General features: G+C 59.9%; 50 protein-coding genes (2 of these 50 only partly in view). 28 read left to right on the top strand and 22 right to left on the bottom strand.

The window, feature by feature from the left end:
• The 11 genes from KBP52_RS03275 to KBP52_RS03225 all read right to left on the bottom strand — a co-directional run.
• Window positions 1–962 carry the 5' portion of an NAD-dependent epimerase/dehydratase family protein gene (locus KBP52_RS03275; RefSeq protein WP_116030324.1) on the bottom strand. 40 nt of this gene lie to the left of the window's left edge, so 962 of the gene's 1,002 nt are visible here — the first part of the coding sequence; it begins with the start codon at window positions 960–962; its stop codon lies off the left edge, out of view.
• A gap of 9 nt (window positions 963–971) precedes the next feature.
• On the bottom strand, window positions 972–1,955 hold the full coding sequence (locus KBP52_RS03270; protein ID WP_212622051.1) for a fumarylacetoacetate hydrolase family protein: 984 nt from the start codon (window positions 1,953–1,955) through the stop codon (window positions 972–974).
• Window positions 1,952–2,533 (bottom strand): cupin domain-containing protein, encoded by a 582-nt coding sequence (locus KBP52_RS03265; RefSeq protein WP_212622050.1) that lies wholly within the window; start codon window positions 2,531–2,533, stop codon window positions 1,952–1,954. Before KBP52_RS03265 ends, KBP52_RS03270 begins: the two co-directional genes overlap by 4 nt.
• Window positions 2,534–2,546: 13 nt before the next feature.
• The gene (locus KBP52_RS03260; protein ID WP_212622049.1) at window positions 2,547–3,794 is read right to left on the bottom strand and encodes an MFS transporter; all 1,248 of its coding nucleotides are present in this window, start codon (window positions 3,792–3,794) and stop codon (window positions 2,547–2,549) included.
• Complete coding sequence (locus KBP52_RS03255; RefSeq protein WP_212622048.1) at window positions 3,784–6,258, bottom strand: MMPL family transporter; 2,475 nt, start codon at window positions 6,256–6,258, stop codon at window positions 3,784–3,786. The genes KBP52_RS03260 and KBP52_RS03255 overlap by 11 nt, the downstream gene beginning before the upstream one ends.
• 4 nt (window positions 6,259–6,262) lie before the next feature.
• Window positions 6,263–7,366 (bottom strand): YCF48-related protein, encoded by a 1,104-nt coding sequence (locus KBP52_RS03250; RefSeq protein WP_212622047.1) that lies wholly within the window; start codon window positions 7,364–7,366, stop codon window positions 6,263–6,265.
• Between the two features lie 60 nt (window positions 7,367–7,426).
• A complete protein-coding gene (locus tag KBP52_RS03245; protein WP_212622046.1) occupies window positions 7,427–8,815 on the bottom strand; it encodes a DUF1329 domain-containing protein in 1,389 nt (462 codons plus the stop codon).
• Window positions 8,816–8,827: 12 nt separating this feature from the next.
• Window positions 8,828–10,525 carry a DUF1302 domain-containing protein gene (locus KBP52_RS03240; RefSeq protein ID WP_212622045.1) on the bottom strand — a complete coding sequence of 566 codons (1,698 nt, stop codon included), beginning with the start codon at window positions 10,523–10,525 and terminating at the stop codon, window positions 8,828–8,830.
• A 57-nt stretch (window positions 10,526–10,582) separates the two neighbouring features.
• Entirely contained in the window at window positions 10,583–11,719 is a 1,137-nt protein-coding gene (locus KBP52_RS03235; RefSeq protein WP_116030332.1) for an FAD-dependent oxidoreductase, read from the bottom strand.
• A 134-nt stretch (window positions 11,720–11,853) separates the two neighbouring features.
• A complete protein-coding gene (locus KBP52_RS03230; protein ID WP_212622044.1) occupies window positions 11,854–12,216 on the bottom strand; it encodes a Rieske (2Fe-2S) protein in 363 nt (120 codons plus the stop codon).
• 13 nt (window positions 12,217–12,229) lie between these two features.
• Complete coding sequence (locus KBP52_RS03225) at window positions 12,230–13,171, bottom strand: VOC family protein (protein WP_212622043.1); 942 nt, start codon at window positions 13,169–13,171, stop codon at window positions 12,230–12,232.
• Window positions 13,172–13,428: 257 nt separating this feature from the next.
• On the opposite strand from KBP52_RS03225, the gene KBP52_RS03220 reads away from it, so the two are divergent.
• From KBP52_RS03220 to KBP52_RS03205, 4 genes are all read left to right on the top strand, one after another.
• A complete protein-coding gene (locus KBP52_RS03220; RefSeq protein ID WP_212622042.1) occupies window positions 13,429–14,391 on the top strand; it encodes a LysR family transcriptional regulator in 963 nt (320 codons plus the stop codon).
• 59 nt (window positions 14,392–14,450) lie between these two features.
• Complete coding sequence (locus KBP52_RS03215) at window positions 14,451–15,608, top strand: prolyl oligopeptidase family serine peptidase (RefSeq protein ID WP_212622041.1); 1,158 nt, start codon at window positions 14,451–14,453, stop codon at window positions 15,606–15,608.
• A 188-nt stretch (window positions 15,609–15,796) separates the two neighbouring features.
• Window positions 15,797–17,146, top strand: coding sequence for an amidohydrolase family protein (locus KBP52_RS03210; RefSeq protein ID WP_212622040.1), 1,350 nt, complete (start codon window positions 15,797–15,799; stop codon window positions 17,144–17,146).
• A gap of 11 nt (window positions 17,147–17,157) precedes the next feature.
• A complete protein-coding gene (locus KBP52_RS03205) occupies window positions 17,158–17,604 on the top strand; it encodes a heme-binding protein (RefSeq protein WP_212622039.1) in 447 nt (148 codons plus the stop codon).
• Here the strand turns inward: KBP52_RS03205 and KBP52_RS03200 are convergent.
• The 5 genes from KBP52_RS03200 to KBP52_RS03180 all read right to left on the bottom strand — a co-directional run bounded on the left by KBP52_RS03200 (window position 17,589) and on the right by KBP52_RS03180 (window position 22,392).
• Entirely contained in the window at window positions 17,589–18,524 is a 936-nt protein-coding gene (locus KBP52_RS03200) for a LysR family transcriptional regulator (RefSeq protein WP_212622038.1), read from the bottom strand. The two genes, KBP52_RS03205 and KBP52_RS03200, sit on opposite strands and share 16 nt — an antisense overlap.
• 294 nt (window positions 18,525–18,818) lie before the next feature.
• Window positions 18,819–19,352, bottom strand: coding sequence for a DinB family protein (locus tag KBP52_RS03195; RefSeq protein ID WP_212622037.1), 534 nt, complete (start codon window positions 19,350–19,352; stop codon window positions 18,819–18,821).
• A gap of 98 nt (window positions 19,353–19,450) precedes the next feature.
• Window positions 19,451–19,855 carry a thioesterase family protein gene (locus tag KBP52_RS03190; RefSeq protein ID WP_212623092.1) on the bottom strand — a complete coding sequence of 135 codons (405 nt, stop codon included), beginning with the start codon at window positions 19,853–19,855 and terminating at the stop codon, window positions 19,451–19,453.
• A 128-nt stretch (window positions 19,856–19,983) separates the two neighbouring features.
• Window positions 19,984–20,733, bottom strand: a complete 750-nt coding sequence (locus KBP52_RS03185) for a TIM barrel protein (RefSeq protein ID WP_212622036.1) — start codon at window positions 20,731–20,733, stop codon at window positions 19,984–19,986.
• A 93-nt stretch (window positions 20,734–20,826) separates the two neighbouring features.
• Entirely contained in the window at window positions 20,827–22,392 is a 1,566-nt protein-coding gene (locus tag KBP52_RS03180; protein ID WP_212622035.1) for a carbohydrate porin, read from the bottom strand.
• A 167-nt stretch (window positions 22,393–22,559) separates the two neighbouring features.
• Between KBP52_RS03180 and KBP52_RS03175 the strand changes: the two genes are divergently transcribed.
• The 6 genes from KBP52_RS03175 (at window position 22,560) to KBP52_RS03150 (ending at window position 29,397) form a co-directional block, all read left to right on the top strand.
• Window positions 22,560–23,834, top strand: coding sequence for an ABC transporter substrate-binding protein (locus tag KBP52_RS03175; RefSeq protein ID WP_212622034.1), 1,275 nt, complete (start codon window positions 22,560–22,562; stop codon window positions 23,832–23,834).
• A gap of 21 nt (window positions 23,835–23,855) precedes the next feature.
• Window positions 23,856–24,818, top strand: coding sequence for a sugar ABC transporter permease (locus KBP52_RS03170; protein WP_212622033.1), 963 nt, complete (start codon window positions 23,856–23,858; stop codon window positions 24,816–24,818).
• A complete protein-coding gene (locus KBP52_RS03165) occupies window positions 24,815–25,657 on the top strand; it encodes a carbohydrate ABC transporter permease (protein ID WP_007910217.1) in 843 nt (280 codons plus the stop codon). The genes KBP52_RS03170 and KBP52_RS03165 overlap by 4 nt, the downstream gene beginning before the upstream one ends.
• Before the next feature lie 27 nt (window positions 25,658–25,684).
• A complete protein-coding gene (gene ugpC / locus KBP52_RS03160; protein ID WP_212622032.1) occupies window positions 25,685–26,830 on the top strand; it encodes a sn-glycerol-3-phosphate ABC transporter ATP-binding protein UgpC in 1,146 nt (381 codons plus the stop codon).
• Complete coding sequence (locus tag KBP52_RS03155; protein WP_212622031.1) at window positions 26,827–28,329, top strand: glycoside hydrolase family 32 protein; 1,503 nt, start codon at window positions 26,827–26,829, stop codon at window positions 28,327–28,329. Before ugpC ends, KBP52_RS03155 begins: the two co-directional genes overlap by 4 nt.
• 75 nt (window positions 28,330–28,404) lie before the next feature.
• Window positions 28,405–29,397, top strand: a complete 993-nt coding sequence (locus tag KBP52_RS03150) for a LacI family DNA-binding transcriptional regulator (protein ID WP_212622030.1) — start codon at window positions 28,405–28,407, stop codon at window positions 29,395–29,397.
• Window positions 29,398–29,452: 55 nt separating this feature from the next.
• On the opposite strand, the gene KBP52_RS03145 is transcribed toward KBP52_RS03150, so the two are convergent.
• The 4 genes from KBP52_RS03145 to KBP52_RS03130 all read right to left on the bottom strand — a co-directional run bounded on the left by KBP52_RS03145 (window position 29,453) and on the right by KBP52_RS03130 (window position 34,366).
• Window positions 29,453–31,852: a TonB-dependent receptor gene (locus KBP52_RS03145; RefSeq protein ID WP_212622029.1), complete on the bottom strand. Its 2,400-nt coding sequence runs from the start codon at window positions 31,850–31,852 to the stop codon at window positions 29,453–29,455.
• A 67-nt stretch (window positions 31,853–31,919) separates the two neighbouring features.
• Entirely contained in the window at window positions 31,920–32,870 is a 951-nt protein-coding gene (locus tag KBP52_RS03140) for a FecR domain-containing protein (RefSeq protein ID WP_212622028.1), read from the bottom strand.
• Window positions 32,867–33,376, bottom strand: a complete 510-nt coding sequence (locus KBP52_RS03135) for a sigma-70 family RNA polymerase sigma factor (RefSeq protein WP_212622027.1) — start codon at window positions 33,374–33,376, stop codon at window positions 32,867–32,869. The genes KBP52_RS03140 and KBP52_RS03135 overlap by 4 nt, the downstream gene beginning before the upstream one ends.
• A 90-nt stretch (window positions 33,377–33,466) precedes the next feature.
• Entirely contained in the window at window positions 33,467–34,366 is a 900-nt protein-coding gene (locus KBP52_RS03130) for a helix-turn-helix domain-containing protein (protein WP_212622026.1), read from the bottom strand.
• A 162-nt stretch (window positions 34,367–34,528) separates the two neighbouring features.
• On the opposite strand from KBP52_RS03130, the gene KBP52_RS03125 reads away from it, so the two are divergent.
• The 5 genes from KBP52_RS03125 to KBP52_RS03105 all read left to right on the top strand — a co-directional run bounded on the left by KBP52_RS03125 (window position 34,529) and on the right by KBP52_RS03105 (window position 40,902).
• Entirely contained in the window at window positions 34,529–35,887 is a 1,359-nt protein-coding gene (locus tag KBP52_RS03125) for a glutamine synthetase family protein (RefSeq protein ID WP_038361335.1), read from the top strand.
• Window positions 35,888–36,036: 149 nt separating this feature from the next.
• Window positions 36,037–37,125 (top strand): polyamine ABC transporter substrate-binding protein, encoded by a 1,089-nt coding sequence (locus KBP52_RS03120; RefSeq protein WP_212622025.1) that lies wholly within the window; start codon window positions 36,037–36,039, stop codon window positions 37,123–37,125.
• Window positions 37,122–38,423 (top strand): FAD-binding oxidoreductase, encoded by a 1,302-nt coding sequence (locus KBP52_RS03115; protein ID WP_212622024.1) that lies wholly within the window; start codon window positions 37,122–37,124, stop codon window positions 38,421–38,423. The genes KBP52_RS03120 and KBP52_RS03115 overlap by 4 nt, the downstream gene beginning before the upstream one ends.
• Window positions 38,424–38,678: 255 nt before the next feature.
• Entirely contained in the window at window positions 38,679–40,334 is a 1,656-nt protein-coding gene (locus tag KBP52_RS03110; protein ID WP_116030355.1) for an MlaD family protein, read from the top strand.
• A gap of 16 nt (window positions 40,335–40,350) precedes the next feature.
• Window positions 40,351–40,902, top strand: coding sequence for a PqiC family protein (locus KBP52_RS03105; protein WP_116030356.1), 552 nt, complete (start codon window positions 40,351–40,353; stop codon window positions 40,900–40,902).
• Here the strand turns inward: KBP52_RS03105 and KBP52_RS03100 are convergent.
• A complete protein-coding gene (locus KBP52_RS03100) occupies window positions 40,860–42,164 on the bottom strand; it encodes a HAMP domain-containing sensor histidine kinase (RefSeq protein WP_116030357.1) in 1,305 nt (434 codons plus the stop codon). The two genes, KBP52_RS03105 and KBP52_RS03100, sit on opposite strands and share 43 nt — an antisense overlap.
• A 359-nt stretch (window positions 42,165–42,523) precedes the next feature.
• On the opposite strand from KBP52_RS03100, the gene KBP52_RS03095 reads away from it, so the two are divergent.
• The 5 genes from KBP52_RS03095 (at window position 42,524) to KBP52_RS03075 (ending at window position 48,867) form a co-directional block, all read left to right on the top strand.
• Window positions 42,524–43,123 (top strand): histidine phosphatase family protein, encoded by a 600-nt coding sequence (locus KBP52_RS03095; RefSeq protein ID WP_123594548.1) that lies wholly within the window; start codon window positions 42,524–42,526, stop codon window positions 43,121–43,123.
• A 63-nt stretch (window positions 43,124–43,186) separates the two neighbouring features.
• Window positions 43,187–44,902 (top strand): lipid IV(A) 4-amino-4-deoxy-L-arabinosyltransferase, encoded by a 1,716-nt coding sequence (gene arnT, locus KBP52_RS03090; RefSeq protein WP_212622023.1) that lies wholly within the window; start codon window positions 43,187–43,189, stop codon window positions 44,900–44,902.
• Between the two features lie 297 nt (window positions 44,903–45,199).
• Window positions 45,200–46,213, top strand: a complete 1,014-nt coding sequence (locus KBP52_RS03085; protein ID WP_212622022.1) for an iron ABC transporter substrate-binding protein — start codon at window positions 45,200–45,202, stop codon at window positions 46,211–46,213.
• Window positions 46,214–47,812, top strand: a complete 1,599-nt coding sequence (locus KBP52_RS03080; RefSeq protein ID WP_077572805.1) for an iron ABC transporter permease — start codon at window positions 46,214–46,216, stop codon at window positions 47,810–47,812.
• Window positions 47,809–48,867 carry an ABC transporter ATP-binding protein gene (locus KBP52_RS03075; protein WP_077572804.1) on the top strand — a complete coding sequence of 353 codons (1,059 nt, stop codon included), beginning with the start codon at window positions 47,809–47,811 and terminating at the stop codon, window positions 48,865–48,867. The genes KBP52_RS03080 and KBP52_RS03075 overlap by 4 nt, the downstream gene beginning before the upstream one ends.
• Here KBP52_RS03075 and KBP52_RS03070 read toward each other — a convergent pair whose 3' ends face one another.
• Window positions 48,868–49,758 carry a tyrosine-type recombinase/integrase gene (locus KBP52_RS03070; RefSeq protein WP_077573062.1) on the bottom strand — a complete coding sequence of 297 codons (891 nt, stop codon included), beginning with the start codon at window positions 49,756–49,758 and terminating at the stop codon, window positions 48,868–48,870. It abuts the gene before it with no gap.
• A gap of 433 nt (window positions 49,759–50,191) precedes the next feature.
• On the opposite strand from KBP52_RS03070, the gene arnB reads away from it, so the two are divergent.
• The 8 genes in view from arnB to KBP52_RS03030 are tightly spaced (each overlapping or abutting the next) and all read left to right on the top strand, a layout consistent with a single transcriptional unit that may run on beyond the window.
• Window positions 50,192–51,340: a UDP-4-amino-4-deoxy-L-arabinose aminotransferase gene (gene arnB, locus KBP52_RS03065; RefSeq protein WP_212622021.1), complete on the top strand. Its 1,149-nt coding sequence runs from the start codon at window positions 50,192–50,194 to the stop codon at window positions 51,338–51,340.
• Window positions 51,337–52,359: an undecaprenyl-phosphate 4-deoxy-4-formamido-L-arabinose transferase gene (gene arnC, locus KBP52_RS03060; protein WP_212622020.1), complete on the top strand. Its 1,023-nt coding sequence runs from the start codon at window positions 51,337–51,339 to the stop codon at window positions 52,357–52,359. Before arnB ends, arnC begins: the two co-directional genes overlap by 4 nt.
• Entirely contained in the window at window positions 52,356–54,347 is a 1,992-nt protein-coding gene (gene arnA / locus KBP52_RS03055) for a bifunctional UDP-4-amino-4-deoxy-L-arabinose formyltransferase/UDP-glucuronic acid oxidase ArnA (protein ID WP_212622019.1), read from the top strand. The genes arnC and arnA overlap by 4 nt, the downstream gene beginning before the upstream one ends.
• Window positions 54,347–55,231 (top strand): 4-deoxy-4-formamido-L-arabinose-phosphoundecaprenol deformylase, encoded by an 885-nt coding sequence (gene arnD, locus KBP52_RS03050; protein WP_212622018.1) that lies wholly within the window; start codon window positions 54,347–54,349, stop codon window positions 55,229–55,231. The genes arnA and arnD overlap by 1 nt, the downstream gene beginning before the upstream one ends.
• On the top strand, window positions 55,228–56,880 hold the full coding sequence (gene arnT, locus KBP52_RS03045; RefSeq protein WP_212622017.1) for a lipid IV(A) 4-amino-4-deoxy-L-arabinosyltransferase: 1,653 nt from the start codon (window positions 55,228–55,230) through the stop codon (window positions 56,878–56,880). Before arnD ends, arnT (KBP52_RS03045) begins: the two co-directional genes overlap by 4 nt.
• The gene (gene arnE, locus KBP52_RS03040) at window positions 56,877–57,221 is read left to right on the top strand and encodes a 4-amino-4-deoxy-L-arabinose-phosphoundecaprenol flippase subunit ArnE (RefSeq protein ID WP_212622016.1); all 345 of its coding nucleotides are present in this window, start codon (window positions 56,877–56,879) and stop codon (window positions 57,219–57,221) included. The genes arnT (KBP52_RS03045) and arnE overlap by 4 nt, the downstream gene beginning before the upstream one ends.
• Window positions 57,218–57,622 (top strand): 4-amino-4-deoxy-L-arabinose-phosphoundecaprenol flippase subunit ArnF, encoded by a 405-nt coding sequence (gene arnF / locus KBP52_RS03035; protein WP_212622015.1) that lies wholly within the window; start codon window positions 57,218–57,220, stop codon window positions 57,620–57,622. The genes arnE and arnF overlap by 4 nt, the downstream gene beginning before the upstream one ends.
• A protein-coding gene (locus tag KBP52_RS03030; RefSeq protein ID WP_212622014.1) for a UDP-glucose/GDP-mannose dehydrogenase family protein crosses the window boundary here: on the top strand, window positions 57,619–57,671 show its start. Its footprint extends 1,327 nt past the window's final position; only the first 53 of its 1,380 coding nucleotides appear in the window; the start codon lies at window positions 57,619–57,621; its stop codon lies beyond the right edge, outside the window. The genes arnF and KBP52_RS03030 overlap by 4 nt, the downstream gene beginning before the upstream one ends.

Here is a 57,671-nt window from a genome sequence, read left to right as displayed (position 1 = left end):
AACGGCAGAGGCCGGTATGGGGCTGGGTTGAGGGCGTTGCGAATAAGCGTGGCGACGTTGCCGTCATGGCAGAAACCGGCAGCGCGGGCCTGCGGGGTTTTCAAGGGCGGCATGCGCCCGAACAGGGTTTCGAGCTCAAGGTCAGCGGCGAAACTGATCAGCGCACGGCGTTGCTCGCCGTAAGTTGCCGCCAGAGCATCGACGACTTGGGCGATGGACAACTGCAGCACCGGTAGTTGCCAGACCCGCTGTTGCGCGGCGGCGTCATCCAGTTCAGCAGCGTGGATCAGGTTGTTTACGCAACAGCGCGCCGACATCCACCACGCTGTTGCTTGCGGTGATACCGGGCAGCAATACTCAGCGCCCTCGGCAAAGGCACGCATCAAGTCGCTCATGAAGGCCGAGCGCAAACCGTTGGGTTCACGCGGGCGCGCGACAATGCCCGGCAGGCGCACCGCGCGGCTGTCGACTTCACCGCGCCGACCCAGATCGATCAGCGCGCGCTCGACCATCATCTTGTGTGTGCCGTACGACAATTGCGGGTGCAGTTCAGCCTGCTCGTTCATCTTCGCCGGCAGATCAGCGCCGTACACCGCAACGCTGCTGGCATACACCAGCACTGGCGGTCGCGCCTTGTTGCGCAGTTGATCGAGCAGTTCGAGGCTGGCCAGCAGGTTGACCTGATAACCCAGTTCGTAATGCGCCTCCGCCGCTCCGCCGGGGACGCTGACCAAGTGAAACACCACGTCGATGCCATCGGCCAGGACCCGGCGCATCAACGCTGCGTCCGTCACGCTGCCGCTGTGCCGACGCAAACGCGGATCGTCTGGCAGGCCTTGGACGTCGGTGTCCAGCACCAGCAGCGAACGAATGACTTGCCCGCGCAAACTGCCGCGCGCGAGCAGACAACGCAGCAGTTCGCGACCGACAAAGCCATTGGCTCCGGTAATCAGTACACGCATGGGCGTTCCTTAGCCGTTGGCTTTGACGACGCGTTGATCGATCGCGCCAAACAGTGACTGGCCATCGCTGCCGGTGACGTCCATGCGCACGCGATCACCGAAACGCATGAAGCCTGTCACCGGCGCACACTGCTCGATCATCTCGATGGCCCGACGTTCGGCGATGCACGCCGAGCCGACGTTGCGCTCGGCGTTCGACACCGTGCCAGAACCGATCAGCGTGCCGGCGCGCAAGCGACGGGTCAGGGCCGCGTGAGCGATCAGTTGGCCAAAATGAAAGTTCATCTGCGCGCCGTGCGGTTGGCCGAACCACTCGCCGTTCCACTGCACTTGCAGGGGCAAATTGACGCGACCGTCTCGCCAGGCTTCGCCGAGTTCATCCGGGGTAATCGCCAGCGGGGCAAAACTGGAGGACGGCTTGGCTTGCAGAAATCCAAAACCGGTGCGCATTTCACGCGGTGCCAGCGCACGCAGGCTGACATCATTGATCTGCAGGATCAGCTTGATGTGTTGCAACGCGTTTTCCGCCGAACAGCCCATCGGCACATCATCGACCAACACGACAAATTCGCCTTCGAAATCGATGCCCTGGCTTTCGCTCGGCAGTTCGATGTCATCGTGTGCGCCGATGAAGTCATCACCGGCGCCCTGATACATCAACGGCGTACGGTCAGCGCCTTCAATCGGGTCGAGGTTGAACGCCTTCTGCATCAGCGCGCCGTGGCTGAGAAACGCTGAGCCATCGCACCATTGGTAAGCACGCGGCAACGGTGCCATCGCCTGCGTGGGGTCGAAGGCAAAGGCCTCGCGGCAATCGTGGTTTTCAAGTTCACGCGCCAGGGCTTGTAAACGCGGCTCAGCATCAGCCCAGTTTTCGATTGCTTGCTGCAAGGTCGGCGCTACCAAACGGGCGTCCAGCGCCCGGGCCATGTCGCGCGAAACCACCACCAATTGGCCGTCACGGCTGCTGTTTTTCAAGGTTGCGAGCTTCATGCCGTTTCTCCCGGGCAGTCTTGCAGTTCAGCGGCGAAACGCCCGTCCAGCAGAATAAACACCATGCGCGCCATGGCCTCGGTGCGATTGCTCCACGCGTGATGGGTGCCGCGCTGAACCACCACGTCGCCGCGTTTGAGGTGGATCTCTTCATCGTCGAGCACCAGCCAGACTTCGCCTTCGGTGACGATGCCGTAATCGAGGGTTTCGGTGCGGTGCATCAGTTTGTGCCGCGAGTTCGCTTGGCCGGTGCCGGCATGCGCCTGGCCAATCTCGGCGAATGCCGCCGCTGCATCGGCAGCGCTGACCTGGTTCTGCACGCTGTCTGGCGGAATGTCGACGACACGAATCACACTGCCCAGCGGGCCGGGGCTCAGCTGTAAGGGTTTGCTGGTTGGATCATCGGCATTGTCGAGCAGTGCCGGACTGCCGCTGCTGTTCCATATTTCATGAAACACCGTGCCCGGCACCGATTGCAGCGCGAAGACGTTGGCAGTTGCTGCGTGACTGACGACGACGGCGCGGCCGTGGGCATCATGCCCGGTGACCACGCGCTTGAATGGGGGAAGCGCTTGCATGGAATATCCTCGTTCAATGGCCGTTGCCGATGGAGTCGTGCCCGCCAACATTCGTGCGGATCAATAGACCACCGAGCCTCGGCACGGACAGACAAAACAGCGCCACGACCAGTTGCAGCCAACCGATCATGGCCAACGCTTGCGGCAACGCCGTGGAAGCCCCGGAAGTGATGGCGAGCACCACCAGCGGACTGATGAACTCGCCTGCGAAAATCGCGGCGGTGAAGCACCCCGCCGCTCGCCCACGCTGAGCAAACCCGACTTGCGCCATGATCCAGGTGATCAACGTCGGCAACATCAGGCCGATGCCCAGACCATTGACCAGAACCGCCACCACCACTTGCGCGTGACTGCCGGCGGCGGCCATCAACAAGCCGCCAATGCCGGCCAGGCCATAGGCAATCAGCAACACATGCTGGCTGCGCAGACCGCTCAATAAACGAAAACTCAAGGCCCCAGCGAGCACACCGAGTTGATTGGCGCCCATGGTCATGCCGATCTGCTGCGGCGCATCCACGTGCAACAGGTTGAGCAAGTAGCCGGCCTGCACCGGCACGATGAATAGGCTCAGGCCCGCGAGCAGCGACAACGCATACAGGGGTGTCAGTGCGCGCCACGGAAACAGGCGCGGGACTGGCGTCGGCACCGTTGCTGCCGGTTGCACGCGGGGTTGCGGTTCCCAGAGTTTCCACGCCATCAGCGGCAAGAAAATCAGCCCGACCGCGTACAGCGCAAACGGCGTGCGCCAGTCGTCCTGGCCGAGAAAACCACCCAGCGCGATAAACACCGCAGCAGAGAGCGACGTCGCGACCATTTGCAGTGCAAACAGGCGTTCACGGCGTGCGCCGCTGTAGTAGTCGCCCATCAGCGTCGTGCAGCAGGTCATGATCCCCGCCTCTGCAAGACCGATGCCGGCGCGGCTGGCGACAATCGCCGGCAGCGAATCCAGCCACAGCGGCAACACACCGCAGAGCGTGTACAGGGCCATGCTCGCCAACAACAAAGGTTTGCGTCCGAGCCGGTCGGCGATGACCCCGGCAAACGGCGCCAGTAGCGCAATCATCAATGCCGGCAGGGTCAGCACGATCGGCACCAGCACGGTGCTGCCTGCGACCTCGGCAAAATGTGCCTGCATGCGCGGCAATACCGGTGCGAGCAATACCGCGCCGAGCACTGGCAGACAGCTGCCGAGCAACAACAGCAGCGATTGCGTCAAACCGGCGCGGCGGCCGCTGTTTTCAAGTGAAGACTCAACGGCCATGACAGGTCTCCCGATGACGCGATTGAACAACATCTACCGCCACGGCTCGCGACGGCAGGGCCAGATTGATGGCCTCCTCCGGCGTTTCTGCGTCAGTGTTCGTGCGCCGTGCAGGCAGCAGGAAGTACGCCAGCGCTGGTAACAGCAGCAGTGCGCCGACCATGTTCCAGACGAACATGAACGCCAGCAGCACGCCCATGTCAGCCTGGAATTTGATCGGCGAGAAGATCCACGTGGCCACGCCAATGGCCAGCGTGATGCCGGTAAGCATCACCACTTTGCCGGTGGACACCAGTGCGCGGTAATAGGCTTCTGACAGGCTCGCGCCTTGGCGCAGATGACCGAGCAGGATGCTCATCACGTACAACGCATAGTCGACGCCAATGCCGACACCCAACGCGATCACCGGCAACGTCGCGACCTTCACACCGATGTTCAGCCAGACCATCAATGCTTCACAGAGGATCGAGGTGACCATCAGTGGAATCACCGCGCACAGCGTGGCGCGCCACGAGCGGAAGGTGATCAGGCACAGGACGATCACCGCTCCGTAAACCCAGAACAGCATCTCGCGATTGGCTTGCTTGACCACGATATTGGTCGCCGCCTCAATGCCGGCATTGCCCGCTGCCAGCAGGAACTGCACATCCTTGTCGTTATTGGCTGCGGCGAATTGCTCGACGTGTTCGACCAGCCGCGTCAGCGTTTCAGCCTTGTGGTCGGTGAGGTAGGCGTACAGCGTGAGCAGGCTGCAATCCTCGTTGTACAAGCCGCGTGGCGCACTGGCGGTGATCATGTTGAGCATCGCCTGATTGTTCTGCAGCTCGTACCACTTGGCGCTGCCTTCGCTGAGGCCAACCAGCATGCGCCGGTTGAGCAAGGCCAACGAGTTGGTCGAATCCACCCCCGGCAGCGCGCGCAGTTGCCAGTCCAGCGCATCGACCTTGGCGAGGATGTCGTAACGCGCACATTGCCCGGCCGGGGTCTTCACCATCACTGCGAACAAATCACTGCTGGCGCCGTAATGCCGGGTCAGAAACGCATCGTCCTGGTTGTAGCGTGAGTCGGCCCGCAGCTCCGGTGCGCCGGCATCCAGATCACCGATCTTCAATTGCAGGCTGACCACAAAACCCAATGCCGCCAACGCCAGGCTGATGGCAATGCACAGGCTGGCCCAGCGACGTCGGGTAAACAGATCGAGAAAACGCCAGAAGCCATGACGCCGCGCGCCGGTCTGGTCGTTCTGCTCGCTCTTCAGGCTAAGTTGCGCCGCACGCGGCGTTACGCCGACATAGGACAGCAACACCGGCAGCAGAATCAGGTTGGTGAAAATCAGCACCGCCACACCGATACTGGCGATCACCGCCAGATCCTGAATCACCTGGATCTTGATCAGCATCAGCACGGCAAAACCCACTGCGTCGCAGAGCAATGCCGTCAGCCCGGCCAGGAACAGTCGGCGGAAGGTAAATCGCGCCGCCACCACCCGGTGCATGCCGCGACCGATGTCCTGCATGATGCCGTTCATCTTCTGCGCACCGTGGCTCATGCCGATGGCGAACACCAGAAACGGCACCAGCACCGAATACGGATCCAGCTGATAGTCGAGCAACGGCAACAGACCCAGTTGCCAGACCACCGCCACCAGCGAGCAGAACACCACCAGCACCGTGCTGCGCAGGCAGCGCGTGTACCAGAACAGCACGGCGGTGGTGATCAGGATTGCGACGGCGAAAAACAACAGGATCTGCTTGAGTCCGGCAATCAGGTCACCGACTTTTTTCGCGAAACCGGTGATGTGAATGTCGATCTTTTCGTTCTGGTACTGGCTACGCAACGCCTCCAGTTGCTCGGACAGCACCGAGTAATTCAGCGCCTGGCCGTCAGCAGTCGTCGCCAGCAACGGCACGTAAATGATGCTCGAGGTTTGATCGAACGCTACCAGTTGGCCGAGTTCGTTGGAACGCTGCACGTTGCGGCGCAAGTCCTCGAGACTGGCCGGTGTGCCGGCATAATCGTCCGGGATCACCGGGCCGCCATCCAGTCCGTCTTCAGTCACTGCAACCCAGCGTGTTGCGGGCGTCCACAGCGACTTCATGTAGGCACGATCGACGCCGGGCAGCAGGTAAAGCTTGTCGCTCAAGGCCTGCAAGGTTTTCAGATAATCAGCGTCGTAGATATCGCCCTGGCGATTGGCGACGACAATGCGCAAGGAGTTGCCCAGACCGCTGAGCTGCTTTTGATGTTGCAGATAATTGGCGATGTAAGGCTGTTGCGTGGGAATCATCTTTTCGAAACTGGCGTTCAGCTCGACGCGCGTGGCCTGATAGCCCAGGAAGAGCGTGGTCACCAGGCACACCAGCAACACCCACAACCGGTGATTGAACAAAGAGCGTTCCACGACCGAGCCGGAGCGCGGGTCGAAACTCGCCAGGCTGGCCGTGGCGTTGTCGAATGGTTTCATAACCTCACTCCGAAGCTGTAGCAGTGGGCGACGCCAGGCGCGTCACCCCGGTGAAACCGGCCAGCACCAGGCTGCCATCGGCGGCCTGCACGACGCTGGCAATCGGTTTGCCCAGCGGTTTGCCGAAAGGCTGCAGGGTTGTTGCGTCGCCCGTGGTGCGAAACATTGCGCCCGCCTGATTGACCAACAACAACTGGCCGTCATCGCTGCGGATCGCATCACTGAAGGACACCGGCATCGGTACGGGCGCGGGCACGAAGCTGTTGCCGTCGTCGGTGGAAATGAACGCGTTGCCTTTCAACCCAGCCGCCAGCAGCGCGCCGTCATCGCGTACATGCAGGGCGAAAAAGCTGCCGCTGTACGGGCTGTCGAGCGCGACGAAGGATTGTCCACCGTCCTCGGAACGCGCCACATAGCCTTGCTCGCCGGCGATGAACCAACGCTCGCCTTGTTGCGCGATGGCATACAGGTGCGCGCCCATCGGATTGTCGATATGGCCCATCAGCGACTGCCAGCTCACCCCGCCGTCCTCGGTGGTAAACGCGAGGCCGTAGGCGCCGACGATCAGGCCGTGACGCTCATCGGTGAACTTGAGGCTGAGAAACGGTTTGTCCGCACCTTCGCTGACCATCCGTTCGGCGGTTTGCACGCGCGCCGCCGCTGCGTCCGGGTCAGTGGCTGTCGGCAGTTGCTCGCGTGCGGCGTGCAACTCCAGTTGCGCAGCGCGGTTGCCGTCCAGCTGCAACGCCCAGTTTTCCCCACCGTCGTGGGAGACCAGCACCGCACCGGCATGGCCGACCGCCCAACCCGTGTTGGCATCGACAAATTGCACCGCCGTAAGGCTGACGGACACCGGCACCTGCGCCTGCCGCCAATTGATGCCGTTGTCATCGGAGAGCAAGACGATGCCGCGTTCGCCGACCGCCACCAACCGCGCACCTGACCGGGCCAGATCAAGCAAGACCGCTTGGCGGGCCTGTGGCGCGCGCATCGCCGGGGTGTGCAATACATCGCCGACGGCAGCGGCCTGAGCCTGACTCACGGGTACTACGCAAGGCAGCGCCAGCAGCGCTAACAACCGCCCGAGCACCTGACAGATTCTGTTCATACCGACCTCGAAACCACCTGTGAAACCGGATCGCCACAGCGTGTGGCGATCCGGCCCGATTCAACGAACCCCGGCACCCGCCATCGCCGCCGGCGAGAATTCCGATGCCTTGTAGCGATCGACCACGCCGTATTGCTCAGGCAGACCGGTGTAGACGTTCTGGATAAACCAGGCGCCGGAGGTCAGGTCGTAGAAACCCGAAGACAGCTGCGCTTGCGCTGGCAGATCCGGCAGCACGGCTGGCAGCGACCACAAGGTTTTGGCGAGTTGGCCGTTGGCGTCCCAGCGATCGCCGAGCATGGCTTGCCAAGTATCTTCGTCGAGGTAGTAGCGGCCCTTCGGCAACTGGTGACGCTTGCCCGGCGCGAGTTCGGCGTCTACCACCCACACGCGATGCAACTCCCAGCGCACGTAATCGGGATTCATGTGATGGGCCAGGAACAAATCTTCCGGCTTGCCGGCGGTCAGGACTTTGTTGGTGTTGTAGGGGATGTACATTTCCTGCTTGCCGACCAGTTTCCAGTCGAAGCGATCAATGCGTCCCTGGAACACGCTCAACTCATCGAACGACATCACCCCGGCGGTGGCCGGCGTCGGTGTGTCGCAGCAGGCATTCGGCAACTTGCGCACGCGGCGCTGGCCGGTCAGATAGACGTGAGCCTGGGACTTGTCGCCGTTGATATTGGTGCGCCCCATGATCTGCTCACCGGCACGCAACGGTGGGCCGACGTTAAGCAGACGGAACAGCCAGTAATCACCGGCGAAGCTTTCCGGCGTGCCGTCCTGGTAGTAATACGGCATGTCCTGGATCGCCTGGCCGTCGGTGGTCATCACCTGTTTGCCGTCTGCGGTCATCAGGTAATGGCGAAAGTGCATGGCCAGTGACGTGCCGCGCCAGTTGAGGATGTGGTTCCACATGGCTTCGGCGCCGTTATGCGGGATCGGGAATGGAATACCGCCAAACGCGCCTTCGGGCACCGGTCCAGCGCTGCTCTCGACCAGCTTGGCGCGGGTGGCATTTTTCAGGGTGTTGTCGTACACCCATTGCGGCGCAGCGGCCGAGCGACGGGTCGGATAGACGTCGATGCGATAGGTGTCAGGAAATCGCTTGAACATCTCCTTGGTGCCATCGCTGAGCTTGGTGGCGTATTGCGCCAGATTCTTTGAGGTGATGCTGAACAGCGGCTTGTCGGCCGCAAACGGATCGCTGCGTTTGCCGCCCTCCTTGAAGGCCGGATCGACCTTGGTGTAGCCGCCATCCCAGGCTGGAATCGAACCGTCGGCATTGCCGGCGCGCTCGGCACCGAAAGGCGTCAGTGACTTGTTCAATTTCGCCGCTTCGTCAGCCGTGGCTGCTGCGGCACCGTGACTCAATACCGCCAGGCTTGCGAGCAACGCAAAGCACAAGGCTTTGAGTGTGAACGCGGCATTTTTGTTGTTATAGGTCATGCGCAAGTCCTCTTAAAACGTGGTCTTGACGGAGAAAGCCAGGTAATCCCGATCTTTCAGCGATTGCTGGAAATTGAATTGGCTGGCCGCGTTGAGGTTGGTGTTCTCGGGGCCGTAGTAATGCGTGTACGTCAGGCCGGCGGTCACACGGTCGAGGTAGGTCGCGGTAATACCGATATTCATGTCACCGCCGTTATCCGCGCCGAACGAACTGACAACCGCCGATTTGCCCAGCGGGAAATAGCTCATGCCAACCGGAATGCTGATATCCACGCCGGGGAAAAACTGCCGATAAGTCGGGGTGTAAACCATCTTGAAGCCGAGACCGTCATCGGTGGCGTTGGGGTCTAGTGCGGCACGGTTTTTCGTGACGCTGAGCAGACGGTTCCAGGCGACCTCACCGACGAATCCGGACTCCTTGGCGATGAAGTTCGGCCCGAACGAAGCGATCACGTTGAGGTTGATGTGCGCGGTGCGCCCGACGGCATAAAGCGCATCGTCATCGTTATCGGCAGCAACCCCAGGTAGCACCGTGACGCCGTTGGACACCAGCGGCATGTTCCAGCGCATCGAGGCTTCACCGGCAAAGCTGTAGGCATCGACTGTGGTGGAGAAACTGGCGCCCAGCGCGCGGATGTCTTCCGGGTAAACCCAGTAGTAATCGCCGATTTGGCCCGTGCTGAAGTTCGGTGCGCCAGTGGAAGGTCTGAGGTACAGCTTGGGCGTCTTGTCGTGGTACTGAATGGCGTAGAGGCCGTATTCGACGGTCTCAGCGCTGTATTTCAGTTGCAGACCGCCCTGCCCCGAACTGCGCGCTTCCTTGTCATTGCCGTGGAAAAACGCGGCAGGACTGGCCGGGTTGCCGCCAAGAAATGCTGGAAACGGCGCACCGACGATCAAGCGCTCATTGCCTTCGCCAATGGTGTCGCTGGTGGAGAAATAACTGCCAGCGGCGGGCAGTCGGGTTTCTTCCCATTCGAGTTGGTAGTAGGCACCGAGCGATACGTCGTCCGTCAGTTGGAAGGTGCCAGACAGTTGATTGACCGGACGGGTGATTTCCTTGAACTGCGTGTTAGGCACCGACTGCGCCTTGACCACGTCAACCGGGGCCATGCCACCGGCAATACCGTTGGCGCCGAAGAACAGGCTTTCGCCCCAGATCAGGCCATGACGGCCGGCGCGCACCGACGTTGCACGGTCGGCCAGTTCACCGTTCCAGTAGACGAACGCGTCGAGGATTTCGCCGTCGCCACCGTGCAAATGACGGGTGTCATCGGTGAACTCGTCGTAGCCCACCGAACGCGCGTTGGCGCGGCTTGGATCATTATTGTCGTTGTTGCCCTGGTACTCGCTGTCGTACCACGCTGCACCGCTCAAACGTGCGCCGAAATCCTGAAACGACAGATCCAGCTCCGAGAGGATATCGGTGCGATTGGAGATCAGGCCTTTTTTGAACGCACGATCGCCATCGTCCTGATTGAGCGCTACCTGCCCCTCGGTCAATTTGCTGCTCGGATTCTGCGTGCGCCAGGCAGCGCTGTACTTGATCGTGTTGTCCCAGCGCAGCTTGAAGTCCGGGTTGCCGGTATCGATGTCGAAAGCGTGAGCGGCCTGGCTGCACAGCACCAGCAGCGCAGCAACGCTCAAACCAAAGGGTGCAGACGAGCAGACCGGGCGACGCGTGAGCGCCGCAGTCGTAGAACTAACCATCGCGTTAACCTCTTGTTTTTATAGTGGTAACTGCTGTGGATGAGTCGCAGGTGGGGCTCAGATTGGCTCGGCAGTGCGCGCGAGCATTTGCTTGACCAGGCCAATGCGATCGAAGGCGCGGTCGTGTTGCATTTCCTTGTCGCCGGCCAGCACCGAGCTTTCGCTGATGTATTTGCAACGTTCGAAGCGCCGCGCCATGAAGCGCTGCAACTGCTGCTCGACGCTGCTGGCGGCGGACTGCTCGCGAGTCAGTTCTTCGCTGAGCACAATCGCGTCTTCGATGGCCATGCCGGCGCCTTGACCGAGGTGCGGCGTGGTGGCGTGGGCCGCATCGCCGATCAGCAGGACGCGTCCGCGATGCCACGGCTCATCGACGAACACCACTTCCATCGGCTTGTAGACGACCTGGCTGTTGTCGGTGATTTGCTCACGCAGCTCGCCGATCAGCCCGGTAAAGCCTTGCAGGCGCTGGCGCATCTGCGCAGCCAGATCGGCAGGATCCATCCACGGATTGGACGGTTCGTGAGACGTCAGAAACAGGTACATCAAATCGCCGGCCAGCGGCACCAGACCGGCGTTGCCGTCAGCGCTTTGATAGTTGGCCAGATGATCGATCTGTGGTGCGCGGGGAAAGTTGTAGCGCCACACCGATTGGCCCGTGAAACGCGGGGTGTAGGCATCGCCGAAGACCAGGCTGCGCACTTTCGAGAACAGTCCGTCGGCACCGACCACCAGGTCGTAGTGGCCGCGATTGCCGTCGGTAAACAACACGTCGACCTCTGCGCCGTTGTCGTCCAGCGTTTCCACACTCAAGCCCAAACGGACGTTGGCACCGAGCTGCAGCGCGGTTTCGCTGAGGACTTTGTGCAGTGCCAGGCGGGAAATACCGACGTTGGCAGGATACTGCGGGCCGGCCAGTCGCTGACCCGGAATGCGCGCCAGTTGCTGCCCGCCCGGGCCGTAGATAGCGACGTCTTCGAAGGCATAAGCGGCATCGAGATAACCGTCGAGAACGCCCAGCTTGGCCATCTCACGGACGACGTTGCTCTGCTGAATAATCCCGACGCCGTAGACTGTCCATTCGGACTTGAGCTCGATCAGGTCGACCTCGATACCTTTACGCCGCAAGGCGATGGCCGCACACAAGCCGCCGATACCACCGCCCACGATCAGAACGTTGTTCACTGCACTCATGGTGTTCTCTCTTTTTATTCTTGTGATCGATGCTGCGTCGGGCACGGCATCGTTGGATGAAGCTTCCCGGCAAAGCAGGGATTTGACTAATCGCGAGTAAGGATGCGATGTATCGCCGTACGCGATACCTCGATTTATCCCGGCTGCGGCAACCCTTCAGGCATTCGCACCAGCAGCCAGCCGTCCTTCTCGTAGGTCGGCAGCGCCTCCAGCGTCTGGCCCAGGCATGGGCCGTAGATGCACTCGCCGGTCGCCGGCAGAAATTGCGCACCGTGGGCGTAACAGACGATCAACTGGCCATCGGCGGACAGGAACCGATCCTTGCGATACTCCAGGCGCACGTCCAGATGCGGACAACGGTTGCGATAGACCCGCACCTGATTGCGATGACGCAGGGCAAATACGCTGTCGCGGCCCTGCGCCAACGGATCGAATCCGCGCGCCCGGCCCTCCTCCAGTTCGTCCAGCCGACACAGTGGCTGCGCAATAGCGCTCATGATCAGCGCGGCCTCAACCGAGTTTTGGCGGCGGACCGCCCGGGGCCCATTTTTCTTTCGCGGTAAACAGGAACAACTGCGAGTTATCCGCCGACAGCGGCGCGCGACGGGCCTCCCAGGCGTCATCGTGCTTGTCCATATCGGCGTCATATTCGATGTGGCAGCCCAATGGACTGTTGAAGTACCAGAACCAGTTGGAGCCAAACAGGTGACGGCCCGGCCCCCAGAAACTGGTCCAGCCTTTTTGCTCGAACCGCGTCCCGGCCAGCAGCACTTCGGTGCCACTGCCCATGTGGAAGGTGAAGTGTTCGCAGCCTTTCATGTGCGGCGGGGTCTGGATCATGAACAGGCAATGGTGATCGTCAGAGCCGGCCGGGCGCATGAACGGCCCGGCGCCAATGAAGGTGTCGGTGGTGCGAAAACCCAGACGCTCGGCGTAAAAGGCTTCCGCTTTCGCCGCATCGGGTACGAAATACACCACGTGCGACAAAGTGCGCGGCACAGCGCCCATATCAAGGGTAATGCCCGGCTGGTTAAGCGGCCGCTGTGGCGCATGGCCGGCGGCGTTGGTCAGGTCATCCGGTGCGCTGTAAGGCTTGCGTACAGTGACCTGAAAAGCGATAGCGAAACCCATGTCGTCAACGCTGTGCAGCACGCCGTGTTGATCACGACTGACACTACGATCACGGGCCAGCTCATCTTCGATGGCATCCAGATCGCTGATCGCAGCGACCCCGTAGACCGTCTCGCGAATCGACGGCGCCGGACCGATCGCCGCCGGCAAGTCAGGATCGTCGGCTCGGCGGATAATCACGGCAGTGCCGTCCAGCGCTTCGAAACGCCCGCCTTTGCTGTCTACGCCGACCGGCGCAAGGCCGTAGTCGCGCAGGCAATCGGTGCAGGCTTGAATGTCATCGACGCCAAAAATCAGGGCATCAAGGCCAATGATGTTCATGGCTTACCACTCCATTGAAATTATGATCCGGTGACTGTCGCCATGGACGCCTTGCAGCGCGCCAGGCCTGACTGGAAACCGGTGGTGGTGTCGGCAGCAGGGCCGACTGCGGCGAAGATTGGCGCAAGGGCTGACAGCTGACTAATCGCGAGTCGGGATGCGACCTATCGGCAAACGCGATACCTGCGACGAAGGTTGACGCGCCAATGGATTCGTTCGAATGTATTGCGAAAATAAATACAAAAACGGACCTGCCCATGCGTTTCAACCATCTGGATCTGAACCTGCTGGTCGCGCTCGATGTGTTGCTCGAAGAGCAGAACATCACCCGCGCTGCCGAACGCCTGCACATGACCCAATCCGCCACCAGCGGCGTGCTCGCGCGGTTGCGTACCTACTTCGAGGATGAGCTGCTGGTGCAGGTCGGACGCAAGATGCAGCCCACGCCCTATGCCACGGAACTGGCCAAACCGGTGCGTGAAGTCCTGCTGACGATCCAGTCCTCAATCACTGCCAAACCGGTGTTCGACCCGGCCACCAGCAAGCGTCATTTCCGCTTGGTGACCTCGGACTATCTGATCAGCGTGCTGTTCGCCCAAGTGATCCAGAACATTCATCAGCAAGCGCCCAACATCACTTTCGAAATGCTTGGCCCAAGCGACAATTCCGGCGAGTTGCTGGTACGTGGCGAGGTCGATCTGATGATTGTTCCCGAGCGCTACATCATTGAAGGCCACCCTTCGCACCTGCTGTTCGAGGAAGAACACGTGTGCGTGGTGTGGCAAGGCAATACGCAAGTCGGCGACACCCTGACCCTTGAGCAGTACATGCAGATGGGCCATGTCTCGGTGGGCTTCGGCCGTACCCGGCACATGAGCATCGAAGAATGGTTCATGAATCAATACGGCTTCAATCGGCGCATTGAAGTGATCACCAGCGACTTCAATACCCTGCCGCAACTGATTGTCGGCACGCAGCGCATCGCCACGATGCACCAGCGCCTGGCGAACCTCTACGCGCACTATCTGCCGCTGCGCATCCTGCCGCCACCGGTGAAGATCCCGGTCATGCGCGAGTACATGTTGTGGCACCGCAGCGTTGACGGCGACCCGATGCACCGCTGGCTGCGCGAACGCATCAGCGAATCCATCCAGCATCTGCAACACGTGCCCATCGTATCTCGCGATACCTCGTATCCGCCGTCACGATTGGCCAATTAGTCGGGTGATCCTTAACGTGCCTTGGGAATGCCAAGGCAACCATAAGGACAACAATAATCATGTTTCGCTATTTCCCGACCAACTACGTTTGGAATCTCTCTGTCGACCTGGCCATTGAAATGGGCGCCCGCATGGGCGAAATCGAAGAGATGTGCGCCCCGCTGCAAGAGGCGGCCAAGCAGCCGGACGCAGCCGGAACCCGCGCCTTTCGCGAAACCTGGGCGAAAATGGCCGACAAGCTTTGCGGTCTGGCCGAGGAAGACGAAGGCAATGGCCGGATGCTCTCGGCTGGCGAAAAATACAACCGCGCCGCCACCTATTATCTGACCTGCGAGCGCCTGCAAGCCCACGGTGCGCCGGGCCGCACTGAGCTCTATCAACGTTTCCTGCAGACCTTCAAGCGCGGCGTCGAACTGTCGCGTGAAAACTGCGAACGGGTGGAAATCCCTTACGAGGGCAAACATCTTTCCGGCTTGCTGGTGCGTGCCGAAGGCGTCGAGGGGCCGGCGCCGATTCTGGTGCAGGTCAACGGCCTGGACTCGACCAAGGAAATGAAATACCGCGTGGGCCTGCCAGCCTGGCTGGCGAAACGCGGCATCTCTTCGCTGATCATCGACCAGCCCGGCACCGGCGAAGCGCTGCGCCTGCATGGCCTGACTGCACGATTCGACAGTGAACACTGGGCCAGTCGTGTGGTGGATTGGCTGGAAACCCGAAGCGACGTTGACGCTGCACGCATTGGACTCGAAGGTGTCTCGTTGGGCGGTTATTACTGCCCGCGTGCAGTTGCATTCGAACCGCGCTTCGCTTGCGGCGTCGTGTGGGGCGCCAACCACGACTGGCGTGATGTACAAAAGCGTCGACTGGAAAAGGAAGGCAGCTTCCCGGTACCGCATTACTGGGCGCATGTCTGCTGGGTCTGGGGTGCCAAGGACGTCGAAGAGTTCATGAGCATCGCCGAAAACGTCCACCTCGACGGCGTGCTCGACCGCATCAAGGTGCCGTTCCTGGTGACCCATGGTGAACAGGATTCGCAGATTCCGTTGAAATGGGCGCATCGCACCTACGAACAACTGGTCAACAGTCCAAAATGTGAACTGAAAATCTTCACCGAACGTGAAGGTGGTGTGCAGCATTCGAGCTTCGACAACAGCATCAATGCCGGGCAATACATTGCTGACTGGGTTGCTGAAACCCTCGGCGGTCGCACCGCTTGATCCACTGAAAAACACGCCATAAAAAACGCCGGATAATCTTTCGATTGTCCGGCGTTTTGCATTAACGGATTCAAGCGCTGGCGCAGCTATTGATGCCGTCAATACTCAGCCATCGATGCAATCTGCTGGTCGTCCCCTCGCCTGCTCTCTAGCCTCTCTTTGCATAACAATCACATAGCGAAGACGCCATGACTGCCCTGCACCTGAAATGCCAGACCCTGTTTGACGGCACCGGACTGCAAACCCGCCAACAACAGACATTGATCGTCGAAAACGGCCTGCTCAGTTACGTCGGCGCTACCGCGCTGGCCCCCTCTCCCCAGCCAGGCGATACACAGGTGGATGCGGGGGATAATTTCGTGATGCCGGGGCTGGTAGATGTGCACACCCATCTGGCCTTCGGCAACGCTCAAAGCGAAGAAGACATTGATCTATGGACCAGTGACGAATTTCGCGCGTTGCGCGGGATGTTCTTCGCGCAACACGTGCTGGCCGCCGGCGTCACCAGCATGGTCTGCCCCGGCGACAGCGGCCAGCTCAGCATCGCCGTGCGCAATGCGGTGACCGCTGGTTTATTTGAAGGCCCGCGCATCGCAGCCAGCAGCCGCGTCATCACCAACCGCCAGAGTCTCAATGACTGGTTCCCGAGTCGGGTCGGCGCTCCGGAATACTTCACCGCGCAGTTGGTCACCAGCCGCAGCGATGCACTCGCCGAAATTCGCAAACAGGCCAAGGACGGCGTCGACCTGATCAAGATCGCCATGGACGGCACGCACCGCCGCCCCAACGGCGAAATCATTGCGGCCTTCACTGCCGACGAAACCTTCGAAATGGTTGAGGAAGCGCATCGTCTGGGCTGCAAGGTCGCCACCCATGCTTATGGGCGCGAAGCTGTGATGTACGCGGCGCGTGCAGGCGTTGACCTGGTTTTCCATGCCTTTTACATGGACGACGCGTGCATCGAAGCGTTGCTCGAGGCCGGTAGCATCCTTGCCCCGACCATGACGTTCCCGCAGAACACCGTGGACTTCTGCCAGCCCCATGATCCGGCGATCAGCACGGGTTATGCCGGTTATTGTGCTCGCACATTGGAGGTCGGTTCGGCGGTACTCAAACGCGCCAAAGCGGCCGGCGTACCGTTCGCCTGCGGCAGTGACAGCGGGTTCGCGGTGACGCCTTACGGCGAGTGGCACGCTCGTGAACTGGAGTTATTTGTCACTCGGCTTGGATTCACCCCGGCCGAAGCCTTATATGCCGCGACCGCTGTCGGCGCGCGCTGCATGCCGCGCGGTGAAACCCTCGGCACCCTGCAAGTGGGCAAGCAGGCAGACTTCCTCGTGCTCGACGGTTCACCACTGGACGACATCCGCATCCTTCAGGATCGTTCGCGCCTGAAGGCCGTTTACAAGGCCGGCCAACCGGTACGCATGGATCGCAGCCCCTACAACCCCAAGCAGGTGTCCGACTTCAACTCACTGAAATGGACGGATCTTTACACCCGCGACCGCGTGGCCCAACTGGGCAAGTGGGCCGTATGAGGACAGAGGCCATGCAACGACTTGATTTACTGACTGCGACGACCATAGCCAGCGATGCCATCCGCATCGCTCGGGAAACCGGGATCAAACCGCTGGGCGTTGCCGTACTGGATGCCGCCGGCCATCCCTTGGCGGTTTTGCGCGACGAACACGCCACCTTCCTGCGCCCGCAAATCGCCATCGGCAAGGCACGCGGTTGCCTGGGCATGGGTTTTGGTGGGCGTGAACTGGCGCGGCGCGCGCAGGCAATGCCAGCGTTTTTCGATGCGATCAACAGTTTGACTGGCGGCGAGGTGATTCCCGTGGCGGGTGGTGTGCTGATCCGTAATGCCGAGGGCGTGGTGATCGGGGCTATCGGCATCAGTGGCGATACCTCGGACAACGACGAGCGCTGCGCATTGCTGGCCATAGCCAAGGCTGGATTGGTCGCCGACAGCGGCGATCAACCAGACGGCTGATCGAGCAACGCGGCCTGTTCCAGAAGCAGGCCGCGAAACCACTGCATAACCGGGTCATGTTCTTGATAGGGATGCCATTGCAAGACTTGAACGGCCTCGGGAAAAGCCAACGGCGCCGGGTGGACGCGTAATGGATAACACTGGGCGAAGCGTTGCGCCTGTCGTTGAAACACCGTGGCAATGCGCGCGGTACCGACAATGAATTGCGGCATCAGCACAAAGCTTTCAACGGTTACCGCCACTTGCCGCTCTATTCCGAGTTCATGCAGGTGCATGGCGTCCATCGCCAGATTGTGTCCGTCGGCAAACTCGCGCACCACATGCGCCGCGGCGCGATAGTCAGCCATGCTCAGTTGCTCGGCAAACTGTGGCTGTTGCGCGCAGACAATACAACAGAGCTGGTCCGTCATCAGCGGCACATGGGGATAGGCCGGGTTCAACCGTCGTTGCGGCACAATCACGCAATCACTGCGCCGATAATCCAGGGCTTCGCTGACGACATCACCGTCGCGCGGCACCGGCATGTCGCGCAGGCTCAAGCGAATACCCGGAGCGATACGCGCCAATACACGGCTGACCGCCGGAACCAGCACGTCGGCGACGTAATCGGAGGCTACGAGGGTGATGTGCCGGTCACAGTTCGCCGGATCAAAACTTAGTGGCGCGTCGACGACTTCCCGTGTCAGTGCCAACGCTGCACGTACCTTTGGCAGCAACTCCAGGCCCAGCGCCGTGGGTTCCAGGCGGCGCCCCACTTGCACCAGTAACGGGTCGTTGAAATGTTCACGCAAGCGGCCCAATGCCGAACTGGCAGCTGACTGCCCCAGGCACAGACGCTCGGCCGCCCGGCTGACACTGCATTCGCTCAACAAGGCGTCCAGCGCAACCAACAGATTAAGGTCGAGGCGTCGATATCGCATGTGGGTTCCGCTGAAGGTGATGGTGACGTCTTTGCGCCCGGTTTGCAGGCAGGATCAAAAACGAATCATGACCTTAGCGAGCTGTGTACCCATGCGCCAATCGCATGCGTCGTTGGGAGGTATCGCTAACGAAGATACCAAGCGCCAGTGCGCGTGAATCAGTTACACAAGGGAAGCCACCAAACGTAGTTGCGATAGGTACTGATTCGCCCTTTAGAAGAAGCTCGAACTGACCGAACGCTACATCGAACACTGCTTGGGATGAGCGATTGTAGAGCCCGATGCCTTGCTCCGTTATGTAAGCGGAATGAGGACGACCAGATCCGTATCACCTATATCGACACCCGCTTGTGAAAGCAACGTTGTCACTTGTCCGCGGTGGTGCGTCTGATGGTTGAAAAAATGCATGACCAAGCCATAAAAGCTCCTGTCAGCGGATATTCCTTTGATGCTTGTGTAATTGAGGGTGTGATCCAGGTCCGGCTCTGCAATGGAGCGAGACCACTCTACAATTTTCTGATCAAGCCACACTCGATGTGCCCAAAGATCTCGGATACTCGAGAAAAGCAACTGGTCGAGGCTTTTGGGGGCAGGAAGCTGTTGAATCGATGCCAGAGCCAAGTAATTAGCAGGGTGCCCGGCGAATCGCTTTAGCCAGACAGTGTCGCCGGCCACCAAGTGGTTCAACGTCCCGAGAATTGAACCAAAGAATGCTTTCCTGTCCACTGAGAGTTCTTCATCTGACAGGCTTCTGGCTGCCTCATAAATTTTTGCGTTCATCCATTCGTTATAGTTGGCCATCAGGCAAATATGACTGGTTCGGTTCATCGTGCTCGTCCTTTCAATGGATCGCTTTGTAATCGATCCACGCTCATCCTGCATACCAGTCCAGTGTCGCGCTTTGTTGTGAGGAACCGTCTGATCATCTATGAAAGAAGCGCTCGCAACGGAGCTGGAATGGGTGCAACTTCCTTACTTTCCGGTGAGACACAAACGTGTGTGACATTCGCGGTAAATGCCAGTACGCCTTCGCCTATAAAACCCTCCACCAAAAAAGTAAAAGAGTGCTCGCCCAACCTGGCCACGCCAACTTTAATAATCATTTCGTCATCCCACGTCAGCGGAGCCAGCAACTCGATCGACATCGCACGCACCGGCGGCAATATATTAAAACTCATCACCGCTCTAAGCCCCGGCCCCCCTACCCATCTGTCGAGTGCTACTCCAATGGCCTCTACAGCAAAATATGAGAATCGCGGGGTGTAAACCACCCCTGCCGGATCACAATCTCCGAACAAAATAGTTCGACTTACAAAAACCGCATCAGGCATTAACTCCCCCCTACTCGTCGGCGTCAGGCCGATATCGATGAGTTCTTCTCGCTCGGCCATCAAGGGCTTCTGCCTTTGATGGCGGCGATTGTCCCCACATCAGCGACTCAAAGATTTTCGCCTGGAACCTAAGCACTTAGCTGCTTGATCCAGTCAAGACTCTCAACGGTAGACCCAGAAGGACGATATTCACACCCGATCCATCCGACGTATCCGCGTTGCTCCAGCGCCGCGAACAACGCAGCAAAGTCGAGACTCCCCGTTCCCGGTTCGTGACGCCCCGGGCAATCGGCAATTTGCACGTGCACGGTTCTGTCATAAAACCGCGCCAACACATCGGCTGCATCTCCGGTCAAAAGCTGGGCATGGTAAAGATCAAGAATCAACCCGACACTCGGGAAGGTCTCCAGTACCTGTTGCGCCTTGCTGAAGTCGGACATGTAATAGCCCGGCATCGCCTGCGCGCTGATCACTTCGATAAGCGGCCGCAGCCCCTGGTCTTCCATGTACTTGATCGCATATTCCAGGTTGCCCGCGTAGGTTCGCTCAGCGTCATTCTGCGTGGTAACGCCCGACATGATGTGGACATCCGCACACGCCAAGGTCTTTGCGTAGCGGGCGGCCTGGAGCAACCCGTCACGAAATTCCTCTCCCCTGCCCTGTAACGCGGCGATGCCTTTGGTCACGCCAGCCGGGGCGGCGAACTGAATCAACGGCAAACTGTATTGGGCTAGATGGTCGGCAAGCAGACTGGCGTCGAATTCATACGGTGAAGGGAATTCAACTGCCCGGAAACCGGCGGCTGCGGCGGCTTCGATGCGTTGTAGAAAAGGCAATTCATTGAATTGGAAACCGAGATGAGCATTGAACTTGAGCATTGGGTAATCATCCATCCTGGGAAGAAACGACATCATCAGCCTGGAGCATCCTTCGCCGCTCCAGCACTGCACTATCGCAAGTACGTTCAACGATTAAAACCAGGTTTCCATCTGTATGCCGTATTGCCACACCCCTCCCGCCTGGAAGTCGGACATGCCAAAGGCGTCTGTAGTACTGAACCTGTCCAGATCCGAAGACCAGTTCATGTAGCTGGCGAACACTCGCAACTCCGGACGCGTGAGTAGATCAGCAACGTCAAGCTTGAATGTCGGGGCGACCGTGAACTTCCAGAAGTTACCGTCGACCGCATTGCGTTGTAGATAGCCTTTGGGGTCGAGGTTCATGGTTTGCCAGCTCATTTCGTAGGCCATTTCGAAGTTGCTGTTGATTTTGTTGGCCAGTCGCACGTTCAGGGTCAGCCAGCGGTAGTCGTCACCTTTTACGTATCTGTCCTTGCTCTGTTCGGCCAGCAAACTAGGCCCGATGCGCCAGTCAGAGGTCAGCGGGGTCTCACCGTAAAGCGCCAGACGCAGCGCGCGGGCGTCGTCGATCAACTCACCGTCCGAGCCAACGTTCTTGACCTCTGCCCCCAGACCTTGCCCATAGAGCAGCGCCGTTTTGAAGAAGCCTTCCCTGCCGAAAAAGGTTTTCTGGTGATTGGCCAGCATGCTGTGCAAACCGCTATCCGCAGGCGTCAAACCGGCTTTATTGGTGCGGGTGCCGAAATCGTTTTTCTTTGCGCCGATGGCGTTGTACATCCACTGCCACTGGCCATCGTCGAAGAACTGGTTGGAGGTCAGGATGTAGCTTTCCACATCGGCATTAATTCCGCCCTGACTGAAATCCCCGTAGCTACGCCCAATCAACGAGTAGTTCGAGCGCCAATGCGGGTTCATCTGCACATCGTAAATTCCACCGCCGGTGCCGGCCAGGTAAACGACGTCGGAGTCCAGCCAGTGGATATCGAAATTATCTCTATCGAAGCGCTTGCCCGCCCACAACGTAGCGTTCTCGAAGACTGAATTGCCTTTGAACGCAGCGACATGGTCGAGCGTGGCGAACACCTGGCGTACGTTGAGGTTGCTTTCGTCGGCCGTCCAGTCATTGGAGCTTTCCACACCGTCGGCAATGGAGACCGTGAATTTGGAGCGGGTGCCGTTTTGCGCATAGAGCTCTTTCGACAGGTCGATGCGCATGTAGGTGTCGTCCTCGTTGCCGAGTCGCCCGACTGCCCCGCCCACCGAACCGGCCGGCGTTGTGTAAGGGCCGCCACGGCCACCACCCAGCCCCTCGTCGACCAGCAACCCTGAGCGCGCATAGCCGTTGAAGCTGAATCCATCGGTGAGGTTCCCGGTACTGCCCTCCTTCTCCAGGCTTTGCTGACGGGCTTCGAGTTTTGCCAGTCGGGTATCCAGAGCCGGCGCCGAAATGGCTGTTGCGCTAGCCGCGACGGACTGCGAGGGCGGCGTCGCGAATTTGATCTGCTGCAATTCCCGGGCAAGTGCCTGAGTCTGCTGTTCGGCCGTGGCCGCACGCTTTTCCGCTGCGTTGGCACGGGCTTCAAGTGCGGCCATGCGCTCTTCCAGCGTCGCGGCCTGAGAAGCCGCTGCCGATGTGCCGAGCACGCCGACCAGTAGCCAGCTTGATCCTTTCTGCATGTTGATTCCCTGTTTTGTTTTTATTTTTTTGGTTGCCACAGTTGCCTTTTTTGCGTGAGTCGCGAGTTGTCACAAACGACAAAAAAAGGATGCCTCCTCGCAAATACGCTGCTACATTTGGCGATGTTAACGTTATCTTTTCTAAAAACAAAAATAAAGGACGCTCGATGAAACACCTGAAATCGCTCCTGCCCGTTGTATTGATCACCCTGTCTGCCGCACTGCCATCCGTGTCGAACGCAACCGATCTGACGATCTCCTGCGGTGCGGTAGGTGCGGAGTTGCAGCTGTGCAAGGAGGCCGTCGAGGAATGGTCGAAACAGACCGGCAACAACGTCGAGGTGGTCTCCACGCCTAACTCGGCGACCGAGAGGTTGTCGTTCTATCAGCAGATCCTCAGTGCGCAGTCCACCGACATCGACATCATTCAAATCGATATGGTCTGGCCGGGGATGCTCGCCAAACACTTGATGGATCTGCGTGAGGCGCTGCCCGCCAACACGACTCAAGGCTACTTCCAGGCCCAGGTCGATAACGCCACGGTCAACGGACGGCTGGTGACGATGCCGTGGTTCACCGACTCGGGGCTGCTGTACTACCGCAAAGACCTGCTTGAGAAATACAACAAGCAGGTTCCTCAGACGTGGGAGGAAATGACCGCTACCGCCAGGGATGTACAACAGGCTGAGCGCAACGCCGGCAACGCCAATGCCTGGGGTTACATCTTTCAGGGGCGTGCCTACGAGGGGCTGACGTGTAATGCGCTGGAGTGGATCAGCAGTCAGCCGCAAGGCGGACTGATCAATCAACGCGGCGACATCGTGGTCAACAGTCAGGCCTCAAGAGCGGCGTTGACCCTGGCGAAAAGCTGGGTCGGCGACATCTCCCCGCGGGGCGTGCTCAATTACACCGAGGAAGAAGGACGTGGCGTATTCCAGTCGGGCAATGCGCTGTTCATGCGTAACTGGCCTTATGTCTGGGCCTTGGTGCAAAGCCAGGACAGCGCCGTAAAAGACAAGGTCGGCGTCGCTCCCCTGCCCCGCGGCGGCGAGACTGGCGAGCATGCCTCCACCCTCGGTGGCTGGGGCCTGGCCGTATCGCGTTACAGCGCGCATTCCAAACTTGCCGCTGAGCTGGTGAGCTACCTGAGCAGTGCCCAAGAGCAAAAACGTCGAGCGCTGAAAGGCGGCTATAACCCGGTGATCGAGTCGCTGTATCAAGATCCCGAATTGCTCGCGGCCATGCCTTATTACGCTCAGCTGCACAGCATTCTCAACGCTGGGGTCATGCGCCCCGCCGCCATCACCGCCGATCGCTATCCACGGGTCTCCAATGCGTTCTTCGATCGGGTGCATGGCGTGCTGGCGGGCGAGTTGCCCGTCGATCAGGCATTGGCCGAACTGGAAAGCGAACTCACGCGCATCAAACGCCGGAACTGGTAAGCCACAAGGAAGGAAATCACCATGTCTGTCTCTACGACCCATGCCCCGTTTGACGAGCTTCTGCTCACGAAGGAAACGCCTGTACAACGGCGCCGGGGGCGCGCTGCCTGGCTGTTTCTGACGCCAATGCTGATCTGCCTGGCCCTGGTGGCTGCGTGGCCGCTGCTGCGCACATTCTGGTTCAGCCTGACCGACGCCAGCCTGGCCGACACCGGTAGCGCAACCTTCATAGGTTTGAGCAATTATCTGCTGTTCAGCGAGTCCGGCTGGTCGGGCATCCTCGTCGATCCACAGTGGTGGAATGCGGTGCGCAACACGTTGTATTTCACGGTGGTCTCGGTGGGGCTGGAAGTCGTCCTGGGGCTGTTGGTGGCGTTGCTGCTGAACATCAAGTTCACCGGCCGTTCGCTGGTGCGGGCGTTGATTCTGATTCCGTGGGCGATTCCGACGATTGTCTCGGCGAAGATCTGGTCATGGATGCTTAACGACCAGTTCGGCATCATCAATCACCTGATGCTCAGCCTCGGCCTGATTGACGCCCCCCTGGCCTGGACGGCAGATGCCGATCTGTCGATGTGGGCGGTGATCATTGTTGACGTCTGGAAGACCGTGCCCTTCGTCACGCTGCTGATGCTCGCGGCCTTGCAGATGTTGCCGAGCGATTGCTACGAAGCGGCCAGGGTCGATGGCATTCATCCGCTGAAGGTGTTCTGGCGCGTCACCCTGCCACTGTTGATGCCTGCACTGCTGGTGGCGGCGATCTTCCGCATCCTTGATTCCTTGCGGGTATTCGACGTCATCTATGTGCTGACTTCGAACTCGTCGAGCACCATGAGCATGTCGGTGTATGCCCGCCAGCACCTGGTGGAGTTCCAGGACGTCGGTTACGGCAGCGCGGCGTCGACGCTGTTGTTTCTGGTGGTCGCGGTGATCGCCATGCTTTATCTCTACCTCGGACGCCGTCAACTGGAGGTCCGCGCATGAGCCCGCGCCTGCTGAAAAAAGCGCTGTTGCGCCTCGGATTCTGGTGTCTGATCGGGGTTTTGCTGCTGTATGCGGTGTTCCCTTTCTACTACGCCATTGTGACGTCGCTGAAGCCCTCCAGCGCGTTGTTCGAGGTGAGTTACTGGATCGAAAATCCCGACTTTTCCAATTACGCGGCGGTCCTCCACCAGGCCTCATTCCTGCGAGCGATCGGTAATTCGCTGGTGGTTGCGCTGTGCGTGGTGACATTGGCGCTGTTCCTCAGCCTGACCGCTGCCTATGCCTTGGGCCGAGTGAAATTCCGTGGGCGTGGCACGGTGTTGATGATGGTCCTTGGCGTGTCGATGTTTCCCCAGGTCGCGGTGCTGTCGGGACTGTTCGAAGTGATCCGCGCCTTGGGTCTGTACAACACCTCGTGGGCGTTGATCCTCAGCTACACGATTTTCACTCTGCCCTTCACCGTCTGGGTGCTGACCACGTTCATGGGGCAACTCCCCCATGAGCTGGAGGAAGCGGCAATCATGGATGGTGCGTCGCCCTGGGTGACGCTGACCCGCGTGTTGTTGCCGCTACTCTGGCCCGCCCTGGTCACCACTGGCTTGCTGGCCTTCATCGCCGCGTGGAACGAGTTTCTGTTTGCCCTGACCTTCACCCTCACCGACAGCCAACGCACGGTGCCGGTTGCCATCGCCTTGATTTCCGGCGGCAGCCCCCATGAATTGCCTTGGGGCTTGTTGATGGCCGCCTCGGTGCTGGTCACCGTCCCACTGGTGATTCTGGTGCTGATCTTCCAGCGCCGAATCGTTTCCGGTCTCACTGCCGGCGCGTTAAAGGGTTGATGCCCAACAAAGACAAGGAACCGCATCGTGATCAAATTGAAACTGGACAACGTCAACAAACAATTGGGCGGCGCGCGGATTCTTCGCGACATCAACCTGGAGATTGCGGCGGGTGAATTCGTGGTCTTCGTCGGCCCTTCGGGCTGCGGAAAGTCGACACTGCTGCGACTGATCGCCGGACTGGATTCGATCTGCGCCGGTGATCTGTTGATCGACGGGCGCCGGGTCAACGATCTGGAACCGCGTGAGCGTGGCGTCGGCATGGTATTTCAGTCCTATGCGCTGTACCCGCACATGAGCGTCTACGACAACATCAGTTTTGGTCTCAAACTGGCCAAGACTGAAAAGAGCAGCCTGCGCGAGCGCGTACTGAAAACCGCGCAAATCCTGCAATTGGACAAACTGCTGCAACGCAAACCAAAAGAACTGTCTGGAGGGCAGCGTCAGCGTGTGGCCATGGGCCGGGCCATGGCGCGGGAACCGGACATTCTGTTGTTCGATGAGCCGCTGTCCAACCTGGATGCCTCCTTGCGGGTGCAGATGCGCAACGAAATCGCCCGACTGCATGACCGATTGGGCTCGACCATGATCTACGTCACTCACGATCAGGTCGAAGCGATGACCCTGGCCGACAAAATTGTCGTGCTCAATGGCGGCCATATCGAGCAGGTCGGCTCACCGCGCGAACTCTATGAGCGCCCGGCCAGCCGCTTTGTCGCCGGTTTTCTCGGTTCGCCGAAAATGAATTTCCTGGCGGCCCGCCTACAGGCGCCGGGCGAAACCAGCCTGGTCGATGCTGCCGTTTTGGGGATGACCACCCTGCCCTTCGACAGCTCGAACCTGGCGGCAGACACCGCGCTGAGCCTGGGCGTTCGCCCGGAACACCTGTCGCTCAAAGCGGCGCCGGGAACGGCTGGTGTCGTCGTGACCGGTGTCGAATACCTAGGCAGTGAAACCTATGTGCACCTCGATACAGGTCAGGACGAGCCGCTGATCTGTCGTTGTGAAGTCAACGCCGGTTGGCAGGCAGGCGATCGGGTCGAACTGCAACTGGACATCGCCAAGATCCACCTGTTCGACAGCGACGGCACGGCATTGAAGCACCAGCCGCACGCCATTGAATCCGTGGCGGATGACCTCTCTCCACGCTCAATCCGAGCACACGCCCTATGACCTTGTCTGTGAATACCCAGAGCGATCCCATGTCTTCGACCCATGACCTTGCGCAGCGCGCACTCGCTGACAGCCAGTCTCGCGTCATCGAGGATTATCGACCCGGTTATCATATTGCCCCGCCGGCAGGCTGGATGAACGATCCGAACGGGGTCGTGTACTTTCGTGGCGAATATCACGTGTTCTATCAGCATCACCCCTTCGACGCGAAATGGGGGCCGATGTATTGGGGCCACGCCAAGAGTGCCGATCTGGTGCATTGGCAGCACCTGCCCATTGCGCTGGCACCCGGCGATGACTGCGACCACGACGGCTGTTTTTCCGGTAGCGCCGTGGTCTGTGGCGATACCCTGGCCTTGATCTACACCGGGCATACCTGGCTGGGCGAAGTGGGGGATGAACGCTTGATCCGTCAAGTGCAGTGCCTGGCAACCAGTACCGATGGCATCCGCTTCGTCAAACACGGGGCCGTCATCGACAGCGCGCCGCAAGACGCCATCATGCACTTTCGTGACCCCAAGGTCTGGCAGGCGGATGGCTATTGGTACCTGATTGCCGGCGCACGTTTGGGCGACAGGCCGCTGCTGCCGTTGTACCGGTCCACGGATCTGCACGTCTGGGAATTCCTCGACTATGTGTCCGCCGGCAGCGAGGGCGATGGCTATATGTGGGAATGCCCGGACCTGTTTCGACTGAATGGACGCGATGTGCTGCTGTACTCACCACAAGGCATGCAAGCCGACGGTTATGACCGGCTCAACAAGTACCAGACCGGTTATCGAGTGGGCCAGCTCGACAACCAGTGGCACTTCACCGGCGGGCCTTTTATCGAGCTGGATAACGGCCATGATTTCTATGCGGCGCAAACGCTGTTGGCCGCCGATGGTCGGCGCCTCGTCTGGGCATGGCTGGACATGTGGGAAAGCCCGATGCCGAGCCAGGCCCATCACTGGTGCGGCATGCTCGGATTGCCCCGCGAATTGGAGCTGTGCGCCGATCGCCTTTGCGTGTATCCGGCACGGGAGCTCAGCGCGCTGCGAATGACGCAATTGCCGGGGACGCCGTGGTGGGAAGCGTCGGGAAGCCGCTGGGTACCGGATATGAAGGGCGATATGCTCGAACTCCATGTGCATCTGGATCTGCTCGGCTGCACTGACGGCCACGTGGGAGTCGCCTTGCGCTGCAGCGACGACGGCCGTGAAGAAACCCTGCTCTATTACGATGCATCACTGCAGCGCCTGGTGCTTGACCGTAGCCGCTCGGGTGCGCAAGTCACCGGCCAGCGCAGCGTCTCGATAGACCCGGCGCAAGAGCGACTCGAGCTGCGCGTTTTTCTTGATCGCTCGTCCATCGAGGTGTTCGACGAAAACGGCCGCTTCAGCCTCAGCAGTCGCCTCTATCCGAGCTCCGACAGTCTGGGTGTGAAGCTGATGGCCAGCGGGAGTGGCGGCCGCGTCTCTATTGCCAAGGCATGGCCGCTCGGTTCTGGATGGTCATGAGCGGCGTCATACGGGTCGCGAGAAGCCCGGGCCCTGTGTCATGATTCTGCGTCAACCTGACCGGCCGCACTTCGCATGACTTCAGTGAAAGACGTTGCACAACTGGCCGGCGTGTCCCTGATGACGGTGTCTCGAGCGCTCAATACTCCGGAAAAACTGAGCCCCGAAACCCTCCTACGGGTGCGTCGTGCCATTGATGAACTGCAATTCGTACCCAGCCTGTCAGCGCGCAAGATGCGCGGTGACAACCTGCAGTCGCGCACCATCGGCGTGTTCGCGCTGGACACTGCGACCACGCCCTTCGCGGTCGAGCTGCTGCTGTCCATTGAACAGACCGCGCAGCAGGCCGGCTGGAATGTCTTTATCCTCAACCTGCTAAGCAACCCACCCACCGACCAGAACATCGATCTGATGCTGTCGCACCGTCCAGACGGCTTGATCTTCAGCGCCATGGGGTTTCGCCAGGTCAGCATTCCCGAGCGCTTGAAGAGCAAGCCTCTGGTGCTCGCCAATTGTCTGGCAGATGACAGCGACCTCGTCAGCTATGTACCCGACGACGAAATGGGCCAGTACCGCGCCGTACACCACGCATTGAGCCTCGGCTACAAACGTCCTCTGTGTATCAATCTGCCGAAACAGAGTCTGGCATGGGGGCTGCGACAAAAAGGCCTGCAGCGTGCCTGTCAGGCATTCGGACTGGCGCCTGACACAGTCCTGCAATACGACCTTTCCGATCATGATGCCTATGGTGAAACAGCCGCTATCCTCGACCGGCATGTCATTGATGGTCGTCCCCAATTCGATATTCTGATCTGTGGCAACGACCGCATTGCCTTTTGTGCCTATCAGCTGTTGTTGGGGCGCGGCCTGAAAATTCCCGACGATGTCGCCGTGCTCGGCTACGACAACATGATCGGCATTGCCGAGTTGTTCATCCCGCCGCTGACCACCGTGCAACTGCCGTACTACGAAATTGGGTGCCAGGCTGCACGTCATCTGATCGAGACCCTGGAGCTATCGGGAACTCAGCGAGTTGACTGTCCATTGGTGGTCAGGACATCACTCTGAGAGTGGGTCAGCTCGCTGATAGCACTCCCGATTGCTTTGGATTTGCCGAGTGGAATCAGAAGTCCACCGTCGCTGAAAGCAGATAGGTTCTCGGTGTCGACAACGTCAATCCCGGCTCACTGTCATCCGAAGCGCCTGCCGAACTCCAATAACGCTTATCCAGCACGTTCTCGATATTCCCGCGCAAGGTGATGGTTTTGTCGTCAACCTTGAAGGCATAGCGCGTCCCTACGTCGAAGCGCTCCCAGGAATCGATTTCCTTGTCGTTAGACTGATCCAGATACTGCGAACTGGAATAGATGCCACGGGTTGTCAGCGTCAGCCCCTGCACAGTCGGCACGTCCCACTCTGCGCCCAGATTGACGTTGTATTTGGGCGTCGCCGGCGCGCGATTGCCGTCGAAGGTGCCATTGGTGGTCTTGGTCAATTCGCTGTCGATGTACATCACGCCACCGAGCAAGCGGACGCCTTTGAGCGGTTCGCCGAACACGCTCAACTCCACGCCATTGTTCTCGCGCTTGCCATTGGGCCCGAAGACTCGCGTGGTGGCGTTGGTTTCGTACGCCGGTTGCTTGATGCGAAATACCGCAGCGGTCAACGCGTAGGCGCCGGCATCGTACTTGGCACCGACTTCAACCTGGCGGCTAATAAATGGCGGGAAGATTTCGTCTTCGTTGATGGAAGTCGACGGCGCGATCTTGCCTTGGCTCAGGCCTTCCATGTAGTTGGCGTACAGCGACAATCGGTCCGTGGCCTTGAACAGAATCCCGCCCGATGGCGAGACCTTTTCTTCGTCGTAAGCCGTGTCGCCTTTAACGTCATCGCTCCAGTCATCAACTTTCACCCGCTGCCAGCGCGCACCGAGGGTCAGCAACAGTCGATCATCGAAAAAGTCCAGCGTGTCGGACAAGGCCACGCCGCTGAAGCGGTTTTCCGTGTAGACCTTGGCGTCATTGCGTGTCGGCGTGCCGGGTTTAGCCGTTTCCACCGGTTCATACAGGTTGCTGCGCCCTGCCGCGTAACGTGCGCCGCCGTTCTCGAAATCCATGTAGAAGTAGCTGGCCGCGAGGTTGACCTCATGGCTCACCGGCCCGGTATGGAACCAGTTGCGCACGCCGGCCGTGGCCGTGCGCACGTTTTCGTCGCGGGTGAAGTCGCGCGGCAGTACGCTGAAATCACCGGCATCGTTGGTGACGGAAACGGCGTGGCGCAAGAAGTCATGATTACTTTTGCGCGCGCCGACGCCGCCGTACAGCATCACCGAATCATTGACGTCGAACTCGGCGTTGACTGTGCCGAATGTGTCCTCGGTTTTCGCCTGGCTCCACGGTTGCGCGTAGTTGCGATGCACCTTGTTCGCGCTCGGAACCTTGGCATTGGCGGCGACTTGCACGCGCTCTTGCGGCGCGTCGGTATCGCGCTCGGTGTGGCCGATGTCGGTCGAAAGTCGCAAGCGCTCACCGCGAAAATCCAGACCGAGCACGGCCATGTCACGGTCGACACTTTGATGATCCCACTCGGTATCACCGGATTGTTTGACGCCGTTGAAGCGCAGGCCGAACTGATTGTCCTCACCGAACCGCCGGCCGACATCCACCGCGCCGCCCACCTGATTGTTCGACGCATAATTGGCCGTCAGCGAGGTGATCGGTTTGTCGGTGGCACGCTTGGGCACCACGTTGATCCCCCCGCCGACACTGCCCCGCGGCGAGATCCCGTTAATGAGTTGGCTCGGGCCTTTCAGAATATCGACGCGATCGGCCATTTCCATATCGATCGTGTAAGTCGGCAGCACCCCATAGAGGCCGTTATAGGCGACGTCGCTGTTGAACAGACTGAAACCACGGATGGTGAACTGCTCGTAGCGGCCACCGGCCGGGTTGGTCGCGCGCACCGAAGGGTCGCTGGCGATCAGATCGCCCAGCGTGCGTGCCTGCTGGTTTTTCACGGCTTCGCTGGTGTAAGTGGTCATGCTGAACGGGGTTTCCATGAAGTCTTTCGACCCCAGCAAACCCTGAGAGCCGCGCCGCGCAACCTGGCCGCCGGCAAACACATCGGCATCACTTGAACCGGTGGCACCAAGAATCGACGTCGGCGCCAGTTGCAGGCTGCTGCCCTCGGCGGCTGGAATCAATGTGTAGGCCTGCTCGCCCAGCGGTTGCAGTTGCAGACCGGAACCCAGCAACAACCGGGTGAATCCCTCCTCCACGCCAAACTCGCCCGACAAACCGTTGCTGTTGCGGCCACTCACCAGTGCCGGATCGACCGACAGATTGACCCCGGCCAAACCGGCAAATCTTGTCAACACTGCACTCAGGCTGCCAGCCGGCACCTGATAGCTGCGCCGGGCGTCTTCGGCCCAACTGGATTGAATCAACACAGGGCTGGCACTCAGGCTCAGCAGGAGGCTCAACTGCAACAACGGACGCAAACGACTTGGGAATACTGCGGGCATTGGAAGAAGCTCTCGATTTTGTTCACTTACCTGCAATGACCGGTGAGGCGAAAAAAAGGGACAGGCTTCAGACGATATTTTTTCGCGGCGCCAGCGTTACCCAGAAACGCGTGCGCGAATGCACCTCCAACGGCAGGCTCGCCGCCAGCAGGGCCAGCACTTTATCGGTGTCGTCGAGGCGGAAACTGCCGGTGACCCGCAAACTTTCAAGTGCCGGCTCCCAGCGCAGCAGCCCCGAGCGATAACGGCTCAACTCGCGCAGGAAATCCCCCAACGGCTGGTTTTGCGCCATTAACACACCGTCACGCCAGCCCGGCATTTTGGCGTCGAACAGCGCGACGGGGCCGGCGCCAGAAGCTTGCAGGCTGACCTGTTGCCCGGCGTTCAACTGCAGCGCCGGCCCGTGCAACGGCTGCAATTGCACCGAGCCGCTGACGACCGACACGTTGCAGTCACGCTCGTTGAGGCGCACGCAGATTTCGCTGCGGCTGACAATGATCCGACCGTACGGCGCGTTGACCGTCAATGTCGTGCTACCCGGAACGTTGAGCGCCATTTCGCCGCGCACCAGCGTCAACTGACGGCTGGCCAGATCGACGTTCACCGCACTGGCGGTGTTCAGCTGCAAGGTGCTGCCGTCGGCCAGCCGTGTTCGCGTGTGCTCGCCGGTGGAAGTCTGCAAATCTGCGCGCCAGACGTCGAGTGGCAACTGGCGACTGATCAACCACGCCGTCGGCACCAAAGCCGCCAGACCCAGCGCCTTTTTCAATGCTGCACGCCGCGCCAGATCCGGGCGATCGAGTGTGGCCATGGCCAATTCTGCTGGCAGACTGGAAAAGCGCTGGCGCAGTAATTGAATCTTCTGCCAGGCGTTTTCATGGCGGCTATCGCTGTCGCGCCAGCTCTTAAGGCGCACGTGATCGGCTTCACTGGCTTCGCCGGACTCGAGCAATGCCAACCACTGTGCGGCGGCACGCGCGACTTCACGCGCTTCGGTGTTGGGCGCAACGCGCATCATAGATCCAACATCAAACAATGCTCGTAGGCCATTGCCATATAACGTTTTATTGTGCGCTCTGAGACCTGCAGGCGCTCGGCGATTTCGCGATAACCGAGGCCTTCAAGCTGACTCAAGAGAAAGGCCCGGCGCACGGCTCGGGGCAAACCATCGAGCAGTTCGTCCAGCGCTTGCAGGGTTTCCAGCAGCAGCCAGCGCTGTTCAGGCGAAGGCACGCACTCTTCAGGCAATTGCGCGAGGGCTTCGAGGTAGGCTTTTTCCAGGCTACGGCGGGTGTAGAAGTTGCTCAGCAGGCGTTTGCCGACGGTCAGCAAATACGCCCGCGGCTCGCGCATATCGGTAATCGGCTGAGCGCTGCACAGCACGCGCAGAAAGGTGTCCTGACTCAAATCCGCCGCATCCCAGGCATTGCCCATGCGCCGCCGCAGCCAGGTTTCCAGCCAGCCCCGGTGATCGCGATACAGTTCGTGCAGGTGCTGCGGCGATGGCGTCGCTGCTTCAGTCATCTCAAGAGTCCTGCGCGAAGTCAGCTTCAAATGAGAGTGATTCTATTTAACTTGCGCGCCGACACAAAGCCTTTTTATCCACGACGGCATTCATGAGCGCTTCAAGGTCTCGCTCGGCAACTCCTTGAACAACGCCCGGTAACTGCTGGAAAACCTTCCCAAATGCCAGAACGACCACTGCATCGCCACTTCGGCGACGGTGGTTTCGGTGGGCCGACGTTTGAGCAATTCGCGGTGTGCGCTGTTCAATCGGCGCAGGCGCAGCCAGTGACTCGGGGTCATCCCGGTGTAGGCCTTGAACGCCTGCTGCAATTGCCGCAACGGCACCCCGGCCACTTGCGAAAGCTCCAGCAGATTGACCGTGTCTTCCGGCGAATCCGCCGCCCACTCTCCCACCCGTTTCATGATCATCCGTTCCTCGGTACGACGCTGTAAGCCACCGCGATCGAGGCTGGTGTGAGCGTTGTCGAGAATGAACAGACAGTCTTCCAGCAGCTGCTGGGCAAGTGCATCTTTATCAAGAGGATCAACAGCTTGCGACAACTTCGTGAGAGTTGAGCTTAACCATTTACTGAACAAGGCGTTCTGCCCGCAATTGAGTTGCGTCATGAACAAGCCTTCGAGTTTCGCCACATCCAGACCGTGCTGACGGACAAACTCCGGACCGAACACCACGGCAATTTCCTGATAGTTCTCCGGGGTGATCCAGATGTTGCGGCTCTCTTCATTGAGCAGGTACAGCGCGTTGTCACTGCGATCAAAACAGAACGCCAGAGCACCCGATGGCGCACTGAAATTCTGCTCGACCCGGGTGTTCATCTGCTCTTCATAGACCTCGACACCCTGCAGATCCAGATAGCGGATCTGCCCGGCGAAATGGCCCGGCGACATCTGTTGGTAATGCTGAACCCAGCCTGGTGTCGCGCGGACTTGTTCGGCCACATCGGCGGTGTTGAACGCTTGGACTTGTAGTGGATTGCACGTTGTCATGGGGTGACCTTGCGCACTCTTTTGGTGCGCTTTGGTGCTGCTTAAAGTGGATAGATGGAACTGCAAGGCTCGCCCAAGATAGTCGTCAACGCGCCACAGGGGAAGGGGCGGAAGATGAAACCCGCCCTCCCCGGCGTCTATAAAACCAATAACGAGGTCTTTATGAATGCCCCTTTCGATCAGCTGTTCACGTGGCTGAAAGATCACAAGATTACCGAAGTCGAATGTGTGGTCAGCGACCTGACCGGCATTGCCCGCGGCAAGATCGCACCGACCAACAAGTTCCTGCATGAGCGAGGCATGCGCCTGCCGGAAAGTGTGCTGCTGCAAACGGTAACCGGGGATTTTGTCGACGACGACATCTACTACGACCTGCTCGATCCTGCCGATATCGACATGGTCTGCAAGCCCGTGGCTGACGCGGTCTACGTGATTCCGTGGGCGATCGAACCGACCGCCATCGTTATCCACGACACCTTCGACAAGTTCGGCAACCCGATCGAACTGTCGCCGCGCAACGTGCTGAAGAAAGTCTTGCAGCTGTACACCGACAAAGGCTGGAAGCCGATTGTTGCGCCGGAAATGGAGTTCTACCTGACCCAACGCTGCGAAGACCCGGACTTGCCGCTCAAGGCACCATTGGGCCGTTCGGGCCGTGCGGAAAGTGGCCGGCAGTCGTTCTCCATCGATGCCGCCAACGAATTCGATCCGCTGTTCGAAGACGTCTACGACTGGTGCGAACTGCAAGGTCTGGACCTCGATACGCTGATCCACGAAGACGGCCCGGCGCAGATGGAAATCAACTTCCGTCATGGCGACGCACTGGATCTGGCCGACCAGATCACCGTGTTCAAACGCACCATGCGTGAGGCTGCACTCAAGCACAACGTTGCGGCGACGTTCATGGCCAAGCCGATCGGCGATGAGCCGGGCAGCGCCATGCACATTCACCAAAGCGTGGTGGACATCGCCACTGGCAAACCGATTTTCGCCAATGCTGACGGGCAGATGAGCGAACTGTTCCTGCACTACATCGGTGGTTTGCAGAAATACATCCCGAAAGTGCTGCCGATGTTCGCGCCGAACGTCAACTCGTTCCGCCGCTTCCTGCCGGACACCTCGGCGCCGGTCAACGTTGAATGGGGCGAAGAAAACCGCACCGTCGGCCTGCGTGTGCCGACCTCAAGCCCTGAAGCGATGCGTGTGGAAAACCGTCTGCCAGGTGCCGATGCCAACCCGTATCTGGCGATCGCCGCGAGTCTGCTCTGCGGTTACATCGGCATGGTCGAAGGTATCGAGCCAAGTGCCGGGGTACAGGGCCGCGCCTATGAACGCCGCAACCTGCGCTTGCCGATCACCATCGAGGAAGCGCTGACGCAGATGGAAGAATGCGAAACCGTTGCGCAATACCTCGGCGACAAGTTTGTCCGTGGTTATGTCGCGGTGAAGCGTGCCGAGCATGAAAACTTCAAGCGCGTGATCAGCTCGTGGGAGCGTGAGTTCCTGATGCTGAGCGTTTAAGACCTTCGTTGTCAGTACCACCGCTATCGCGAGCAGGCTCACTCCTACAGGGAGTGCATTCCAAAATGTAGGAGTGAGCCTGCTCGCGATTGCGGCAGCTCAAACAGCAAAGAACCACCTGAAAAATCCAAAAAATTAGAGGTGTAGATATGCGTCTGTTGAAAACCATGGTTCCCGCCGCTCTGGCCCTGATGTGCAGCGTCGCAGCCCAAGCCCAGCCCCAGGTCAGCGTCTACAACTGGACCGACTACATCGGCGAAACCACCCTCGCCGACTTCCAGAGCCAAAGCGGGATCAAGGTGATCTACGACGTTTTCGACTCCAACGAAACCCTCGAAGGCAAACTGCTCGCTGGTCGCACCGGGTATGACGTGGTGGTGCCGTCCAACCACTTCCTCGCGCGTCAGGTGAAGGCCGGCGCGTTCCTCAAGCTCGACCGTGCGCAACTGCCGAACTTCAAAAACCTCGACCCGAAGCTGCTTGAGCTGCTGGAGAAAAACGACCCGGGCAACGAGCACTCGGTGCCGTACCTGTGGGGCACTAACGGCATCGGTTACAACGTCGACAAGGTCAAGCAGGTGCTGGGCATCGATCACATTGATTCGTGGGCCGTGCTGTTCGAGCCTGAGAACCTGAAAAAACTCACCCAGTGCGGCGTGTCGATGATGGACTCCGCCGACGAAGTCTTCCCTGCCGTGCTCAACTACATGGGCATGGACCCACGTAGCGAGAACCCGGAAGACTATAAAAAGGCGGAAGCGAAGCTGCTGAGCATCCGCCCGTACATCACCTATTTCCATTCCTCGAAGTACGTGTCGGACCTGGCCAACGGCGATATCTGCGTAGCCTTCGGTTATTCCGGCGACGTGTTCCAGGCCGCCAACCGCGCCAAGGAAGCCAAGAATGGCGTGAACATCGCCTACGCCATTCCAAAGGAAGGCGCCAACCTCTGGTTCGATCTATTGGCGATCCCGGCCGATGCGAGCAACACCAAAGAAGCCCACGCCTTCATCAATTACCTGCTCGATCCGCAAGTGATCGCCAAAGTCAGCGCCTCGGTGGGTTACGCCAACCCGAACCCGGCCGCCAAGCAATACATGGATCCGGAGCTGGTCAACAATCCTGAGGTCTATCCGCCTCAAGAAGTCCTCGACAAGCTCTACATCTCTACCACCCCGCCCCAGGCGATCATGCGTCTGATGACCCGGTCCTGGAGCAAAGTGAAGTCGAACAAATGAATCAGTACACCCAGGAACACGCCCGCTCCTACTACGCCGCTTCGGCCCGGGCGAGCACACCGTATCCGTTGCTGGACGGTGACCTGACCGCCGATGTCTGCGTGATCGGCGGCGGCTTCACCGGGGTCAACACCGCTATCGAACTGGCTCAGCGCGGATTGTCGGTGGTGTTGATCGAAGCCCGGCGCATCGGCTGGGGCGCCAGCGGGCGCAATGGCGGCCAGTTGATTCGCGGGATCGGTCATGACGTCACCGGGTTCGCCAAGTATGTCGGACAGGACGGCGTGCGTTATTTGCAGCGCGCCGGTATCGATTCGGTGGAGCTGGTGCGGCAGCGCATCGGCGACAACGCCATCGATTGCGACCTGCGCTGGGGCTTCTGCGATTTGGCCAATACCCCGGCGCAGTTCGCTGCCTTCAAGGATGAATTGGTCGACCTCGCTGAACTCGGTTACGCCCACGAAACCCGACTGATCGGCCCGGAGCAGGTTCGCCAGCAGGTGGTCAACTCCGACATCTATGCCGGTGGCCTGGTGGACATGGGTTCCGGTCATCTGCACCCGCTGGATCTGGTGCAAGGCGAAGCGCGATTGGCAGCGGCGCTCGGCGTGAAGGTTTTCGAGCAGAGCGAAGTGCTGGAAATCATCCACGGCCCGACCGTGCAGGTGCGTTGCGCAAACGGCACGGTGCGAGCTGGCAGTCTGGTGCTCGGCTGCAATGCGCATCTGGACGAGCTCGAACAGCAACTCAGTGGCAAGGTGCTGCCGGCCGGCAGTTACATCATCGCCACCGAACCGTTGTCCGAGGCACGCGCTGCGCAACTGATCCCGCACAATCTGGCGGTGTGCGACCAGAAAGTCGGCCTCGATTACTACCGGCTCTCGGCGGACCGACGCTTGCTGTTCGGCGGTGCCTGCCACTATTCCGGGCGCGACCCGGCGGACATCGCCGCTTATATGCGGCCGAAGATGCTCAAAGTCTTCCCGCAACTGGCGGACGTGCGCATCGATTACCAGTGGGGCGGCAAGATCGGCATCACCGCCAACCGCTTCCCGCAGGTCGGCCGGCTCAAGCAACACCCGAACGTGTTCTACGCGCAGGGCTATTCCGGTCACGGCCTGAACGTCACGCACTGGTGCGCGAAACTGCTCGGCGAGGCGATCCACGCCGGTCACAGTCAGGGCATGGACGTGTTCAGCGGCGTGCCGCACATGACCTTCCCCGGCGGCCCGGCCTTGCGCTCGCCACTGCTGGCACTGGGCATGTTCTGGTATCGCCTGCGGGAAATGCTCGGCTGACAGTACAAACCGCGCTGACACGATCTAATCGTTCCCGGCTTTGATCGTTCCCACGCTCTGCGTGGGAATGCCTCAAGGGACGCTCTGCGTCCAGTGACGCGGAGCGTCACGGGCTGCATTCCCACGCAGAGCGTGGGAACGATCAGGTCGCGGCACATGCGCTATTCACATTTGCTCTATCGCCAAGCACTTCTATATTGATGAGGTGCTTTTGCGTTCCTGACGCTCAGTGCCCATTCAATCGAGGAGACATGGATGAAGTCGTCAGCCACCGACGAGCCGCGAGCACCAGGCCAAGCCCCAGTCAAAACCCGCCGTTTCGGCATTTCACTCGTCTGGATTGTGCCGATTGTGGCAGTGCTGGTGGGCATTTCGCTGGTGGTGCACAACCTGATGCAGGAAGGTCCTACGATCATCGTCAACTTCAAGACCGGCAGCGGCTTGACGGCGAACAAGACCGAGGTCAAATACCGCAACGTGGTCATCGGTCAGGTGACGGACGTCGAGTTGAGTGGCGACCAGAAAAGCGTCGACGCCACCATCAAGCTGTCCAAACAGGCGGAAACCTTCACGCGCGAAGATTCACAGTTCTGGGTGGTGCGCCCGCGCATTGGCGCCGGCGGCGTTTCGGGCATCGACACCCTGCTTTCCGGTGACTACATCGGCGCCGACGTCGGTCAGTCCGATGGCCGCGCAAAGAACTTCAAGGGGCTGGAAAATCCGCCGCCGATCACCTATGGCGAACCCGGCAAGCGCTTCATGCTGCATGCGCCGGACCTCGGTTCACTGGACATCGGCTCACCGGTTTATTACCGCAAGATTCCGGTCGGCCAGGTCGTCACTTACGCCCTCAACCCGGAAGGCAAAGGGGTCGATATCGAGGTGTTCATTCACGCGCCGAACGACGCCTTCGTCACCGAAAACACCCGTTTCTGGAATGCCAGCGGCATCGATATCAATGTCGGTGCCAACGGCTTTGCCGTGAAGACCGAATCGCTGTCGACCCTGCTGGTGGGCGGTATTGCGTTCCGTGCTCCGGATTACAGTCCCAACGATGTGGCCGCCGCCGACGACAAGGATTACGAGCTGTTCGCTGACCAGCAGAGCGCCCTCGCCCCGCCGAATGGCAAGGCGCAATACATGGTGTTGCGTTTCGAGCAGTCACTGCGCGGACTCAAGGTCGATGCGCCGGTCGAGTTCCTCGGTATGGAAATCGGCCGGGTCGTAGGCATCAACCTGGATTTCGATGCGAAAAAACGCACCTTCCCGCTTAACGTCGGCATCGTCATTTACCCGCAGCGTCTCGGTCAGGCCTACAAAAAGATGCTCACCGAATTCAAGCACGACCCCAACGACGAAGCCGCCGGCATCCGCCTGCTGGGCACCTTCATCGATAATGGCCTGCGTGCCCAGGCGCGCAGTGGCAACCTGCTGACCGGCCAGTTGTACGTCGCATTGGACTTCTTCCCGAAAGCGGAGAAAGTCGCGTTCGATCCGAGCGTTCGCCCGGTCGTTCTACCCACCGTTCCCGGCAGTCTCGAACAACTGCAGGAAAAACTCGAAGCCGTGGTCGACAAGCTCAACAAGCTGCCGGTTGATCGCATCGCCAATAACCTCGACAGCAATCTGATCGAGCTGCGCAAAGGCCTCACGCAGTTCAACGCCAAGACCTTGCCGGGCGTGCAGAGCACCCTCGCCGATGTCAGCAAGACCTTGCAGTCCGCCAGTTCCACGTTGGCCGAGGATTCGCCGCAACGCGAGAAACTCACGGAAACCCTCGACGAACTCGGACGCATGTCGCGTTCGCTGCGTGAGCTGTCGGATTACCTGGGTCGGCATCCGGAATCGCTGATTCGTGGTCGCCCCGACAACGCCGCGCCTATCGATCTGAAAGGCCCGCCACGCAACTGAGCACAGGAGCTGAACCATGGCTGTACCGCTGAAAATCACCGTGCTCGCTGCGTTCATGCTGCTGGGCGCCTGCCGCAGCGACCCGATCAGCTTTCACACGCTGACGCCGGTGCAGATCGCCAACACCCGGACCGGCGCGCAGATTCCGATTGAAGCGCTGAGCGTGCCGCCGCAGGTCGACCGGGCGCAAATCGTTATCCGCCAAGGCAACAGCGGCCTGGCGATTCTGGAAACCGATTGGTGGGGGGCGACACTGGCGGATGAGTTGCGCGGTGCGTTGGCCGATCAACTGAGCAATACCAGTGGCCAAGGCAATGTTTCGGTGCGCATCGAAGTGCAACGCTTTGACTCGATCCCCGGTCAGTACGGCCTGATCGATGCGAAATGGCGCTTGCGTCCCGTCGGCGCCACTGACAATGGCTCGCTGACCTGCCGTTCGACCCTGCAATCACCGTCCGGTCCGACCATCGATGATCTGGTGGGCGCCCAGCAGAACAACGTCAAACGCCTGGCTGCGGCGATCAGTCAGGCCGCCGGCAATCCGCGCGGCTGTCCGCCCTCCTCCTGAATCAGCGTCACCGTGAAACGACAGCCATTGGGTTCACGGGTGGTGAGCTGCACTTGCCAGTGTTGCTGGCTGCAGATCCGCTGCACCAGCGAAAGCCCCAACCCGAGCCCTTCGCCGCGTTGTTCATCACCGCGCACGAAGGGCTGGAACATCGCATGGCGCTGTTCTTCCGGGATACCAATGCCGCTGTCTTCGACCACGAAGCTGTTTTCGAGCAGGGTCAGGCGCACGTAACCGTGGTCGGTGTAATGCCAGGCGTTGCGCAACAGGTTGCCCATCACTGATTGCAGAAAGGTCAGGTTGAAGCGTCCGGCGCCGGCATGCAGCGGATCGTAGACAAACTCCAGGCCTTTTTCGCGGATCAAGCGGCCCCACACCTCTGTCTGCGCATCGGCGATTTCTTTCAGCGTGCACGTAGACTGCACGCGAACCTCTTCAGGCTTGCGCGCCAGCATCAGAAAGGTTTCGACCAATTGACGCATCTCGTGGCTGGCCCGGGCGATCCGGCTGACCTGTGCGCCTGAACGGGCATCAAGCGACGGGTTGGCCAACAGCAACTCGCAGGATGTCGTTAGCACCATCAATGGTGTGCGCAGTTCATGGCTGACATCGCTGGTGAACAGTTTCTCCCGGCTCAAGGTCGCGCGCAGGCGTCCCAAAGTCTGATCGAACGACAGCGCCAGTTCGCCGACTTCATCGGCGGCGTAATCAGGGTGCAATGGCGGCGCGACCTCGATGAGCTGATCGCGATGGCGCACTTGTCGGGCCAGGCGAATCACCGGCGCCATGACCCGTCGTGCGAGCAAGCGGCCGAGGACCAGCGCCAGAACGATGCTGAGGATGAATCCGACGATCACCACAATAAACAGCAGATGCTCACGCTGTTCGAGGCTCTCTTGATCGCGCAGCAACACGTATTTGCGCCCGCCGACGGCTTCGACCATGGCGTAGAAGGCATCACCGTGGAAGGTGATTTCCTGAAAACCCAAGGGTAACTCGGCCAGTTGTCGAGTCAGCGCCAATGGCCCCTGCCCGCCCTCGAAGAAAAACAATTCGCTTTTTTCCGGTGTATGGCTCCAGAGACGGATGTCGTCCATTGCCAATAACCGGTGTAGCCCCCCGCTCAACGTGGTGGTGGTCAACTTGCGCTCCACCACGTGTACGGTCGCGACGATCCCCAATGCAAAGACACCGGCGACTAAAGCGCTCATCAGCGCGAACACAATCACGATCCGTTTCGTCAGGCTTTGCTTGAGATCCATGCGCTTGAGTGGCTCCGTTGTTTGGCAGCATTGAGCTTCACCGCAAGAGTGGCGTCCTGGTAAGCCCCTGGACAAACAAAAACAGTATTTGAGTTTACTTATCAAATAGCCGCTTTAGTTGCCCCGCTCAACTTCTGGCAATTTTTTCACATGTTCTTCACCGCGACCCGACGAGCTTGAACGTAGTGTTCAGTCAGCCTTCAAGCAAACAGTCGTAAAGTTGCTCGCTGCCCAAGCCTTACGTTGCACTGAATGAACTATCTGGCATTTAAAGAGGCAACATTGTGGCGCAATCATTTCAGTTGAAACATTTATTCCGCTACCGGCGCACGCCGCGCTTTCGGCTATGGATTGCACTGGTGTGTGTCGTGCTTGTGGCCATTCTGGTCAGCGGGTTTGTCTGGTGGCCACGCTCGCCGACCGACCTCGATCATGCCGGGCGCAGCACCACCGCTGAATGGATAAAAGCCTGGCGGGCCGGTGAAGTCGTTGCGCTGGTGCGGCACACCGAACGTTGTGACCGCTCAAGCAATACCTGCCTGGGCCCGGCGGATGGCATCACCGAAGTGGGCAGCACTGCGGCGCAAGCGGTCGGCCAAGGCTTTGTGAAACTGGGCATGCAACAAGCTGTGGTGTTGAGCAGCCCGCTGACCCGTACGGCGCAAACCGCGCATTACATGTTCGGCCACGATGCCCTTGCCGAAGACTGGCTGGCCACATGCGGGCCGACACTTCGCGATGAAATCGTCGCGCGCAAAGTGGCGCAGCAGAATCTTGTGCTGGTCACTCACAGCGGCTGCATCAGTGATTTTGAAAAACAGACCGGTTTTCCTCATGCGATTGCTGCCGAGTATGGAAGCACCTTACTTGTAAGAATTGATAACCGGAAACAACTTACAGTGTTGGGCATTATCAATACGCCGTTCTGGCAGATATTAGACGTTACACATAACCAATGAAAAAACCGCCACGGTTTCTAGTGTTTTAAGCCAGATACTTTTTATTCGTCACAAGGCTCAGTCATGACGTCCGATACCCTTCCGTTGCGCCACGCTGCCCGCCATTTGATACAACCTCCTTCGCTGATCGAACGCTGGGCGATTCCCGGGCTGATCCTGGCGTTTGTGCTGTTTTATCTGTTGCCGCTGATGACCCACGGTTTGTGGATCCCCGACGAAACCCGTTACGGCCAGATCAGCCAGGAAATGCTCCTGAGCGGCAACTGGATCGCACCGCACTTCATGGGCATTCGCTACTTCGAGAAACCGATTGCCGGGTACTGGATGATCGCCATCGGTCAGGCGATTTTCGGCGACAACCTGTTCGGTGTGCGCATCGCTTCGGCCGTCAGCACTGGGGTCAGCGTCTGGCTCGCCTACCTGTTGGCGCGCCGGCTCTGGAACAACCCGCGCATCAGCGCTGCCTGTGCCTTGCTGTACATGAGTTTTGGCCTGATCGCCGGTCAGGCAGGCTACGCCAACCTCGATCCGCAGTTCACCTTGTGGGTCAACCTCAGTCTGGTGGCGGTGTGGTTTGCCATCGACAGCAGCACCACAAAGGCCCGCCTCGGCAGTTGGGCATTGCTCGGCGTCGCTTGTGGCATGGGCCTGATGACCAAAGGCTTTCTCGCCCTGCTGCTGCCGGTGCTGATCGCCCTGCCCTACATGGTCTGGCAACGCCGTTTCGGCGAACTGCTGCGCTACGGCCCGGTGGCGGTGCTGGTCGCCGCATTGGTCAGCGTGCCATGGGCACTTGCGGTACACGTGCGCGAGCCGGACTTCTGGCGCTTTTTCTTCTGGCATGAACACATCCGCCGTTTCGCTGCGGGCGATGATGCCCAGCATGCACGCCCGTGGTGGTTCTATCTGCCGTTGCTGTTTGCTTCGACGTTGCCATGGGCGCTGTTATTGCCGTCGACGCTGATTCGTACCTGGCGTGAAAAACACGAGGCAAAAACCGCGTTTCTGGCGCTGTGGTTTGTGCTGCCGCTGATCTTTTTCAGCCTGAGCAGCGGCAAGCTGCCGACCTACATCATGCCGTGCCTGTTTCCTCTGGCCCTGCTGATGGGCTACACCGTGGTCAACTGGCTGGAACAGCACAACACGCAGGTTCTGCGCCTGAACGGGGTGATCAACACCGTGCTGGGCAGCGCTGCCCTGATCGCGCTGATCTATCTGCAAGCGAGCAAAGAAGTCTACGCAAACACCGAGATGTTCAGTCTGTCGCTGGTGTTTATCGTGCTGATCGGCTGGATCATCGCCAACGCCTTGCAGATCATGCGGCCGCTGACGATGTGGGCCATGCCCGCGCTCGGCATTGGTCTGTTGATTGCCCTGCTGCCGGCCGCCATGCCGGCGCAGATCGTCGACAGCAAAATGCCCGACCAGTTTATTGCCGAACATCAACAGACCTTGAGCGAGGCATCCTCGCTATTGAGCAATGACCTTGGCGCAGCGTCGGCCTTGGCGTGGCGTCTGAAGCGGCCGCAAGTGGATCTGTTCAATACCGTCGGTGAACTGAAATACGGCCTCGACGATCCGGCCATGGCTGCCCGCAAGGTCGGTCTGGACGACGTCGGCCAATGGATGACCGACGCGCGCAAAAAAGGCTCGGTGGCGGTGGTGATGCGCGTCAACAGCACTCAGGAAGCGCAGGAAATCGAGTTGTTGCCGGCAGATGGCAAACATTACCAGCGCGGCAATCTGCAGATCTACATCTTCGCCAAGCGCCAGCCATGACCTCAACGGCCATAGAACGCAGGGCGTTATGGATTCTGCTGGCAGCGACTGCGCCGACCAGAGCGTTGCCTGCCTGATCCCTCCTGAACGCCTGACGCGGAATGACGCACGGCAACCGCGCGTCACCGAGTCGCTGCTAATCTGAATGGCAATGACATGTATTAACGGTTTGTTTGACGTTTTTTTCTCATTTGCCTCTCTACATTGCCTGCGGCTGAATATCTGCAAATCATTCGCATTGAAGGCTGCCCGCGAATGCCTGCCCATAACGTCTAAAAAATCAGGAGCGTCACCGTTATGAATTCAAAGGTCCCGTCCTTTCTGAAACGCGCATTGCTGGTCAGCGCCCTGCTCAGCGCAGGCTCAGCCGTTGCGGCTGACGGTGTTGGCTTGCTGGTTTACAACGCCCAGCACGAAAGCCTGACCAAGGCCTGGGTGGCCGGCTTCACCGAGGAAACCGGGATTCCGGTGACGATTCGCAACGGCGACGACACTGAAATGGGCAACCAGATCGTGCAGGAAGGCGCGGCCTCGCCGGCAGACGTGTTCCTCACCGAGAACTCCCCGGCGATGGTGCTGGTCGACAACGCCAAGCTGTTCGCGCCGATCGCTCCGGCGACGCTGGAACAAGTGGACTCTGCCTACCGCCCGGCCCATGGCCAGTGGATCGGCATCGCCGCCCGTTCGACCGTGTTCGTCTACAACCCGGCGAAACTGGCGGAAAAAGACCTGCCGAAATCCCTGCTCGATCTGGCCAGACCTGAGTGGAAAGGCCGCTGGGCTGCCTCACCGGCCGGCGCTGACTTCCAGGCCATCGTCGCCGCCGTGCTCGAGCAGAAAGGCGAAGCCGCCACACTCGACTGGCTCAAAGGCATGAAAACCAACGCCAGCGTGTATCGCGGCAACAGCGCCGTGCTCAAAGCGGTCAACGCCGGGCAGATCGACAGCGGCGTGATCTATCACTATTACAGTTTCGTCGATCAGTCCAAGACCGGCGAAAACAGCAAGAACACCCAGCTCTATTACTTCAAGCATCAGGACCCGGGCGCGTTTGTCAGTACTTCCGGCGCCGGCGTACTGGCCTCCAGCAAACATCAGGAAGAGGCGCAGAAGTTCGTCAAATACATCACCGGCAAAGAAGGCCAGGAAATTCTCCACAGCGGCACCTCGTTTGAGTACGCGGTCGGCAAAGACGCTCCGTCGAACCCGAAACTGACGCCGCTGAAAGATCTCGACGCACCAAAAGTCGATGCGTCGAAACTCGACAGCAAAAAAGCCGTCGAGTTGATGACCCAGGCGGGAATCCTGTAAGTGCTCCCCGAAACCCTTCCTGCGCAGGTCGCTGCGGCCTCCTCCGCCAGCCTCAGGCTGAAACCCCGCGCCCTGACCGGGCGCGGTGGTTCTTGGGTGGTTGCACTGGCCGTCGGCGTTTCACTGTTGTCGTTGCTGCCGATCGCGTTTGTGCTCGGTGTGTCGTGGGCGACTGGCTGGGCGACTATCGAAGCCTTGGTGTTTCGCCCACGGGTGGCGGAGTTGCTGATCAACACCGTGCTGCTGGTGTTGATCACGCTGCCGCTGTGCATCTTGCTTGGCACCGCACTGGCCTGGCTGACCGAGCGCACCAACCTGCCCGGTCGACGCCTGTGGTCATTGCTGGCCGTAGCGCCATTGGCAGTGCCGGCGTTCGTTCACAGCTATGCGTGGGTCAGCCTGATTCCTTCGATTCACGGATTGCCGGCCGGCGTGCTGGTGTCGGTGATTGCGTACTTTCCATTTCTCTATCTGCCGGTTGCGGCGACGTTGCGTCGCCTCGACCCGGCGATTGAGGACGTTGCCGAATCCTTGGGTCTCAAGCCTTGGGCGGTGTTTTTCCGGGTGGTGTTGCCACAGTTGCGTCTGGCGATCTGCGGCGGTGCATTGCTGGTCGGCTTGCACTTGCTGGCCGAGTACGGCCTGTACGCAATGATCCGCTTCGACACCTTCACCACGGCGATTTTCGACCAGTTCAAATCGACCTTCAACGGCCCGGCAGCGAACATGCTGGCGGGTGTTCTGGCGTTGTGTTGTCTGGCCATGCTCACCGTCGAATCCGCCGCCCGGGGCAAGGCGCGCTATGCCCGCGTGGGTTCCGGCAGCGCGCGCGAACAACGCACGGTGCGGCTCGGTCGTGGCAGCGTGATCCTCGGGCTCGGTCTGCAAGGACTAACCTGTCTGCTCGCTCTCGGCGTGCCGTTGCTGACGTTGAGTCGCTGGTTGATTGCCGGTGGCTGGGACGTGTGGGGCGGTGATGAACTGGTGCCCGCGCTGTTGCAAACCCTGTCGTTCGGCGTCGCCGGTGCGCTGTTGACCAGTCTGGCGGCGATTCCGATTGCCTGGCTGTCGATCCGCGCGCCGGGCAAATTGCAGCGCTTGCTTGAAGGCTGCAACTACATCACCAGTTCGCTGCCGGGGATTGTTGTGGCACTCGCGTTGGTCACCGTGACCATCCATTTCGCCCGGCCGATCTACCAGACCACCATCACCGTGCTGCTCGCCTATCTGCTGATGTTCCTGCCCCGCGCATTGGTCAGCCTGCGTGCCGGTTTTGCCCAGGCGCCAGTGGAGCTGGAGAACATTGCGCAAAGCCTCGGTCGATCGCCGTTGCGTGCCTTATGGCTGATCACCCTGCGTCTTGCCGCGCCGGGTGCTGCCGCCGGCGCCGCGCTGGTGTTTTTGGCGATCACCAATGAACTGACCGCCACTTTGCTGCTCGCCCCCAACGGCACCCGCACCTTGGCTACCGGTTTCTGGGCCATGACCAGCGAAATCGATTACGCCGCCGCCGCGCCTTACGCACTGTTGATGGTGCTGCTTTCGTTGCCGCTGACGGCCATTCTCTATCACCAATCCAGGCGCACCGCTGGCCGATGAACGCACTCGAACTGATTTCTCTGAACAAGTCCTTTGGCGCGCAGAAAGCGCTGGATGACATCTGCCTGTCGGTACCGACCGGCAGCCGCACGGTGATTGTCGGCCCGTCCGGCTCAGGCAAAACCACGCTGCTGCGGATAATTGCCGGGTTTGAATTCCCTGATGCCGGTAGCCTCACGCTCAACGGTCAGGTGCTGGTCGACAGCACTCACGCCGTGCCCGCTTACCAACGGCAGATCGGCTATGTGCCGCAGGACGGCGCGCTGTTTCCGCACATGACCGTCGCCGCCAACATCGGTTTCGGCCTGACGCTGACCGGCACCGCCAGAGAGGAACGGATCAAGGCATTGATGGACAGCGTTTCGCTGGACGCCAACATGGCCAACCGTTGGCCCCATGAGCTGTCCGGCGGCCAGCAGCAACGGGTTTCCCTTGCTCGGGCATTGGCGCAACAACCGCGACTGATGCTGCTCGATGAGCCCTTCTCCGCCCTCGACACTGGCCTGCGCAGCGCCATGCGCAAAATGGTCGCGCGCTTGCTCGAGGACGCTGGCGTCACGACGATTCTGGTCACCCATGATCAGGGCGAAGCGCTGTCATTTGCCGATCAGTTGGCAGTGATGCGCGGCGGGCGGCTGGTGCAATCGGGGCATCCGATGGATCTTTACCGATACCCGCACGACGAGCAGACCGCGCATTTTCTCGGTGAAGCCGTGGTCATGCCGGCGCGGATCGAATCCGGTCTGGCCCACTGCGATCTCGGCCAGGTGCCGGTGAACAGCAACGGATTTATCGGCAACGCGCAGATCATGCTCAGGCCCGAACAGTTGCAGTTGTCCGGCGCCGTACTCGGCACACAAGGCTGCCCCGCCGTGGTCACCGAACGCGACTTCGCTGGCAACACCTGCACCCTCACCGTCGAACTGCGCTCGCCGGTCAGTCAGGATCTCGGCCGTTCGCTGCTGGTACGCAGCTCCGGCATGCACGCGCCACCCGCTGGCAGCGACGTGCAGTTATCGGTACTCGGTGCGGCTCACGTCTTCGCGATTCCCTGATCACAGATCGAAGCGATCCACCGCTCGCCGCCGCTCGTTGTCATCGCGCACATCGTAGTTGGCGGTGGTCTGGATGTTGCTGTGGTGCGCCAGCTTCTGGGCGATCGACAGATCATGTTCTTCGATCACCCGCGTGATGAACGAGCGGCGGAAGTCGTGGGGCATGATCTTCACCCCGACCTGCGTGCCGCGCTGACGGGCGATGTAGTAAATCGCGTGTTTGGTGATGCGCTCGCGAGTGATATGGCTGCCGCGACGGATACGATTGAACAGAAAGGCATCATCGCTCTCGCCTTCCTTGAGTTGCGAGCGGCGCAGCTCCAGCCACGCATCGAGTTTGGCGAACGCCCAGGCCGGCGCGTACTTGATCAGTTGTTTATTGCCTTTGCCGGTGACGGTCAGGCTGCGCTCAGTAAAGTCGACCTGATTCAAGTCCAGATCCACCGACTCCGATTTACGCATGCCGGTGCCGTACAACAACGCAATCACCGCCGCGTCGCGCAGCCCCTGCGGGCGCGGATCGGCAGCGCACACTTCCATCAATTCATGGATCAAAGTGCGCTTCAAGTTGCGCCCCTGCGACAAGCGCGTGCCGGCAATACCTTTTACCGAACGCATTTTCAGCAGATGATCCTGAGTGATCAAACTCATGCGCCACGCTTCATTCATCACCCCACGCACGGCATTTACATAAAGCGAAGAAGTATTCGGCGCATAGTTGTCTTCGCGCAATGCGGCAACCAGGGCGACCACATCTTCAGGTTGTAATGCGTGCCAGGGAATATCCTCGACATTCATGTCTTCAAAGCCGAGACGGTCGGCCGCATCCTGCAAAACGTAGCGCATGGTCAACTGGCTGGAGGGGGCCAGGCGCGCCAGATACAGGGTCATCGGATTGGTTTGGCGGGTTTGCAGCGGTACAACGGACAAGTCAGTCAAACGTAAAGGCCTTGAGTAAAAACAATTCAACACAGCAACTAACAACTGCAACATTTCCCCTATAAAGGGGACACTTCTGTAGGACTTTTCTACTAAAAACGACGATAAACGGTAGAAGTCTGAACAGCGGCTGTATGAGTTCTAGATAAACGATTCGCCGACCGGTTTTTCATGTTCCTTTCACAAAAACGGGCTTAACCTTAATTCCAACAGATCCCGTGCCGGCGCCGTCCAAACTGCCGCGCGAAGCCACAAAAGTCAACCGAACCCCGACGGTAAGTCGTATCAGCAACTTATTGATGCAAAGGTATTTTTTGCGTCTACGCTGAGATTGGATCCAGTTTGTCGACTTGGTTTTCTTCTGATTGTTTGTGATGAGGTGTTCATGAGTCAGGCGTTTCTCCCCTTTTCTCGTCCGAGTATCGGCGATGAAGAAATTGCAGCCGTAGAGCAAGTATTGCGTTCCGGCTGGATCACCACCGGACCAAAAAATCAGGCACTCGAAGAACAATTCGCGCAATACGTTGGCTGTCGGCATGCGGTGGCACTTTCGTCCGCCACCGGCGGCATGCACATCACCTTGCTGGCCCTGGGCATTGGCCCGGGTGACGAAGTCATCACTCCGTCGCAGACCTGGGTGTCGACCGCCAACATGATCTCGCTGCTCGGCGCCACACCGGTGTTCGTCGACGTTGATCGCGACACCTTGATGACCGACGCCGCACGCATCGAAGCCGCCATCACCCCACGCACCAAAGCGATCATCCCGGTGCATTACGCCGGCGCCGCATTTGATCTTGATCCGCTGTACGCGCTGGCCGACAAACACGGCATCGCCGTCATCGAAGACGCCGCCCACGCTGCTGGTACCCGCTACAAGGGACGTCACGTCGGCTCGCAGGGCACGGCGATTTTCTCCTTCCACGCGATCAAGAACATGACCTGTGCCGAAGGCGCGATGTTCGTCACCGATAACGAAGCCCTGGCCCGCCGCGTGCGCATGCTCAAGTTCCACGGTCTGGGCGTCGACGCCTACGATCGCCTGACCGGTGGCCGCAAGCCGCAGGCCCAAGTGATGGAGCCGGGGTTCAAATACAACCTCGCCGACATCAACGCCGCGATTGCGTTGGTGCAGCTTGAGCGTCTGGACGCGATCAACGCCCGTCGCACTGAATTGGCCGCCGCCTACCGGCAAAAACTCGAAGGCCTGCCGGTGCAACCGCTGGCCGTGCCCGCCTACGCACAAACCCACGCCTGGCACCTGTTCATCCTGCGCATCGACAGCGAGCGCTGCGGCATCGACCGCGAAGCCTTCATGCAAGGTTTGCAGGACCAAGGCATCGGCACCGGTATCCATTTCATCGCCACCCACCTGCACACCTGGTATCGCCAGCGTGACCCTGACCTCTACCTGCCCGACACCGAATGGAACTCGGCGCGGCTGTGTTCGATTCCGCTGTTCCCCGACATGAGCGATCAGGACCTTGATCGCGTGGTCGGCGCCATCGCCACCCTTATGGACAAACGCCCGTGAAACCTTATCCGATCCGCTGTGTTTCGATCGTTATCCCGGTCTACAACGAACAGGACAGCCTGCCGGAACTGCTGCGCCGCACCGAAGCGGCCTGCCGCATGCTGCGTCACGATTATGAAATCGTCCTCGTCGACGACGGCAGCCGTGACGAATCCGCGAATATTCTTGAAGAAGCCGCCACCCGTGAAGACAGCCCGTTTGTGGCCGTCATTCTCAACCGCAACTACGGCCAGCACGCGGCAATCATGGCCGGTTTCGAGCAATGCAAAGGCGATGTCGTCATCACCCTCGACGCCGACCTGCAGAACCCGCCGGAAGAAATCCCGCGCCTGGTCGCCGAAGCCGAAAAGGGTTACGACGTTGTCGGCACCGTGCGCGGTAATCGTCAGGATTCGGCCCTGCGTCGCTATCCGTCGAAGCTGATCAACCTCGCCGTGCAGCGCTCTACCGGCGTCGCCATGAGCGACTACGGCTGCATGCTCCGCGCTTACCGGCGGACGATCATCGACGCGATGCTCGCCTGCCGTGAACGCAGCACCTTCATCCCGATTCTGGCCAACAGCTTCGCCCGCCACACCACCGAAATCGTCGTCGCCCACGCCGAACGTGAGCACGGCGATTCGAAGTACAGCCCGATGCGTTTGATCAACCTGATGTTCGACCTGATCACCTGCATGACCACTACGCCGTTGCGCCTGCTGAGCATCGTCGGTTTCACCATGGCCGGGCTTGGATTGCTGTTTGCTTTTGCGTTGATCGTCATGCGTCTGGCCTTCGGTTCCGGATGGGCCGGTGACGGCATGTTTGTGCTGTTCGCCGTGCTGTTCGTGTTCACCGGTGGCCAGTTCATCGGCATGGGCCTGCTCGGCGAATACCTGGGGCGCATGTACAGCGACGTGCGCGCCCGCCCGCGTTTCTTCATTGAAAAAGTCTTGCGCAGCCACGCCGCCGAGCCGGCGCCTGCGGTCACTGTTGACGGTCTCTCTTCTACTTCTACTACCGGTCAGGTTCACTCATGAGTGCAAAAACTGTTGTCTTCGCTTACCACGACATTGGCTGCGCCGGCATTCAAGGCCTGCTCGACAGCGGCTATGACATCGCAGCGGTGTTCACTCACGCGGATGACCCGAAAGAAAACGCGTTTTACGGATCGGTTGCGCAACTGTGCGCCAGCAAAGGCATCGCGGTGCACGCGCCGGAAGACGTCAACCATCCATTGTGGATCGAGCGCATTGCCAAGCTCGCCCCTGAGTACATCTTCTCCTTCTACTACCGCAACCTGCTGAGCGAGTCGTTGCTGGCCGTGGCCAAAAAAGGCGCGTTCAACCTGCACGGCTCGTTGCTGCCAAGCTACCGTGGCCGCGCCCCAGCCAACTGGGTGCTGGTCAACGGCGAGACCGAAACCGGCGTCACCCTGCACCGCATGGTCAAACGTGCCGATGCCGGCGCCATCGTTGCCCAGCAGCGCGTGGCCATCGAACGCAGCGACACCGCGCTGAGCCTGCACGGCAAATTGCGCATCGCCGCGACGGATCTGCTGCGCGACACCTTGCCAGCCATGCTGCAAGGCAAGATCAGCGAAACCCCGCAAGACGAATCCAAAGCGACGGTATTCGGTCGTCGCAGCGCAGCGGACGGCAAACTGGTCTGGGCGCAACCGGCCGAGCAACTGTTCAACCTGGTGCGTGCGGTGACCCAACCGTATCCGGGCGCGTTCTGCGCGGTCGGCGAGCACAAACTCATCGTCTGGAGCGCCGAAGTCGTCAAAGGCAATGACGGCCAGGCACCGGGCCGGGTGATCAGCGTCGACCCGCTGCGCATTGCCTGCGGCGAAGATTCGCTGGTGATCCTCTCCGGCCAACGCAACGATAACGGTCTTTTTCTCAGTGGCCCGCAACTGGCCAATGAACTCGGTCTGGTCGACGGCTCGCTGCTGCGCGGCGCTGAATCCGGTCGTGCGCCACGTCGCACCCGCGTGCTGATCCTTGGCGTCAACGGCTTTATCGGCAATCACTTGTCCGAGCGTCTGCTGCGTGATGATCGCTATGAAGTCTATGGTCTGGACATCGGTTCCGACGCCATCGACCGTCTGCGCAGCCATCCGCACTTCCACTACGTCGAAGGCGACATCAGCATTCACTCCGAGTGGATCGAGTACCACATCAAGAAGTGCGACGTGGTCCTGCCGCTGGTGGCCATCGCTACACCGATCGAATACACCCGCAACCCGCTGCGTGTGTTCGAACTCGACTTCGAAGAAAACCTGAAACTGGTGCGCTACTGCGTCAAGTACAACAAGCGCGTGATCTTCCCGTCGACCTCGGAAGTCTATGGCATGTGCCAGGACAAACACTTCGATGAGGACACTTCCAACCTGGTGGTCGGCCCGATCAACAAGCAGCGCTGGATCTACTCGGTGTCCAAACAACTGCTCGACCGGGTGATCTGGGCCTACGGCGCCAAGGGTTTGAATTTCACCCTGTTCCGTCCTTTCAACTGGATGGGGCCGCGCCTTGATCGTCTGGATTCGGCACGCATCGGCAGTTCGCGCGCCATCACCCAATTGATCCTCAATCTGGTCGAAGGCACGCCGATTCGTCTGTTCGACGGCGGCGAGCAGAAACGCTGCTTCACCGACATCGCTGATGGCGTCGAGGCGCTGGCACGGATCATCGATAACGACAACGACGTCTGCAACGGCCAGATCATCAACATCGGCAACCCGGACAACGAAGCCAGCATCCGTCAGTTGGGCGAAGAGCTGCTGCGTCAGTTCGAAGCGCATCCGCTGCGCGATAACTTCCCGCCGTTCGCCGGTTTCCGCGACGTGGAAAGCAAGGCGTTCTACGGCGCCGGTTACCAGGACGTCGAGCACCGCAAACCCAGCATTGCCAACGCCAAGCGTCTGCTCGACTGGACGCCGACCGTGGAAATGCGCGAGACCATTGGCAACACGCTCGACTTCTTCTTGCGTGAAGCCATGCTCGAACAAGCGGACAAGCGCTAATGCAGGCAGGCCTTCGTATCGACGTCGATACCTATCGCGGCACCCGTGAAGGGGTGCCGCGTCTGCTGGAAATGCTCGACGAGGCGCAGATCAAGGCAACGTTCTTCTTCAGTGTCGGCCCGGACAACATGGGCCGGCATCTGTGGCGCCTGATCCGCCCGCAGTTCCTCTGGAAAATGCTCCGCTCCAACGCCGCCGGCCTGTACGGCTGGGACATTCTGCTAGCTGGCACCGCGTGGCCGGGCAAACCGATTGGCCGTGACCTCGGGCACCTGATGCGTCAGGCCCGCGATGCCGGTCATGAAGTGGGCCTGCATGCGTGGGATCACCACGGCTGGCAGGCCAATGCCGGGCGCTGGAGCAATGCGCAACTGATCGAGCAGATCCGTCAGGGCGTCGACACCTTGAGCGACATCCTCGGCGAGAAAGTCGAGTGTTCGGCCGCCGCCGGTTGGCGTGCCGACGAGCGCGTGATCGAGGCCAAACAAGCCTTCGGCTTTCGCTACAACAGCGATTGCCGTGGGCAACGCCTGTTTCGCCCGTTGCTGGCCGACGGCACGCCGGGTACACCGCAGATTCCGGTGGATTTGCCGACCTTCGACGAGGTCGTCGGCCCGATCGTAGCGGCGCGGGACTTCAACGATTTCATCCTCGACCACTTTCGCCCGCAACAGCTCAACGTCTACACCATTCACGCCGAAGTAGAAGGGATTCTGATGGCTGAAGATTTTCGTCAATTGCTGGCCGATGCGCGCCAGCGAGATATCGATTTCAAACCGCTGGGCGATTTGCTGCCCGAGTTCTTCAACACCTTGCCCGTGGGTCGCGTGCAACGCGGCGCCCTCGACGGCCGTGAAGGCTGGCTGGGAGTGCAAGGCGCATGACTAAACGCTGGACGCTGCCACTGCTGTTGCTGGTCATTTGCTTGCTGGCCTATCTGCTGCCGCTGGGCACGCACGGCTTGTGGATTCCCGACGAAACCCGTTACGCACAGATCAGCCAGGACATGCTGCTCAGTGGCAACTGGGTATCGCCGCACTTCATGAGCCTGCGTTATTTCGAGAAGCCGATTGCCGGTTACTGGATGATCGCGCTGGGTCAGGAGTTGTTTGGGCAAAACCTGTTCGGTGTGCGTTTCGCGTCGGCGCTGAGCACCGGGTTGAGTGTGCTGCTGTGCTATCTGGTCGCCCGACGTTTATGGAACGAACCGCGCAAAAGTTTCGTCTGCGCCCTGCTCTACATGAGTTTTACCGTGGTCGCCGGTCAGGCCGGTTACGCCAACCTCGATCCGCAATTCACCTTCTGGGTCAACCTCAGTCTGGTGGCGCTGTGGTTTGCCCTCGACAGCCACACCAGCGGCAAGCGCATGGCGGCCTGGGCGGTATTGGGGCTGGCGTGTGGCATGGGTTTCATGACCAAGGGATTCCTCGCCTGGCTGCTGCCGGTGTTGATCGCCCTGCCGTGGATGCTCTGGCAAAAACGCTGGCGTGAACTGCTGATGTTCGGCCCGGTGGCGATTGCCGTGGCGATCCTCGTCAGCCTGCCGTGGGTGCTCTCGGTGCATGCGCAGGAGCCGGACTACTGGCGGTTCTTCTTCTGGCACGAACATATTCGTCGCTTTGCCGGTGATGACGCGCAACACGATGCGCCGTGGTGGTTCTATCTGCCGCTGCTGGTGGCGTTCAGTCTGCCGTGGGTAGGCTTGCTGCCGACGGCATTCAAGCAGGCATGGCAAACCCGCGTTCAGCCAAAAGTCGTGTTTGTGTTGCTGTGGCTGCTGATGCCGCTGGGGTTTTTCAGCCTGGCCAACGGCAAACTGCCGACCTACATCCTGCCGTGCCTGCTGCCGATGGCGTTGCTGCTGGGCAATACGCTGGCCGACCGCTTGCGTCTTGAGCAAGGTCGCGCGCTGAGCATCAATGGTCTGCTCAATCTGTTGCTGGGCGTCGTCACGCTGATCGCGCTGGTGTACCTGCAACTGACCAAACCGGTCTACGACCACGAACTGCACAGCATGGTGCTGGTGTTTATCGCACTGATCGGCTGGATCATCGCCAACCTGCTGCTAGCCTTTCTGCCGCTGCAATGCTGGGCCGCGCCGGCGCTCGGCAGCCTGTTGCTGATCGCCGTGTTGCCGGCAGCGCTGCCGAAATCGGTGGTCGCCAACAAGATGCCGGATCAGTTCATCAAGCATCACGTCAGCGAACTGGCGCAGACCGAACACCTGTTGAGCAACGATCTGGGTGCCGCATCGGCACTGGCCTGGCGCCTGAAAACCCCGCAAGTGGCGTTGTACAACACGATAGGCGAATTGAAATATGGCCTTGCTTATCCTGACGGCATTCAACAGCGGGTCGATCCCGAACACGTACAACAGTGGATGCGTGAGGCGCGCCGCAGCGGTTCAGTCGGCGTGGTGATGCGCGTCAAGGGGCAGGACGAACTGGACGAAATCGACAAGTTGCCAAAGGACGGCGTCCGTTACGAGCAGGGCAACCTGGTGATCATGATCCTGCCCAAGGAGGCGTCATGAGCCTGTTGCTGCTGTTGGCCGCGTGCCTGCTGACCTGCCTCGGCCAGATCGCGCAGAAGTACGCCGTGGAGAGCTGGCGCGGGAGCGATTCTTCGCTGACCGGCAAACTGCGCTCGCCGTGGTTATGGCTGGCCCTGTTCGCACTTGGCTCGGGCCTGTTGGTCTGGCTGCTGGTGTTGCAGCGGCTGGAAGTCGGCATCGCTTATCCGATGCTCAGCCTCAACTTTGTCCTGATCACCCTGATCGCGCGCTTCGTCTTCCGCGAACCGATCGACCGCCAGCATTGGTTTGGCGTGGCGTTGGTGATCGGCGGCGTGGTTTTACTGGGGCAGCAGTCATGAATCAACGTCGCGGTATCACTTTCGCCCTCGGCAGCGTGTTCCTCGTCAGCGCTGCACAACTGGGCATGCGCTGGAGCATGACGCGTCTGCCCGCACCGGAAAAATGGCTGTACATCGACAGCCTCGATTTGCGCGCGCTGGCCGTGGTCATCGCGGCGATTTTTGCCTACGCGCTGTCGATGCTCTGCTGGCTCGCCGCCCTGCGCGATCTGCCGCTGGGCCGGGCTTACTCGCTGCTGAGCATCAGCTACGCGCTGGTGTACTTGCTGGCGGCCAGTCTGCCGCTGTTCAACGAATCCTTCAGTTTCACTAAATCACTGGGCGTGGCGCTGGTCATGCTCGGGGTCATCACTATCAACACTCGTCCGGCTCGTGCGCCCGAATTCAGGAGTGCTCCATGAAAATCACAGTATTTGGCAGCGGTTACGTCGGTCTGGTGCAAGCGGCGGT

The organism is Pseudomonas sp. SCA2728.1_7, assembly GCF_018138145.1.
Classification (GTDB): Bacteria; Pseudomonadota; Gammaproteobacteria; order Pseudomonadales; family Pseudomonadaceae; genus Aquipseudomonas; species Aquipseudomonas koreensis_A.
This window is presented reverse-complemented; position numbering and strand designations above follow the sequence as displayed.

What these genes read in the sequence shown, in the direction of transcription:
- KBP52_RS03270 (WP_212622051.1), bottom strand. Translation starts at nt 1,955, where the DNA reads ATGAAGCTCGCAACCTTGAAAAACAGCAGCCGTGACGGCCAATTGGTG.
- KBP52_RS03265 (WP_212622050.1), bottom strand. Translation starts at nt 2,533, where the DNA reads ATGCAAGCGCTTCCCCCATTCAAGCGCGTGGTCACCGGGCATGATGCC.
- KBP52_RS03260 (WP_212622049.1), bottom strand. Translation starts at nt 3,794, where the DNA reads ATGGCCGTTGAGTCTTCACTTGAAAACAGCGGCCGCCGCGCCGGTTTG.
- KBP52_RS03255 (WP_212622048.1), bottom strand. Translation starts at nt 6,258, where the DNA reads ATGAAACCATTCGACAACGCCACGGCCAGCCTGGCGAGTTTCGACCCG.
- KBP52_RS03250 (WP_212622047.1), bottom strand. Translation starts at nt 7,366, where the DNA reads ATGAACAGAATCTGTCAGGTGCTCGGGCGGTTGTTAGCGCTGCTGGCG.
- KBP52_RS03245 (WP_212622046.1), bottom strand. Translation starts at nt 8,815, where the DNA reads ATGACCTATAACAACAAAAATGCCGCGTTCACACTCAAAGCCTTGTGC.
- KBP52_RS03240 (WP_212622045.1), bottom strand. Translation starts at nt 10,525, where the DNA reads ATGGTTAGTTCTACGACTGCGGCGCTCACGCGTCGCCCGGTCTGCTCG.
- KBP52_RS03235 (WP_116030332.1), bottom strand. Translation starts at nt 11,719, where the DNA reads ATGAGTGCAGTGAACAACGTTCTGATCGTGGGCGGTGGTATCGGCGGC.
- KBP52_RS03230 (WP_212622044.1), bottom strand. Translation starts at nt 12,216, where the DNA reads ATGAGCGCTATTGCGCAGCCACTGTGTCGGCTGGACGAACTGGAGGAG.
- KBP52_RS03225 (WP_212622043.1), bottom strand. Translation starts at nt 13,171, where the DNA reads ATGAACATCATTGGCCTTGATGCCCTGATTTTTGGCGTCGATGACATT.
- KBP52_RS03220 (WP_212622042.1), top strand. Translation starts at nt 13,429, where the DNA reads ATGCGTTTCAACCATCTGGATCTGAACCTGCTGGTCGCGCTCGATGTG.
- KBP52_RS03215 (WP_212622041.1), top strand. Translation starts at nt 14,451, where the DNA reads ATGTTTCGCTATTTCCCGACCAACTACGTTTGGAATCTCTCTGTCGAC.
- KBP52_RS03210 (WP_212622040.1), top strand. Translation starts at nt 15,797, where the DNA reads ATGACTGCCCTGCACCTGAAATGCCAGACCCTGTTTGACGGCACCGGA.
- KBP52_RS03205 (WP_212622039.1), top strand. Translation starts at nt 17,158, where the DNA reads ATGCAACGACTTGATTTACTGACTGCGACGACCATAGCCAGCGATGCC.
- KBP52_RS03200 (WP_212622038.1), bottom strand. Translation starts at nt 18,524, where the DNA reads ATGCGATATCGACGCCTCGACCTTAATCTGTTGGTTGCGCTGGACGCC.
- KBP52_RS03195 (WP_212622037.1), bottom strand. Translation starts at nt 19,352, where the DNA reads ATGAACCGAACCAGTCATATTTGCCTGATGGCCAACTATAACGAATGG.
- KBP52_RS03190 (WP_212623092.1), bottom strand. Translation starts at nt 19,855, where the DNA reads ATGCCTGATGCGGTTTTTGTAAGTCGAACTATTTTGTTCGGAGATTGT.
- KBP52_RS03185 (WP_212622036.1), bottom strand. Translation starts at nt 20,733, where the DNA reads ATGCTCAAGTTCAATGCTCATCTCGGTTTCCAATTCAATGAATTGCCT.
- KBP52_RS03180 (WP_212622035.1), bottom strand. Translation starts at nt 22,392, where the DNA reads ATGCAGAAAGGATCAAGCTGGCTACTGGTCGGCGTGCTCGGCACATCG.
- KBP52_RS03175 (WP_212622034.1), top strand. Translation starts at nt 22,560, where the DNA reads ATGAAACACCTGAAATCGCTCCTGCCCGTTGTATTGATCACCCTGTCT.
- KBP52_RS03170 (WP_212622033.1), top strand. Translation starts at nt 23,856, where the DNA reads ATGTCTGTCTCTACGACCCATGCCCCGTTTGACGAGCTTCTGCTCACG.
- KBP52_RS03165 (WP_007910217.1), top strand. Translation starts at nt 24,815, where the DNA reads ATGAGCCCGCGCCTGCTGAAAAAAGCGCTGTTGCGCCTCGGATTCTGG.
- KBP52_RS03155 (WP_212622031.1), top strand. Translation starts at nt 26,827, where the DNA reads ATGACCTTGTCTGTGAATACCCAGAGCGATCCCATGTCTTCGACCCAT.
- KBP52_RS03150 (WP_212622030.1), top strand. Translation starts at nt 28,405, where the DNA reads ATGACTTCAGTGAAAGACGTTGCACAACTGGCCGGCGTGTCCCTGATG.
- KBP52_RS03145 (WP_212622029.1), bottom strand. Translation starts at nt 31,852, where the DNA reads ATGCCCGCAGTATTCCCAAGTCGTTTGCGTCCGTTGTTGCAGTTGAGC.
- KBP52_RS03140 (WP_212622028.1), bottom strand. Translation starts at nt 32,870, where the DNA reads ATGATGCGCGTTGCGCCCAACACCGAAGCGCGTGAAGTCGCGCGTGCC.
- KBP52_RS03135 (WP_212622027.1), bottom strand. Translation starts at nt 33,376, where the DNA reads ATGACTGAAGCAGCGACGCCATCGCCGCAGCACCTGCACGAACTGTAT.
- KBP52_RS03130 (WP_212622026.1), bottom strand. Translation starts at nt 34,366, where the DNA reads ATGACAACGTGCAATCCACTACAAGTCCAAGCGTTCAACACCGCCGAT.
- KBP52_RS03125 (WP_038361335.1), top strand. Translation starts at nt 34,529, where the DNA reads ATGAATGCCCCTTTCGATCAGCTGTTCACGTGGCTGAAAGATCACAAG.
- KBP52_RS03120 (WP_212622025.1), top strand. Translation starts at nt 36,037, where the DNA reads ATGCGTCTGTTGAAAACCATGGTTCCCGCCGCTCTGGCCCTGATGTGC.
- KBP52_RS03115 (WP_212622024.1), top strand. Translation starts at nt 37,122, where the DNA reads ATGAATCAGTACACCCAGGAACACGCCCGCTCCTACTACGCCGCTTCG.
- KBP52_RS03110 (WP_116030355.1), top strand. Translation starts at nt 38,679, where the DNA reads ATGAAGTCGTCAGCCACCGACGAGCCGCGAGCACCAGGCCAAGCCCCA.
- KBP52_RS03105 (WP_116030356.1), top strand. Translation starts at nt 40,351, where the DNA reads ATGGCTGTACCGCTGAAAATCACCGTGCTCGCTGCGTTCATGCTGCTG.
- KBP52_RS03100 (WP_116030357.1), bottom strand. Translation starts at nt 42,164, where the DNA reads ATGGATCTCAAGCAAAGCCTGACGAAACGGATCGTGATTGTGTTCGCG.
- arnT (WP_212622023.1), top strand. Translation starts at nt 43,187, where the DNA reads ATGACGTCCGATACCCTTCCGTTGCGCCACGCTGCCCGCCATTTGATA.
- KBP52_RS03085 (WP_212622022.1), top strand. Translation starts at nt 45,200, where the DNA reads ATGAATTCAAAGGTCCCGTCCTTTCTGAAACGCGCATTGCTGGTCAGC.
- KBP52_RS03075 (WP_077572804.1), top strand. Translation starts at nt 47,809, where the DNA reads ATGAACGCACTCGAACTGATTTCTCTGAACAAGTCCTTTGGCGCGCAG.
- KBP52_RS03070 (WP_077573062.1), bottom strand. Translation starts at nt 49,758, where the DNA reads ATGACCCTGTATCTGGCGCGCCTGGCCCCCTCCAGCCAGTTGACCATG.
- arnB (WP_212622021.1), top strand. Translation starts at nt 50,192, where the DNA reads ATGAGTCAGGCGTTTCTCCCCTTTTCTCGTCCGAGTATCGGCGATGAA.
- arnA (WP_212622019.1), top strand. Translation starts at nt 52,356, where the DNA reads ATGAGTGCAAAAACTGTTGTCTTCGCTTACCACGACATTGGCTGCGCC.
- arnD (WP_212622018.1), top strand. Translation starts at nt 54,347, where the DNA reads ATGCAGGCAGGCCTTCGTATCGACGTCGATACCTATCGCGGCACCCGT.
- arnT (WP_212622017.1), top strand. Translation starts at nt 55,228, where the DNA reads ATGACTAAACGCTGGACGCTGCCACTGCTGTTGCTGGTCATTTGCTTG.
- arnE (WP_212622016.1), top strand. Translation starts at nt 56,877, where the DNA reads ATGAGCCTGTTGCTGCTGTTGGCCGCGTGCCTGCTGACCTGCCTCGGC.
- arnF (WP_212622015.1), top strand. Translation starts at nt 57,218, where the DNA reads ATGAATCAACGTCGCGGTATCACTTTCGCCCTCGGCAGCGTGTTCCTC.